Consider the following 55,802-nt stretch of genomic DNA (forward strand, 5'->3'; position numbering starts at 1 on the left):
GTCGCGCTGGAGGCGATGCTGAACTTCTCGGTGCCGCTCTACATCCAGATCGTGCAGGGCCGTTCCCCGATCGCCACTGCGATCGCGATGATGCCGTTCAACCTCACGGTGTTCTTCACCGCGATGCTGATCGTGCGGTTCTACGACCGCTTCACGCCCCGGCAGATCGGCCGCTACGGCTTCGTCCTGTGCACCGCGGCGCTGTTGTGGCTGGCCTATGTCGTGCGCAACGACTGGAGCGCGGGACCGGTGCTGATCGGTCTCGTGCTGTTCGGCATCGGCCAGGGTGCGCTGGTCACGCTGCTGTTCAACGTGCTGGTGACCGCCTCGCCGAAGGAGCTTGCGGGCGACGTCGGCTCGCTGCGCGGCACCACCAACAATCTCGCGGCGGCGGTCGGCACGGCGGTCGCCGGCGCGCTGCTGGTCGGGCTCCTGAGCGCAATCATGCTGGCGGCGATCAACGCCGCGCCCAAGCTGACGCCGGAATTGCAGGCGCAGGTCAATCTCGACAGCATCAACTTCGTCAGCAACGACCGCCTGCAGGAAACGCTGTCGAAGACGACCGCGTCACCGGCTCAGGTCGCCGAAGCGGTGCGAGTCAATACCGAATCGCGGTTGCGGGCGTTGAAGTTCGGTTTGCTGCTGATGGCGGCGCTGGCATTCCTTGCCATCATTCCGGCCGGCTCGCTGCCGAATTACCAGCCGGGCGAAATCCCCGATCCTTCGGACGAGCCGGCTGCAAAGAACACCCGTTAGCGGCCGAGGCAGTCAGAACGACAAAAAGCGGCGGTCGCGCATCACGGCGCGGCCGGACGGGTATCGCCAAGAAGCGCGTGGCGTCCAGAACGGTGTGACGTTGCTGGCCCGCGCGCGCGAGCCGGTCACTGCGACATCGATATCCGGTGCGGGATCCGCTGCAGGACCCAAGTTTCATGACCCGCAAGTGAAATCGCTGTATAGAAGCAAGCACATCAACTCGACGGATGAGGCTCCGCCATGGCGTGGAGACACGAACTCGCGGCGGCGCGCGAGCGCTGGAACCTTCTGACCTTCTACGAGAAGTTCGAACATGCGGTCATCGTCGTACTGACCGGCGTGATCGCGCTTATCATCGTCTTTGCGCTATGGAGTCTCGTGCTCAAGGTCGTGGTCAGCATCCTCGAATCAAGTTTCGATCCGACCGACTATTCCGTCTTTCAGGCCTTGTTCGGGATGATCTTCACGGTGATCATTGCACTCGAATTCAAGCGCTCGCTGCTGGTCGTTGCCGAGCGCAAGCAGAGCATCGTTCAGGTGCGCACCGTGATCCTGCTCGCGCTGCTTGCCGTGGTGCGCAAGATCATGATCGTCGACCTGGCGTCTACGGATGCACTACAACTACTCGCGCTCGCCGCCACAATCCTTGCGCTCGGTGTTGCATACTGGCTCGTCACCTACAGGGAACGCGCGCCGCGCATTCGGGAACCGTAACCGCCTGACGCGGGTTCACTTGCGTTCCTTCAACAGCGTATCGAGGTGTCGCCGCTACCGCAGGACGGCGCCGTCGGCGCTGTGCCCGGATCAATACGCCGTGCCGCGTCCCCGGGCGCGCCTAATGCGACATCAGGGTCGGCAGGGTCATGCTGGCGAGAATTTGCCGGGTGGCGCCGCCCAGCAGGAACTCGCGCCACCGCGAATGGCCGTAACCGCCCATGACGAGAAAGTCGGCGGCTCTGTCGGCCGCATAGGACAGGATCGCGTTGCCGACATCGATATCCGTGGCGGTGATCCGCTGCAAAGTGACGTTGAGCTTGTGCCGCGCAAGGTGCGTCGCCATGTCGGCACCGGGTTCCTCATCCGACTTCTCGCCGGTGGTGACGATCAGGAGTTCGACGCGCTTCGACATGGCGAGCAGGGGCGCGGCGTCGCCGATCGCGCGCGCCGCAGTCGCGCTTCCGTCCCAGCAGCAGACGACATGATCGAGCTTGACGGCGTCTCGCTGAATATAGGGTACGACGACCACCGGCCGGCCCGAGCCGAACAGGGCGGACTCCACGAAAAGGTCGTTCGGCGCGATGCTGTCGGGTTCGGGCTGCAGCACCACCGACAGGTCGAAATGGCGCGCGATCTGTCCGAACCGGTTCGCGGCATCGGCCACGAGGGCGGTGATGACCTGCTTTTCCGACAGGACGCCCTGCTTGTTTGCCGCCGCCTCGAAGCGCGTAACGGCATCCTTCGCCTGTTGCTGCGCTTCGGCGACCGCCCGGTCGATGACGTCGCCCGCGATGCCACCCATTGCGCCCGCGGGTATTGCCGGCTCGAGCGCGAACGCCAGGCCCGTCAGATGCGCACCGCATTGACCCGCAAGCGAAATCGCGAAATCCGCGGCCGGGTCTCGCGGCTGGCTCGGTGTCAGATTGACGACGATATCCTTCAGCATGACAAATTCCTCCGCGCTGCGTTCATGCGTCGAAGGGCATATTCCTGCGTTGACGCATGTCAACCGGCCGCCCGGTCGGCGGTTTCGCTGGCCCCTGGCAGGTCATCGTCATCGAGGACCCGCAAAGCGGCGCCGTCCAGATCCTCGTATTGCCCGCTGCGCAGCGACCACAGGAACGCGAACAGCCCGGCCAGGCCGAGGCCCAGCGCCATCGGGACGAGGTAGACCAGCACGTTCATGTCGGCCGCACCGCCGGGATGACCGAGACCTCTGGCAGGGCCGGCGGTGCCTGTCGTGTCCCGCGCGCACGCAAGGCATTCAGCGTCACCAGAATGGATGAACCGGACATCGCGATCGCTGCGATCAGCGGCGTGACCAGCCCGGCCATCGCGACCGGAATGGCAATCGTGTTGTAGACGATGGCGAGCACCAGGTTCTGGCGCATGATCACGCGCGCGCGTCGCGCCGCAATCACGGTGGAGAGTACCGGCGCGAGGCTCCTGCCCAGGAACACCGCATCGGCCTGCGCCTGCGACAGGTCGGTGGCGCTGATCGGCGAGATCGAGACGTTGGCCGCTGCGAGCGATGGTGCGTCGTTAAGCCCGTCGCCGATCATCAGCACCTTGCGGCCGCCGGTCTTCAGCGCCTCGATGGTGGCCACCTTCCCGGCGGGGTTGAGTCCGGCGCGCCAGTTCGAAACGCCGAGCGCCCCGGCGATCGGAGCCACGGCCTCCGCACGGTCGCCGGACAGAATATGGACGTCGATTCCGAGCTCGGCGAGTCCCCGGATGGTTTCGGCAGCATCGGGCCGCAGCGCCTGATGGATGACGAACACCGCCTCCCGATCGCCATGCCGGAACGCGATCAGGGATGCGCCGGGGTGGCGGGCGAGCAGATTGTGCGGAACCTCGACCGCGCAGAAGGCGGGACTGCCAAGCCGTGCTTCGATCCCGTCGAACATGGCTCGTACGCCGCGGCCGTGTTCTTCGGTGACGCCTTCGACCGGCGCGGATTGTGGCAGGCGCCGTGCCAAGGCCGCGGCGAGCGGATGGCGGCTCGACACCGCAAGCCGCGCCGCAAGCACGAAGGCGTCCGGGTCGATATCGTCTGCATTGAGCACGTGCGGTTCCGGCAGCGTGAGCGTGCCGGTCTTGTCGAACACCGCGACATCGGCTTCCGCCAGCCGTTCGATCCCGTCGCCTGCATTCAGGAATACGCCGGAGCGGAACAGGGCGCTCGCCGCGACCACCTGCACCGCGGGAATAGCGAGCGCCAGCGCGCAGGGGCAGGTGATGATCAGCACGGAAATTGCGGCGATCACGGCGGCATGCGCGGATTGCCCGGCCAGCATCCATCCGATGAAGGTGAATGCGGCGGTTGCATGAACCACCGGAGCATAATACGCCGCAATCCGGTCGCTGAGCTTGACGTATCGCGAGCGCGCATGCACCGCCTTGTCGAGAAGCCGATCGATATCGTCGAGGAACGTGTCGGTTCCTGCTGCCGTGACGCGCAGGGTGAGTGTGCCGTCGAGATCGATGCTTCCGGCATAGACGCGTCGTCCGGGGCGTGCCTGCGCCGGCGCGGTTTCGCCGGTGATCAGACTCTCGTCGAGACTGGCGTGACCGCCGATCACGACGCCGTCGGCTGCGATCCGCTCACCGGCGCGCACCAGAATCCGGTCGCCGGCACGCAGGGCCGCAGCGGGAACTTCCACCACTTCGCCATTATCCATCAGCCGGTGCGCGGTGTCGGACTTCAATGCCGCGAGATTTCCCGCGACGGCCCGGGTCTTGCGCCGCATCATCTGGTCGAGCACGCGCCCGCACAGCAGAAAGAAGATCAGCATGATCGCGGAATCGAAATAGGCGTGCTCGGCGGAATGTGCGGTCTCAAAGAGGGAAAGCCCGAGTGCGAGCAGGATGCCGAGAGAAATCGGCACATCCATATTGGTGTGACGGGCCTTGAGCGCATTCCAGGCGCTGCGGAAGAAAGGCTGGCCGGCATAGGCCGCGGCCGGCAGCGCGATCGCAGCCGAGATCCAGTGGAACAGGTCGCGGGTCTCGGGCGTGATGTCGGTGACGTTGCCGGACCACACCGACACCGACAGCAGCATGATATTCATGGCCGCGAAGCCCGACACCGCGAGGCAGCGCAGCAGGAATTTCGATTGCGCGCCGTCCTGCTCTTCGTCCAAACGCAGGCGGAAGGGATTGGCATGATACCCCATCCGTTCCAGGAGGCGGATGGCTTCGCCCGGGTCGAAAGCGGGGTCGTTCCAGGTCAGCGTCAGGCGACGGTTGGTGAAGTTGAGGCGCGCGTCGGCAAGGCCCTGTACCGACTTGAGAGAGCGCTCGATCCGGCCGATGCAGCCGCCGCAATGAATGCCGTCGACGACAACGTCCATGGTCTCGACGCCATCGGCCGTGCGCCGGGTGTAGTGCGAGAAATCGAGGCGCCGGCTTTCGGTCATTTCAGCACTACGCGGCTTTTGGTGCGATAGACGCGATCGCCGCCTTGCATCACTTCGAGGGTCAGAGTCCATTGCCCGGCCGCGGCCTCGGTGACGCCACGGAACTCGCCATTCGCCACGCGGGCGAGAGCGATGTCATGGTCAAGCCGCGCATTGAGCGGATGTGCGAGCCGCGCGGAGACATCGATGCCGTGGACCGGCAGCCGGTTCCTGTCCCGGATCCCGACAGAAAGCAGGGCTTCGCCTGAGGGTGTTCGGGCGATCCGGCCCTCAATCAGCCAGTTCAGCGCCGCTTGCGCCGAGGCGGCGGCCTCTTCCTGCTTGTAGGCAAGACCCGCCTTGTAGGCAGACGATGTCTCGGTGCCGGCGAAGGTCGTCACCGCAGCATGGATCATGAACGCGTTCACGGTTGCGACAATTCCGAAAAAACCGATGAAGCAGATGAGAACCGTGGTTCCTGTGATCTTGCGGGGTTGCCTGATGGCGTTCATTTCGGCCGCTCCGGTGCACGGAAATGATCTTTCGCCTGCGCCCATTCGCGCGACTCCAGATCGAGGATGTGGAACACGATCGGTGTGGAGGGCGGCGGGGCGAATTCGTAGTTGTTGACCAGGACACGGAATTCCCGAGACTGGTCCGGTCCGACCTCCACGTTGCGCGCGGCACCGAGAGGCAGCCCGACGATCTCGACCACGGCCGCCGGTACCCCCGTGACCGATACCGCGAAACGTCGCGGCTCCAGCCGCTTGTTCAGAATCCGCATGGTATAGCCGTTGCGGATCGCGCCATCGGCCATCCGCACGAAGAGCGGATTGCGGTCATGGATCACGCTCACATCGAACGCATGGCGCGTCAGCAGCGCATACAGCATGATCCCGGCGACGGCTGCGATGATCAGCGCATACATCACGGTTCGGGTACGCACGATCTTCTGGACTGGTGCCTGCCCCGCAAGGCGTCGCTGCAGGTTGACCTCGCTGTCGTAGGCAATCAGCCGCGTCGGCCGGCCGATCTTCTGCATGATGTTGTCGCAGGCGTCGATGCACAGGCCGCACTGGATGCATTCGAGCTGCGCGCCGTCACGGATGTCGATGCCGGTCGGGCAGACATTCACGCATTGGCGGCAATCGATGCAATCGCCGGCCGGGAGGCCTTCGAGGCGGAGCTGTTCGCTTTTCTTCACGGAGGCACGCGGTTCGCCACGGTCGAAGCGGTAGGCGACATTCAGCGCATATTCGTCGGTCAGCGCCGCCTGGATGCGTGGCCACGGGCACATATAGGTGCAGACCTGCTCGCGCATGTGGCCGGCGAGCGTATAGGTGGTGGCGGTCAGAAGCGCGATCCAGCCATAGGCGATCAGCGGTGCGTGCCCGGTTGCAAGGTCCCGCACCAGCGTCGGCGCATCGGCGAAATAAAGGACCCAGGCGCCGCCGGTCCACCAGGCGACCATCAGCCACAAGACATGTTTCACGCCCTTGCGCGCGATGCGCTGCGCCGTCCACGGACCCGCATCCGCCTGCATCTGCTGACGGCGGTCGCCTTCGACCAGGCGCTCGATGGTGAGGAACAGATCGGTCCAGACCGTCTGCGGGCACAGATAGCCGCACCAGACGCGACCGGCGACGGCGTTCATGAGGAACAGCGCCATCGCTGCAATGATCAGCAATCCGGTGAAGAAGTAGACTTCCTGCGGCCAGATCTCGATGAAGAAGAAATAGAAGCGGCGGCCGGGGAAATCGATCAGCACCGCCTGGTCCGGTGCGTCCGGACCGCGATTCCATCGCACGAAGGGAAGGAAGTAATAGATCGCCAGCGTGACGATCAGCACCGCCCATTTGATGCGGCGGAAGGTGCCATGAACGCTTTGTGGATAGATTTTCCGGCGCGCGGCGTAGAGCGGCTGGTCGTTGTCATGATGATCGTCGTCGGCGGGCGGTTGCGCGCCGCCCCCGGACGGACCGGGCACGGACTCGGCCCCTGCCTTCAACCGATGATCGATGACCAGCGCGACCATGGCTTTATTTCTGGCCGCCACCGAGAGTGTGGACATAGACCGCAAGCGACTTGATGGTGGTGTCGTCGAGCCGCGGTGCCCAGGCCGGCATGACGGCGCCGCGGCCATTCATCAGCCCTTCGATGATGACGTCGCGGCCGGGCCCGTAGAGCCATATCTGGTCGGTGAGATCGGGCGCACCGATCTCGCGGTTGCCCTTGCCGGCATCGCCGTGACAGGCGACGCAATTGTCGGCGAAGATTTTCTTTCCTTTGGCAAGATCGGCGCCGGACGTGACCGGAAGACCGGAAAGCGATCGTGTGAAATCGGCGACCGCTTCGATGTCGGACCGCGGCAATATCTTGTCGCGCCCAAAGGCGGGCATCGCACCCTGGCGGGTTTTGTCGTCGGTGGTCCGCACCCCATGGCGGATGGTGAAGGCAATGTCGTCGAGCTTGCCGCCCCACAGCCAGTCGTCGTCATTCAGATTGGGATAGCCCTTGGCGCCGCCGCCGCCGGCGCCGTGGCAGGGCGCGCAATTGTCGGCGAAGGCAGCGCGGCCCTGGGCGCGCGCGAAATCGAGCATCTGCTGGTCGGCGAGGACCTCGTCGAGCGAAGCCGCGGCGACCCGGTCTGCCATGGCGCCGCGCTGCGCGCGCAATGCCGCGAGGTCTTCGGCAACCGCCGCGCGCGAATTCCAGCCGAACGTGCCTTGCGCATAGGTCGTGACCAGCGGCCAGGACGGATAGACGATCCAGTAGCCGATCGACCAGATGATGGTGAGATAGAATGTCCACAGCCACCAGCGCGGCAGCGGCGTGTTCAATTCGCGGATCCCGTCCCATTCATGGCCGGTTGTTTCAGTGCCGGTGACGGCGTCGACCTCGCGCTTGGCCATCAGTCATCCTCCCGCAGCGGCATGCGCGCGGCCTTGTCGAACTTCTTCTTGTTGGCGGGCCAGAAGGCGTAGACGACGACGAGCAGGAACACCGCCACGAAATAGACGAGGCCCCAGGTTTGCGCGAACTCGGCGAGGTTTCTGTAGGTTTCGGACATGCGGCGCCTCAGCGGATATTGGCTTTGTTGTCATAGAGCTTGAAATTCACCTGCGTGCCGAGCATCTGCAGATAGGCGATCAGCGCGTCGGCCTCGGAGATCGCGCCCGGATTGCCGTCATAGTCGCGCACCTGTGCGTTCGGATAACGCTTCTGCAACGTGTCTGCATCCGGGTGATCGGTGACCGCCTGCGCGCGCAGATCGGCCGCGGCATTCGCGATCATCTCGGGCGAATAGGGGACTCCCAGTACGGCCTGCATCTTCAGGTCGTCGCCGATATGCCTGAAATCGAGTTCGGTGCGCGCAAGCCACGGATAGGCCGGCATCACGGTGCCGGGGACAACGGACTTCGGCGCGTTCAGGTGATCCCGATGCCATTCGTCGGAGTATTTGCCGCCGACGCGGGCGAGGTCGGGGCCGGTACGCTTCGATCCCCACTGGAACGGCCGGTCATACATGCTTTCGGCGGCGAGCGAATAATGCCCGTAGCGCTCGACCTCGTCGCGCAGCGGCCGGATCATCTGCGAGTGGCAATTGTAGCAGCCTTCGCGCACGTAGATGTTGCGGCCGGCGAGTTCGAGCGGCGTATAGGGACGCACGCCCGACACTTTCTCGATCGTGCTCTTGAGGTAGAACAGCGGCACGATCTCGACGAGGCCGCCAATCGAGATGACGATCAGAACGCCGATCAGAAGCACGATCGAGTTCTTTTCGAAGATGGCGTGTTTGGACCAGAGCGACATGTGAGATTACTCCGCCGGGACGAGCGCGGCCGTACCGGTCCGCCGGTGCGCTTCCTCCTGTTCGGGGGACGCGACCGTCATCCAGAGATTGAAGGCCATGATCAGCGCGCCGGCGAGGAACAGGATGCCGCCGATCGCGCGGATGACATAGAAGGGATGCATCGCCTCGACGGTCTCGATGAAGGAATATTCGAGGAAGCCGAGGCTCGTATAGGCGCGCCACATCAGGCCCTGCAGGATGCCCGACACCCACATTGCCGAGATGTAGAGCACGATGCCGATGGTCGAGATCCAGAAATGCCAGTTGACGAGCTTGAGCGAGTAGAGTTCGCGCCTGTGCCAGAGCCACGGCACCAGGCAATAGATCGCGCCGAACGAAACATATCCGACCCAGCCGAGTGCGCCGGAATGAACGTGGCCGATGGTCCAGTCCGTGTAATGCGAGAGCGAATTGACCGCCTTGATCGACATCAGCGGACCCTCGAAGGTCGACATGCCGTAAAAGGCGACCGACACGACGAGCATGCGAAGCACCGGATCGGTGCGCAGCTTGTCCCATGCACCGGACAGCGTCATCAGGCCGTTGATCATGCCGCCACATGACGGCATCCACAGCATGATCGAGAAGGTCATGCCGAGCGTCTGCGCCCAGTCGGGCAGGGCGGTGTAATGCAGGTGGTGCGGCCCGGCCCAGATATAGAGGAAGATCAGGGCCCAGAAGTGAATGATGGAGAGCCGGTAGGAATAGATCGGCCGGTCCGCGCGCTTGGGGATGAAGTAATACATGATGGCGAGGAAGCCGGCGGTCAGGAAGAAGCCGACCGCGTTGTGGCCGTACCACCATTGCACCATGGCATCCTGCACGCCGGACCAGACGATGTAGGATTTCGGCGAGAAGATCGAGACCGGGATCGCGGCATTGTTGCCCAGATGCAGAACCGCGATGGTCACGATGAAGGCGAGATAGAACCAGTTCGCGACATAGATATGCGGCTCGGAACGCCGCATCAGCGTCACCAGGAACACCATCAGGTACACGACCCATACGATCGTAAGCCACAGGTCCGCGTACCATTCCGGCTCGGCGTATTCCTTGCTCTGGGTGATGCCGAGCAGATAGCCGGTGCCGGCGATAACGATGAAGAAATTGTAGCCCAGCACGACGAACCAGGGTGCCAGTTCGCCTGCCAGCCGCGCGCGGCAGGTGCGTTGCACCACATAGAATGAGGTTGCCACCAGCACATTGCCGCCGAAGGCGAAGATCACCGCGGAGGTGTGCAGCGGCCGGATACGGCCGAAGGAGAGCCAGGGCAGGTCGAAGTTGAGAACGGGGAAGGCGAGTTCGAGCGCCGCCCAGACGCCGACGGCAAATCCGGCGATGCCCCAGAACATCGCCGCGACCGTCGCGAACTTGACCGGGCCCATATTGTAGTTGGGCTTGCCGTCGATGGTCAGCGGCGCGGGTGCGGCGGGCCGGTTGTAATAGCGCTCGACGATCGCAAAGACCGCGGCCGCACTTCCCGCCGCGAACAGCGAGGCATGGAAGGCGTATTCGGGTGTGTAGGCCATCGCCGCGATGAAGAAGGATGCGAAGGCGGTGCCGGCGAATGTGAGCGCGAGCCCGCCTTCGCTGACCGTCATCGACTTGAGAGTCGCAGGTGCCGTCGTCTGTGCCATGGAACAACCGTGCTCGATCAGTGCCGATCAATCTGCGTGCACCAATGAGCCCGGAGGCCGCGAGCCATGTTGATCGAGGTCAACGGGCAGCGGAAAAAAGCGCGCGCGCCGTTGATGCATCTCAACGCCACCGACCTGCAAGTCTGCGATACGGATTTCACCAACAGCAGGAGGCGAGCCATGGCTTCGCAGACAATCGGGAATTCGGGCTTCTTCAACGCAATCGGCACGGCCTGGAACCGCTACCGCAAGCGCCGCGCGGCCATCGCCGAGCTGCAGGCGCTCGACGGCGCCGAACTTGAGCGCATGGTCCAGGATGCGGGGCTGACGTTCGGCGATCTGGTCTCGCTTGCCAGGCAGTCCGGCGAATCGGCGGCGTTGCTGTATCGCCGCCTCGAACAGGCGGGCATCGATTTCCGCGCGATCGACCAGGCCGTGCTGCGCGACATGCAGCGCTGCTGCTCGCTTTGCGACAGCAAGGCGCAATGCGCGCATGAACTGGAGGACCAGCCGAAGGTCGCGAGCTGGCCGCAATATTGCCCGAACCGGCTCACCATCGAAGCGCTGGGCGCGGCGAAATGCCATTGATCGGCCGCACACGATTCCGCCGCACGACCGCCGCGACGATAAGCGCCGGGGCGGTCGCTGCCATGGCATGCCTTTCGCCCTCGGCGCCGGCGCTGGCGCAAGGCGCGCAGCGCGGGGTCGTGATCGCGCGCACCTATTGCATGCAGTGCCACGCCATCGACAAGGTCAGCCCGAGCCCGTTGGCGATTGCGCCGCCCTTCCGCGATCTGCACAAGAAGTATCCGGTGGAAAGTCTCGAGGAATCGCTGGCGGAAGGCATCGTGACCGGCCATCCGGCGATGCCGGAATTCCGGTTCGACACCGGACAGGTCCGCGATTTCATCGCATTCCTGAACACGCTCAAATAGCTGGCTTCACGCATCGGACGGTGGCAATTTCACTCCCGGAATGCGCGTGCAAAGAAAAAAGAGCGGCCCCGAGGGCCGCTCTTTCGCTTTTCCTTGTTCCGGCGGGGCGGAACCATCGCACCGCTCCGCATCGCTAGACCGGCTCGACCGAAATCACGCGGTAGGTATGCGTCGCATCGGCTTCGCGCACGGACACATACTCGCCGATTTCGAAGCGCTCGTCCTGGAAGTGGTAGCCGGCCTCGTCTTCTTCGTCGCCGCGAATGTCGTATCGAAATGCCCAACTCCCGCCCGGCCGGTGCACGAGATGCCCGACATCGTCTTCCTCGCCGGGACGGAAGCGCACGACACGGCACGCATCGCGATGCTCCTTCCATGCCTTGGCATCGAAGCGTCGCTCCTGATCCAGCGGAGCGACAATGATATAGCCACGGCCGGCGCTGCCGGCGGGATGGGCCTTTTCACGCGCAAGCTCCAGCCGGATCTTGCGGAAGCTGCGTGGCAGAGCACGGATCGGGGCTGTTGTTGAGGTTGCCATGGTCATTGGGCTCACGAATCGAGATTGATCAGAGCCTGCCGGTTTCGCAGGATCATGCGCCGCGAGGTTGCAAGTTCGATCGCGGATGTCTGCTGAAACTGGGTCAGCGTGCGCGATACCGTCTCGATTGTGAGGCCGAGATAGTCGGCGATGTCCTGCCGCGACATCGGCAGTTCGACGGCCTCGCCGGCGAGTCGGTTGGAAATGTCGATCAGGAACGATGCGACGCGTTCCTGAGCCGTCTTCACCAGCAGCATGGCATGGCGGCGGGCCTGCTCGAGCTCCCGCGCGGTGTGCGTCCAGAGCCGGTTCGATACGTCCGCATCCTTGCCTGCGGCGGCGAGCAGAGCCGAGCGCCGGACCACCGCGATGGTCGACGCCGAGACCGCCTCGGCCGATGAGGCGTGATGCGAGCCGATCTCCATGCCGAAGACATCGCCGGGGAAATAGAAGCCTTCGATCTGGCGGCGGCCGTCCTGAAGAATCTTGTAGACCCGGACAGAGCCGCTCAGCACCTTATAGACATAATCGGCTGGCTCGTTTTCGCCGTAGATTTCGACGTCCTTTGCGAAAGACATCCGTGCCCCGGTCAATTCGACCGATCCGAACAGGGTGTGCGCGGACGGCTCGGGAGTGTGCTGGACGAAAGGAGCGCGGGCTAGAATTTGCGATCGCGTGGCTGCTTCGATGTGCATGGCGTGCTCCTGAATGAACCCTGCAGTCCTGTTACGAGGTGCCGACGCCTGCGAAAATTCGGATATTCCACCTAAGGGCAATCCCGGAGGTGCCCGGCCCGATGGGTTGGGCTTAGGCTTCAGGCTATTGTAAAAACAAAAGAATCGGATTTCCCATGTCGGCTCTCACCGCGCGCAATTGGATCGCCCTTGGCCTGGTCGCGGCACTGATCGCGGTCACGCTGGCCGCGCGCGTGATGCTGTTTCCGCAAGTCGAGGGCGGGTCGGTCTATCTGTTCCTGGTGCCGGTGGTTCTCGTCATCAGCGCCCTCGGCGGTCCGCTGCCGGGATGCCTGGTTACCGGACTGATCGTTGGTGTCGAAGTGTGGTTTTCCGGAGCGGCGCTGTCGCGAACCGGCATCGTGGATGCGGCCGCGTTTCTTGCGATTGGATTTGGTCTCGCCTGGCTGGGCGGACGCATTCAGTCCGCCAGGCAGGCCGTGGAGGCGACCAATCTCGATCTGGTGGCGCGCGAGGCGCATCTGAAATCGATTCTGGACACGATTCCGGACGCGATGATCGTCATTGATCCGAAGGGACGCATTCAGTCCTTCAGTGCCGCGGCCGAGCGCCTGTTCGGACACAAGGCCGTCGACGTTCTCGGCAGGAATGTCAGCATGCTGATGCCGTCGCCCTATCGCGAAGGCCATGATGGATATATGGAGCGGTATCAGCGCACCGGAGAACGCAGGATCATCGGCGTGGGCCGGGTCGTGGTCGGCGAGCGCAAGGATGGATCGACGTTCCCGATGGAGCTTGCGGTCGGGGAGATGAAATCGAAAGACAAGCTGTTCTTCACCGGGTTCATTCGCGACCTTACCGAAAGGCAGCAGACGGAAGGCAGGTTGCAGGAATTGCAGGCGGAACTCATTCACATTTCGCGCCTCACCGCGATGGGGGAGATGGCGTCGACACTGGCGCACGAACTCAATCAACCGCTGTCCGCGATCTCGAACTACCTGAAGGGTGCCCGCCGCATTATCGACAGTCCGGCCGCGGATGCGCAGAAGCTTGTGGCCGAGGCACTCGACAAGGCGAGCGAGCAATCGCTGCGTGCCGGACAGATCATTTCCAGGCTGCGCAACTTCGTCGCGCGGGGGGACGCCGAGCGCAAGGCCGAGAGCCTTTCCAAATTGCTGGAAGAGGCGAGCGCGCTGGCACTGGTGGGAGCCAAGGACCAGGGGGTCAAGGTCCGCTTCGATCTTGATGCCGGCAACGACCTTGTCTTCGCCGACAAGGTTCAAGTACAGCAGGTTGTGCTCAATCTGATCCGCAACGCCATCGAGGCCATGTCCGAAATGCCGACGCGGCAACTGGTCATCTCCTCGGTTCCCGACGGTCACCGCATGGTGCGGGTCAGCGTGTCGGACACCGGCAGCGGACTGTCAGCGGACATTCTGCCCCAGTTGTTCCAGCCTTTCGTCACCACCAAGCGGCAGGGCATGGGCGTCGGACTTTCGATCTCCAAGACCATCGTCGAGGCGCATGGCGGACGGCTCTGGGCCGAACCCAATCCGAACGGCGGCACGGTTTTTCACCTCACCCTCAAGCTCGCGGGCGGCGAGGATATTCGCGATGCCTGATCAGAAACTCGTTCATGTCATCGACGACGACGACGCGGTCCGGGACTCCCTGTCGTTTCTCCTGCGCGCGGCCAATTTTGATGTCGCGACCTATCAATCGGCGGCACAGTTTCTGCAAACATTCACGCGGGACATGAATGGCTGTGTGATCACGGATGTGCGGATGCCGGATGTCAGCGGTCTCGATCTGCTCCGCCGGCTGCGAGAACTGGCCTGCACCGTTCCGGTGATCGTCATGACCGGCCATGGCGACATTCAGCTCGCGGTCGAGGCGATGAAGGCGGGGGCGCTCGACTTCCTCGAAAAGCCGTTCGATGACGAACGCGTTCTGGCTGCGGTGCGCCAGGCGCTGGAAGCGCGGCGTGCCGACAGCGAGCGCTCCGGGCGTCGCAGCGAGATCGAGGAACGGCTGGCAAGCCTGTCGCAACGCGAGCGCCAGGTGCTGGACGGGCTCGTCGCCGGCCTGCCGAACAAGACGATCGCGCATGACCTCGGCATCAGTCCGCGCACGGTCGAGGTCTATCGCGCCAATGTCATGACCAAGATGCAGGCCGGGAGCCTGTCGGAACTGGTCCGCCTGGTGCTGCTGGTTCAAGCCTCCTGACCACGGCAACGGCAACATTTGATCCTGATCAAGGCCGGACGGCGGAAACCGGTCAGTTTTGCTCGATGAATCAGGAATTGCCGCCGCTAAGGCTTTGCCCGCGCTGCAGGATTACCATGCAGGCCGAGCGCTCGACGCTCGCTCACGGCTACGACAAATTCACGTGCCTGCGTTGTGATCTGATCCTGTCCTATCGACGATCACAGGTTTCGCCGATGGAGGAAAAGTCCGGCACAACGAAGACCTGAGCGCCCGTGGTCGGCAGGTCACGGCTTGGCGCATTGCATCGCAATGATTGTTGCAAACTGGGCGGCCCAGTCTTCGTTCGCCGACAGCGACCGGAAAAACGATTCATCCACAGCTTTCGGCTGTTCTGTGTTCTTGACGGACAGCCTGCAATTGGGCGCCGCGCCTTCGAGTCCGGCAGCATCCGAGTCCGCAGGCGAAAGCGCGACGTAATAGCTTGGATCGTAGATGGAGAGCGTAACGGTTTCCGCCGGCGCCGGCTCGATGACCGGAAGCGTGAACTGCAGTTCGAGTGCCTCGTCGCGCATGTCGAGTGCGTAGCTTGACGGATCGGCGAGAGGAGTGTCCCGGCCGTCGATCGTCGCACGCGTGAAATAGCCGTATGATTTGAGAGACTCGACATAGCGCCTTGCCAGCGGTGCGAGTTGCTCGCGTGTTGGAGCGCCCTTGCCGTCGCCGAGCCCGGAGATCGAGAAGGTCGAGAACATCTCGTCGAATGTCCAGGTATGGCGGATGCCCGTGATGGCGCCGTCGGTGACGATGATGCCGACCTTGATCCTTGCAAAGACGTGGGGATGCGCATTCGCCGCCTGCACCAACGGCGGTCCGGCGAGGATTGTCCCGAGCAGCAGCCGACCAAGAGCTAGGCGCGCATTTCGACCCATGTTTCCACTGACCAATCGCGCTTCTACGAACATGAAGCGCAGCGCTTGACCCGGGCAATGCGAACCTTAATGTTTCATTTCATGACTGGCAATCCATCTCCCGCCCGAATCGGGCTGATCGGTTTCGGCGCTGTTGGCCACGAGGTGATCCTGTGTCTGGAACGACGCGGCGAGATCGCCCGGGTCGTCGGGGTTCTCGAACAGCCGGAACAGGTTGCGGCCGCCTCCGCACGAGCGGCCGGCCGCTTTCCGGTCGTCGGCTCGATCGGCGAACTGATGGCGGCTCAGCCCGATATCGTCATCGAGGCGGCCGGCCATGGTGCGGTCTTAAGCTTTGGCGCCGAAATTCTCTCGCAAGGCTGCGACCTGCTGGTCGCGTCCACCGGCGCACTCGCGGACCAGAAGTTTGGCCGCGAACTCGCCGATGCCGCGCGTGGCACGGCTGAAATCTGGATCGCCGGCGGTGCGGTTGCCGGGATCGACGGACTGCTCGCTGCCCGCACCGCGGGCATGAACAACGCGAGCTACACGTCGCTGAAGGAACGCAAGGCCTGGAACGGTACGCCGGCGGAACAGCTGCTCGACGACCGTGCCGATTCCGAGCGGGTCATCTTCTTCGAGGGCAGTGCGCGCGAGGCGGCGATTCTGTATCCGCAGAATGCCAATGTGGCGGCAACAATCGCACTTGCGGGGCTTGGACTTGATCGTACCCGGGTGAAACTCGGCGCCGATCCGCATGTCGCGGGTCCGCTCGGGATCATCGAGGCCGACGGCGATTTCGGCTCCTTCCTGTTCGAGATACTGGCGCTTGCCTCGCCCACCAATCCGAAGACGTCAGCGCTGACCGGACACAGCCTGGTGGTAGCGGCGTGCGACGGGATGCGCTTTCGCGCCCGCGATCTGTTGAAGGCGTCGTGATGGCGCCGTCCCTTGCCGAAAGGGATTCGGCGTCGGAGCCCAATCCCATTCTGGTCGAGGTATGGCGCGGCAATGTCGTGGAAAGCGTCCATCGCGGCGCGATTTCGGTGATGTCGGACCGCGGAGAAAGCATTGCGGCAATGGGCGATATTGCCCGCCCGGTATTCCCGCGCTCGGCGGTCAAGATGATCCAGGCGCTGCCGCTGATCGAAAGCGGCGCCGCGGATCGTTTCAGGCTGACCGACGTGCAGGTTGCGCTGGCCTGCGCTTCGCATAGCGGGGAGCGCGAGCATGTGCGAACGGTCGAAAGCTGGCTGAACATGATGGCGCTCACCCCCGGCGCGCTCGAATGTGGCGCACATGCGCCGTTCGATCGCGGCGCGGCCGACGAACTCGTCAGAAGCGGAGTGGCTCCCAGCGCGCTGCATAACAATTGCTCCGGCAAGCATGCGGGTTTTCTGGCGACCGCCATGCACGCTGGCGACGATCCGCATGGCTATGTCGAGGCGTCGCATCCGGTCCAGCGCCGCGTGTCGCTGGCGCTCGGCGAGATGATGGGAGCTGACGTCGCTCTTGCGCCGTGTGGTACCGACGGCTGCGGGATCCCGGCCTTCGCCGTTCCCTTGCAGGCCATTGCTCTGGGGATGGCGAAGCTTGGCAGCGGACATGGATCGGCCCCGGTTCGTGCTGCGGCGTCGCGGCGGATCGTGACCGCGATGATGGCTCTGCCCTGGCTGGTCAGCGGGACGGGTCGTTTCGATCAGCGTGCCATGATGCTGGGCGGCGGGCGCTTTGCCACCAAGATGGGGGCGGAAGGCGTCCATGCCGCGATCATTCCGGGCCGGGGACTCGGTATCGCCATCAAGATCGATGACGGAGCGCAACGCGCTGCGGAAGTGGCGATGGCGGCGGTGCTGGTGAAACTTGGTGTTCTTGATGGGGGGGAGGCCGAGGCACTCTGCCGGGTCCGACTGCGCAACAGCAAGGGTCGCGAGGTGGGACGGATCGTTGCAGCGGGCGAGGGGGACGGTTCGTCGACACCGCGCCGGAACGGATTCGTCGGAGTGAGCCGGGCATCTGCTGAGGCCGGCTAACTTTCGGCGCCCAAGTGGTGAAGCGCCTGGCACAGAGGCCGCGAAACGCCGGCTCGGCCGAAAGCGACAATTCGCGTTGTTTCGCACTGCAAAACGTGATATTAAACATGAAACGTTAGCGCCGCCGGGCCGCCTTCCCTCATCGAACAGGAGAGCATCCTCCGTGACACTGCAGACCCCAACCCCCGAACGCACCGTCGGCGGCGAAATCGTGGAGCAAATCAAGGCGGTATGCCGGATGTGCCATGGCGGCTGCGGGACCATCGTCGAGCGGGTGAACGGCACCATCCGGCGCGTTCTGGGAGATAAGGACAACCCCATCAACCGCGGCGCGCTGTGTTCCAAGGCCGGTGCTGCCTCGGTCGAGCAACTCTATCACCCGGGCCGCCTCGATTACCCACTGATCCGGGCCGGCGAGAAAGGCGAGGGCAAGTGGCGGCGCGCCAGCTGGGATGAGGCGCTCGACTTCATCGCCGAGAAGATGAAAAAGATCAAAGCCGAGCATGGTGCCGAAGCGGTGGCCTTCGGCCGCGGCACAGGCATCAACAACACCCATATCGTCAGCCGCCTCGCCAATCTGTTCGGCACGCCGAACATCACCGCGATCGCCTATTTCTGCTATGGACCCCGGGTTGCCGTTTCGAAGGTTACCGCTACGGGCACCTATTCCCAGAAAGGCTGGGACACCACGCCGATCGCCGATTTCTACGGCAAGCCTGCCTGCATCGTGCAATGGGGCTCGCAGAAGCGCACCAGCAACGATCACGGTCTGATCGGCCACACCCCGCTGACCGACGCACTGAACCGCAAGCCGGTGAATATCGTGGTCGATCCGCGCAAGCCAAAGCCTGCCGGCGCGGTTGACATGTGGCTGCCGCTCCGCCCGGCAACCGACGCTGCCATGGCGCTCGGCTGGATGAATGTCATTATCGAAGAGGAACTTTACGACAGGGAGTTCTGCGAGAATTATTGCCACGGCTTCGAGGAGCTTCGCCAGCGGGTGAAGGATTACCCGCTCTCGAAGGTTGCCGACATCACCTGGTGCGATCCCGAAATGATTGCGCACGCGGCGCGTACCTATGCCACGACCAAGCCGGGCTGCATCGTGTGGGGCAACGGCACCGATCAGCTCGGCAACAACACGTTCCAGGCGACACGCTCCCTTCTCATCCTCATGGGTCTCACCGGCAATCTCGACGCGCCGGGCGGCAATGCCTTCTATCCCGCCGGCAAGCTCAATTACTTCGAGTTGTGGGACAAGCTGCCCCCGGAACAGGCGGCGAAGCGTCTCGGCGGCGACCGCTTCAGGGCGATCAACATGACGCCTTACGCCTACGCACATCCTCCGGCGCTGTACCAGACCATCCTCACCGAGAAGCCGTATCCGGTGAAGGCCTATATCGTGGTCGGCAACAATACGGTGACCTGCTTTCCGAATACCGGGCGCATCATCGAGGCGATGAAGAAGCTCGATCTGCTGGTTGTGCAGGACATTTTCATGACGCCGACGGCGGAATATGCCGACGTGGTTCTGCCGGCGGCTGGCAACCTCGAGCGTGAGGAGCCGCGCTTCCACCTTCTCACCAAGGGGCCGCAGGCAACCTATTTTGACCTGGTGTCGCGCAAACTTGCCGAGTTGGGAGAGCGCCGCTCGGACTGGGAATTCATCATCGGACTGGGCCGCAAGCTCGGCTACGAAGACTATTTCCCGACGCTCGAGCAGTTCGCGAATGAGGGGCTCGCCCCCATGGGAATCACCTGGGACGACCTGAAGAAGAAGCCGCACGGCGTCGAGGTGCCTGTCGAATATTACAAGTACAAGAAGATGGGTTTCGGCACGCCGACCGGAAAATTCGAGATGTATTCCACCATGATGGAAGAGTGGGGTTACAATCCGCTTCCGGAGCATGTCGAGCCGCCGGAAAGCCCGGTTTCGACTCCGGATGTCTACAAGGACTTTCCGCTGATTCTGAACACCGGTGCAAAACAGCCGATGTTCTGGCACTCGCAGGGTCGTCAGCTGAAATCCCTTCGCTCACTCAACACCGAGCCGATCGCGGAGATGCACACGCAGACGGCCAAGGCGCTCGGGATCAAGAAAGATGACTACATCTGGATTGAAACCAAGCGCGGCAAGCTCCGCATGAAGGTGACGGTCAACGAGCAGACGCACGAGAAGGTCGTCACCATCCCGCATGGCTGGTGGCTGCCCGAGGAGCCGGGTCCCGATCACGGCGTGTTCGAGGTTTGCTCGAACGTCCTGGTCGATGACGAACTGGACAATTGCGACGTGGTGCTGGGTTCCAGCCCGCTGAAGGCGATGCTCTGCCGCGTGTCCAAAGCCGAAGCACCGGCGCGCACGGTCACCCAGCGCTGGAATGAGTCTCTCACACGCATGGATGCCGCCGAATAACGCGGGTTGCAGGGACGGTATTCCCGGCCTTTAATGCATCGCCGGGTTTGCTGCCGACGACGGAGACAGGCGAATGTTGCAGCAGGCTCTTCCTCGCGGGTATCAGCGTCCGACGCCGGCCAAGCCGGATTCGGCGCTGGTCAATGACTGGCATGTCGTGGCCTTCTCTAAGGATGTGAAGGACGGCGAATTGATGCCGGTGGTGTTGCTGGGCGAGGAACTCGTGCTCTGGCGGCACGAGGGAAAGGTCCATCTGTGGAAGGACTTGTGCATCCACCGTGGCGCGCAACTTTCCAAGGGTTGGGTAGTCGAAGGCAACGTGGTCTGCCCCTATCACGGCTGGCGCTATGACGGCGAGGCCAAATGCGTGCTGATCCCGGCGCATCCGGAAACGCCCCCGCCGCTGAAGGCGCGGGCATTCCCGCATCGGGTCGAAGAGCGATATGGCATGATCTGGGGATCGCTCGGCGCCCCCTCACACGATATCCCGGCCTTCCCGCAATGGGGCGATGACACGTTTCGATGCTTTCATGCAGGGCCGTATTTCTTCGGCGCCAATGCGTTCCGGTCGATCGAGAACTTCATCGATGCGACCCATTTCCCGTTCGTTCATGCCGGTCTGAATGGCGTAATGGCCGCACCCGACAGGCTGCGTGACTACAAGGTGACGAAGAGCGAGGACGGTCTCGCGACCACCGGTATCAGCGTCTACCAGCCCTATGGCGATCACCGGCAGGTTCCTGTGAATGCCACCTACCATTACAAGGCGCTGCGGCCGACCACGGCGTATTTCAACAAGCATGTGAAGATCGCCGATGCGGTACAGGCTCATCGCGGAACCGACAATGATCAGTTCTGTACCTTCCTTACCGCGCAGCCGGTCGACGAGGTGAACTGCATCATCCGGCTGGGCGTCGCGATCAATTTCGGGGCCGAATTGACGGAAGCGGACATCCTGCGCCGGCAGGATCAGGTCTTCGAGCAGGACAAGCATATCGTCGAGACGCAGCATCCGGAGCGTATCCCGCTCGATCTCAAGGAGGAGCTGCATGTGCGTTCGGATCGGCTCGCGGTAGAATATCGCCGCTGGCTCAAGGAGCTCGGTATCACCTACGGCACGTATGGGGATTAGCCGGACGCTGCGATATGAGTCGGCAGCTATTGATTATGCGCGAAATATTCGGCCGGCTTCGTCACCCGCCAAGATAGGCTTCCTTGACGCGCGGATCGGCGGCGATGCTTGACGCGCCGCCCTCGAAGGCAATCCGGCCGAGTTCGAGCACAGCTGCGCGATCGGCAACGGCGAGCGCCTTTTTGGTATTCTGCTCAACAAGCAATACGGTGATACCCTTGTTGCGCGCGACCGATGCGATCATCTTGAAAATCTCCGAGACGAAGATGGGCATCAGCCCGACCGAAGGCTCGTCGAGCAAGAGCAGTTTGGGACGCGACAGCAGGGCGCGTCCGATCGCCAGCATTTGTCCCTCGCCACCGGAGAGCGTGCGCGCCTCCTGCTGATAGCGCTCTTTCAGGACGGGAAAGGCTTCGCACACTTCGTCGATATCGCGACGTACCCCATCCGGATCCTTGCGGTTGAAGGCGCCGATGCGGAGATTTTCTGCGACGGTGAAGTCGGGGAAGAGCTTGCGTCCCTCCGGCACAAGCGCAATTCCCCGCCTTACCCGTTCGGCGACGGGACGCGACGTGATATCCGATCCCTCGAACCGAATTGCACCTTTGGCCGATGTCAGCCCGAGGATGCTGCGCAGCAATGTGGTCTTGCCCGCACCGTTGGCGCCAAGAACAGCGAAGATTTTGCCTTCGTCGACGGACAGCGAGACCGAGGTCAGCGCCCGCACGCGCCCGTAATGAACGTTCAGATCGCTGATTTCGATCATGCGTCGGTTCCGAGATAGGCGGCGATGACGCCTGGGTCGTTGCGGACTTCATCCGGCGAGCCTTCAGCGATTTTCTGCCCACCATCGAGAACGGCGATCCGGTCGCACAAATTCATGGTGATGTGCATGTTGTGCTCGATCAGCAGAATGGTCATTCCGCCTTCGCGCAATTCGCGCACGAGATCGGCAAGCGCATTTGCTTCGAGGTGACTCAACCCGGAGAAGGATTCATCCAGCAGGATCAGGTCGGGATGCAGGCCGAGAGCCCGCGCGATTTCCAGCCGACGGAGAAGGCCAAGCGGCAAATTGGCTGCGACATCGTCCTCGAAGCGTTCGAGCTGTGTTCGCCGCAGGAGCGCACGCGCTTCATCGCGGAATCGCTTTCGTCCGCTCTGTCCGAGCGCCGAGATGAAGTTGCCGCTGTGCTTGACGCCGATCGCAGCGAGCACATTTTCGATGACACTCAGCTCGAGAAACGGACGCACGATCTGGAACGTCCGTCCGATTCCGCGGCGCGCGACCTGGTGCGGTGGCAGCGACTGAATCTCCTCGCCCTTGAACAAGATCTTGCCGCTGCTGCAGGGGAAAGCGCCGCTCAGAAGGTTGAAGAACGTTGTCTTGCCGGCACCGTTTGGCCCGATGACTCCGAAAATGTCGCCCTTGTTCACGGCGAGCGATACGTCGTTGACCGCAGTCAGCCCGCCGAAGCGGCGCGTCAGCCCCTCAGTTTGCAGCATGGGTTCGTCCGTTGCTGAAGATGGCAGCGCAACGCAGGTAGAGCGAACGCAGATTGCGCCAGACGAAACTGCCGTCGCCGAGCAGTCCACGCGGCTCGTACAGCATGAGGATGACCAGGGTCATGCCGAAAATCAGATTGCGGTAGTCCTGCACGAAGCGAAACAGCTCGGGCAGCAGCGTGAGGAAGCAGGCTCCGAAAACTGCGCCGCGCACCGTGCCAAGCCCACCGAAGACGACCATCACGAGGACGTAGACTGACGGAAGAAAGCCGAAATCGTAGGGCGTCACGTAGCGTATGAAATGCGCGTAGAAGACGCCGCCGAATCCGGCAATCGCGCCGCCGATCATGAAGGCGTATAGCTTGAACCGCGCCGGATAGATGCCGATGACGTTGGCGGCAAGCTCGTTCTCGCGCACGCTTTCCCATGCCAGCCCCATCCATGACCGGCGCAGGTAGAGCGTCACGCCGATGGTGAGCAGCAGCGCTGCGAACGTAATCAGCATGTAGGTCTGGTTGCTGACAGGCTCTCCGCCGATGGACACGCGCGGCACCCGACTGATTCCGAGGGGGCCGCCGAAATAGGGGAGGTAAATCAGAAGCGACTCGAACACGAAGACGAATCCGATCGACAGCACGGCAAGCGAGTCCTCGCGCACGCGCAACGCCGGCAGGCCGGTGACCAGACCCATAAGGGCCGACATTGCAACCGCGCAGGGCACCGCCTGCCAGAAACTGAAACCTGCCGCGGTTGTGAGCATCGCGGTGGTATAGGCGCCGGTACCCATATAGATGCCGATACCGAGGTTGAACTGGCCCGCAAATCCCGAGATCACATTCAGTCCGAGCGCGACGATGCTCCAGATCGCCATCAGCGTCAGGATGGTGATGACATAGGCGTCGAGCACCCGGATTATTCCTTTCCAAGCAGGCCTTGCGGCCGGAACAGGATCAGGATCACGAGCATGAGCATCGCGATGCCGTCGCGCGACAGCGGCACGTCCGAATAGGTGGTGAGTGCGGTCTCCGCAAATCCGAGGATGAAGGCCGCCGCCACCGCGCCGGTCATGCTGCCGAACCCGCCGATCACGATGAGCGCGAGCCCCTTGTAACCGACGATGTCGCCCATGCTGGTATAGACGGCGTTGTAGAGAACACCGACCATGATGCCGCCGAATGCCGCGATCGCCGAGCCGATGAAGAAGACGCTGGCGACGCTCCAGTTCACGTCGATGCCCATGACCTTCGCAGTCTCGATATCCTGCGCCGCCGCACGGATCGCAAAGCCGAGCTGGGTGTGCTGCATGAGGAACCAGAGGGAGCCGAAAATAACGATCGTGCCGCCCAGGATCAGGAAGTCGGCGCCCGACACCGTGATGCCGGCAATCGTTATGCGTCCGGCGATCGAGGGTACATCGAAGGCAAGCTGATGCGGACCCGCGATAATGCGGAACAGATCCGACATGCAGATGAACAGACCGATGCTTGCGATCAGCGCGACGATCCGCGGTTTCGGCAGCATCGGCCGATAGATGAAGCGCTCGATCAGGACGCCGATGAACCCGGCGCAAACCATCGCCGCCAGTACCGCAAAGGGGAAACTGCCGGTCAGGTTGAAGAAATACAGCCCGAGATAGGCGCCCGCGGTATAGACGCCCGCGTGCGCGATATGCAGGACCCGCAGCACGCCGTAGATCATGGCGAGCCCGACCGCGATCATCGCATAGATCGAGCCGAGCGCGAGACCGTTGACGAATTGCTGACTGAAGACTGCCGCGTTCAAGAGAAAGCTCGCGCTGCCGGTGCCGACGAGGAAGAAGCGCCGATGCGCGACAGGCGCATCGGCGATGCGAGGCTTACTTGTAGTATTGGTACCAGGGCCGCGGATCGATCATCGCGGGGTCCTCGATGAACTTCAGAAGCTTGATGTCCTTGAGATTCTTGTCCCACTGACCGAGCGCGATCGGCAGCATTGGCTCTCGAATCTCGGTATAGGCGACATTGACCCCGGACAGATTCATGAAGGACTTGGTTTCCGCCAGCGCCTTGCGGATTCCTTCGCGCGTCGGGCCGCCCCGCTTGGCCGCGTCGATCAGGAGGCGGACCGCATCGTAGGTCAGACCGGCCTCGTGGGTGATGATGGTCTCGTTGAATTCGGCCTTGAACGCGGCCATGAACGCCTTGGTGAACGGATGATCGGTCGGGGTGATGAATTCAAGTGCCCCGATGGTGCCGTCACCATACTCGCCGATCCCCTTGTACCAGTCGATCTCGTTCAGATCGCAGCCGACATAGAATTGCGCCTTGGGAAACACGCCAAGTTCGTAGCCCTGACGGCCGGCTGCGGTGAGGGGCGGTCCAAGACCGCTCATGATCACGGCGTCGACGTCGAGATTCTTGATCTCCGTCATCATCGCGCGGAATTCGCGTTCGCTGGGCGGGAATGCCTTCTTGTAAACCACATTGCCGCCGAGCTTTTGGAGCGCCTTTTCGGCGCCATTGATGATGCCGCGGCCATATTCCTCGTCCTGCATCAGGAGAGCGAACTTCTTGTACTTGCGCTCCTGGACGGCATGATGCGCGAGAATCCAGCCCTGCACGTCGGCGACGCTCGCCCAGCGGAAGACATAGTCGTTGCCTTTGACGACCCCGACGGCGTTCGAATAGGCCGCCACCATCGGCACCTTGGATTCGCTTATGATCGGCGCGGCAGCGATGCTGGTCAGGCTGAGCGATCCGGATACGATCGCGACGACGTTGTCCTGCTCAATCATCTTGCGGGCGACCGCGACCGCCTCGCTGCGATTGCCACGGTCGTCGTAAACCACAAGCTCGATCTTCCGGCCGTTGATGCCGCCCGCGGCGTTGGCCTGTTTCACGGCGAGTTCGGCGCCCTTCTTGGCGTCGAGTCCCAGGCCGGCAAAGCGCTCGGTGATCGGTCCGAAAAAGCCGATCTTCACCGGCTCCTGCGCAGTGGCCGCACCCGCGCCAAGAAACATGGCACAGACGAGTGCGGCGGCCTGCAATGCTGGATTGTATTTTTGCAACATGAACCCCTCCTGGTTGGCCGCTCGGAGTAGAGTGCGACGCCTTCCGGCGGCCGCCGTCTCCGCTATTCATGTTTTATGCCACGATCATTCGCGGAAATGTTTTCGCTGTCAATGGGTCCATAGTCTTCGACTATCCGCGTCGGTTCGACGCAGAAATCGTTGATAAGATGATTGGTTTTGATGTCCCTTTCGGCAACAGCCGCTGTAGAAATGAGCAAAGCGGCTTTTGGAATTCAAAGATGTTTCATGTTTTATTTCTGACGTGGGATGGTATCTTCGGCATTCCTCTTGCTTGTTTCTCACCCCAACCCGCGGGCAGCAGTGAGCTTGGATATCGATGACGATCGTTGTGACCGACAATTGCCGGCTCTGCCGGTTTACCGAGTGCGTTACCGTGTGTCCGGTGGCGTGTTTCCACGCCGACGACGACATGGTCTATATCGACAACAATGTCTGCATTGATTGCAGGGCCTGCATACCGGTCTGTCCGGTCAAGGCGATCCTCTCGGAGGACGACCTCGCGGACGACCAGAAGCACTGGATCGAGGTCAACGCGGAACGATCCAGTGCGCTTCCGGTGCTGGAGGACAAGCAGCCTCCGCTCCCGACCGCGGAAAGCCGCCGCGCCGAGCTTGGATACTGAGCCGGCCGGCTGACGCACAAATCCGGAAATGAACGCGGCATCCGAAATGCATCCTCTGCAGGTCGCCATCGTCGGGAGCGGCCCGAGCGGCTTCTATGCGGCAGAAGCGCTGCTGAAAGCGCGCCCGGATGTAAAGATCGACATGCTGGACCGGCTTCCGACGCCGTTCGGGCTGGTGCGCGGCGGCGTCGCGCCCGACCATCCGAAGATCAAGCAGGTGATCCTCGTCTATGAGCGGATCGCTCGCAACGAGCGCTTTTCCTACCTCGGCAATATCGAAGTGGGCATGCATGTGAGCGTGGCGCAATTGCAGGCAGCCTATCATGCCGTGATCCTGGCCTTCGGGGCGAGCGCCGACCGAAGGCTCGACATTCCCGGCGAAGACCTGCCGGGCAGCCACACGGCGACGGAGTTCGTTGGCTGGTACAACGGCCACCCTGATTTCCGGGATCGCAGATTCGACTTCGATTGCGAGCGTGCGGTGGTGATAGGACAGGGCAATGTCGCAGCCGACGTGGCGCGGATTCTGGCTACGCCGGTCGATGCGCTGGCCGGCACGGATATCGCCGGTCACGCGCTCGACGCGCTGTCACGCAGCCGTATCCGGGATATCTTCGTCATCGGCCGTCGCGGTCCGGCGCAGGCCAAATTCACTGCGGTCGAGCTGAAGGAGTTCGCAACGATCAGGGACTGCGCGGCGGTCGCTGATCCCGACGACCTCGTTCTGAACCCGCAAAGCGAGGAGGAACTCGCCGCGGTCGGTGGCGACGAATGCCGCAAGAATATCGCACTGTTCCGCTCCTTTTCCCAGGGCGATCCGGTTGCTTCGTCGCGCCGCGTGCATTTTCGCTTTCTGGAAAGTCCACTGCGCCTGTGCGGGGAGCGCGCGGTGGAGGCCATCGAGCTGACCCGCAACCGCCTCGAGGGAGATGCTTTCCAGCAGATTGCCGTTGCCGATGGCAGCACCCGGCGGCTCGATTGTGGACTTGTTTTCCGCAGCGTTGGATATCGCGGAGAACCGATGCCTGGCGCACCATTCGACATGCGTTCGCGAACCATCCCGAATGTCAGGGGACGCTGTGTCGAAGGCGGCGGGACGATCCCGGGCCTCTATGTCACGGGGTGGATCAAGCGTGGCCCCACGGGCATTATCGGAACCAACCGCGCCGACAGCGTGGAGACGGTCGCAGCCGTTCTGGAGGACTTTCAGGGTACGCCGCCCCACCCGAAGCCGGGCTCGCGGCTGCTTGTTGAAGCTCTGGGAACCCGCGGCCAGCGAATCACCAGCTACGCCGAGTGGCAGCGGATCGATTCCGCCGAACAGGGACGGGGTCGCCCGAAGGGCAAACCCCGCGAAAAATTCACGAAAATCGTAGAAATGCTAGAATGTCTCGATCATTGATGTCTGCTATCGGCCGATACATCCGCTCCCCTTGAGCCGACCCGCCGACCCCGGTATGAGCGTGGTTGTGGCATGAAACATAATGCGCTCCATCCGGGAGAGACCCTTTGAAGAAGCTGCGTCGCACCAGCCTGAGCGGGGACGCCTATTCCTTCGTCCGCGAGCTGTTTGTGAATGGCAATCGCTACAATCCCGGCGACAAGATCAGCGTTGAGGAACTGAGCCGCGAACTCGGCGTCAGCCGGACGCCGCTTTGGGGCGCGATCAACCGGCTTGAGGCGGAGGGCATCGTCGAGATCGTGCCCCGCCAGGGTGTGTATCTGATCAATTACGACCCCCAGCGCGTGATCGAAATCTATCTCGCGCGCGAGGCGATCGAGGGAATGGCGGCACGGCTCGCCGCGGAACGCATTACCGATCGTCAGATTGCCGGCCTGCGGTCGAATATCGACGATCAAATGGATTATCTGCGCAAGGGCGACGTCGATCGCTATTATGCTTCCGCCCTCGAGTTTCACGAGCAGGTGGTACGCATTTCCGGAAACCAGACGCTCGAACGGCTCCTGATGTCCGTTCTCGCGCAGATCCGGGCGATGCGCGTGCAACGCAAATATACGCCGACGCATCTTCCGCACTCCTGCGACGATCATGAGCGATTGCTGCAGGCGTTGCGACTGCGAGATCCCGATCGCGCCGAGCGCGAAGCGCGGTCGCATATTCGCGACCTGACTGAAGAGATCCGCCGCTCGCTCGCACCGAGTACGGCACCGATCGGAGCCGGGCGGAATGCGGCCGTGGCAGTGCCTCAGGGCTGAGCGCGCAGGGCATCAGGAGGTTTTTTGGCTGCGAAGCGATTGTTGGTCGGGATCAGCGGAGCGTCCGGCGCGATCTACGGCATTCGGCTGCTTGAACTGCTGAAGGACTCCGGCATCGAGACCCATCTCGTCGTCTCGCGTGCGGCGCGCATGACGCTGTCATACGAGACCGACATGTCGGTTGCCGATTTGGAGGCGCTCGCGACCGTCACCTATCCGGAGCAGGATATCGGAGCCGCCTGTTCGAGCGGCTCGTTCAAGACCCTTGGGATGATCATCGCGCCGTGTTCGATCAAGACCATGTCGGAAATCGCTAGCGGAGTGACGAGCAATCTCGTGTCGCGGGCCGCCGATGTGTGTCTCAAGGAACGCCGGCGTCTGGTGCTGATGCTGCGCGAGACACCGCTGCATCTCGGCCATATCCGCAGCATGGCTGCGGTGACCGAGGCCGGCGCCATAGTCTATCCGCCGGTGCCTGCCTTTTACGCGCGCCCCGGATCGCTGGAAGAGATGATCGATCACACGCTCGGACGAGTGCTTGATCTGTTCGATGTTGACCTCGGCACCGTGCGCCGCTGGAGCGGCAAGTCGCGCAAACCGGCCGAAGTCTGAACGATGGCGCCGCTCGCAATCGACAATCCGTTCTGGCAATTTTCGTTACGCGTCTATGCGGCGCCCGGTGTCGCTGCGGAATGCCTCGAATTGCAGGACAAGCTCGGCATCGACGTCAACGTGGTGCTGTTCGCGGTGTGGCTCGGTGCCGTGCGGGGAGTTGTGCTCGAACGGGCAGATCTCGACCGGATTGATCGCGCCGTTGTCCCGTGGGCGGCGGAGGTGGTCCGTCCGCTGCGCACGGTCAGGCAACGGCTGAAGCAGATGCCCGAAATCGACGAACCCGAAGTTCAGGCACTTCGCAAGCGCGTCGCCGACGTGGAATTGTTTTCCGAACAACTCGAACAGGCTCGTCTGTTCCGTCTGGCTGACGACCTTGGTCAGTCGCAGGCCATGACGAAGGACGGCACTGCGCGCGCCAATGCAATGGCCATACTCGCGGCGCATGGGGCAGAGGTGGATGCGTTCCCGCTGGCCAGGCTTCTTGCTGCATCCGGTGCGGTTCGCGATTGATTGCCGGATGCCATGCGACGACCGGTCAGAACCAGCCGAATATTCCACGCGGCAGCGGTACACCGAGCTCGCTGAAACCGATATATGCCGCAAGGACCGCGGGCACGCAAAGCAGCAGGCTCGTGCGCCAGGTGAGGCCGTTTGCCTTTGTCAGCGTCAGCAGGACCGCTGTCGTACAGATGATGAAGCCGATGCGGTTGACCAGGAGTGCGTAGGCCACCAGCAGCGCGGCGGAAAGCGGAACAAGCCAGCTCCGCGGGGTCAGTTCGAGCGAAAAGCTCTCGGTCCGGAACGAACTGACGAACAACACCGCACCAAGGGCCGTCAGCATCGTCGCAAGCACGATCGGAAAGAAGCCTGCCTCCGGCGAATTCAGGCGGCCGAATGGAAGTGGCGATGCCGTGTACAACAGAAACGCCCCGACCGCGGTGATCACGGCGCCGGCGATGCGATCGGGATGCAAGCCATGCGGCTTCATTCGGACTTCCCTTGTGGCAAGGTCATTGCTGCCGAGGTCATTGCGGCGAAGTCATTGCGGCCGAAGTCATTGCACAATCGCCTTTTCCGCGGGGTCTGACGGAGCTGCCCGGACTTTCCGGTTGCGCCACGACAATGCGCGGCCGACGAGCGGGGAGAGCGCGACCAGAACGGCGACGCCGATCAGTACGCCGGAAATCTTGCGCTCGAAGAAGGTCATGAAATCTCCGCTCGACATGATCAGGGATTGCCGCAATGCGGTTTCCATGATCGGGCCGATCACGAAAGCAAGCACCATCGGCGCCGGCGGAAAGTCGTACTTGCGCATCAGATAGCCGATGACGCCAAATGCCGTCATCGTCACGATATCAACCGGATTGTTGTTGACGGCATACGCGCCTGCGAGACAGGCGAGCACGATGATCGGAATCACGATGGAGTTCGGGACGGTCGTGATCCTCGAGATCGGTCCGATCAGCGGCAGAATCGTTACCAGCAGGATCAGATTGCCGACGAACATCGAGGTGATGATGCCCCAGAACATTTCCGGGTGCTGAAGCATCAAGGTCGGGCCCGGAGTGATGCCGTGGATCATGAAGGCGCCCAGCATCAATGCCATCACCGCATTTTCGGGCAGCCCCAGCGTCAGAAGCGGCACGAAGCCCGCCGCCGTCGCGGCATTGGCCGCGGATTCGGGTGCGGCAACGCCGGCGACCGCGCCCTGTCCGAATTTCTGCGAGGGATGCGACCATCGCTTTGCGACTGCATAGGCCACATAGGACGATACCGTAGCGCCGCCTCCGGGCAGGAGCCCTACGGTAAAGCCGGTGAGGGTGCCCTGTCCGATCGGACGCGCGGCGTCTTTCCAGTCCTGCCGGCCAGGCAAGACCGCGCGAATGCCGGACGGTACACGGGCCTTCACCGCTGCCACCGCCTTCTGCTCGAGCAGCAGAAAAACCTCTGCGATTCCGAACAGACCCATGACCATGGGCACGAGTTCGATCCCCGATTGCAGGGTGAGCGTACCGAAGGTGAACCGGGCTGCGCTTTGCACCGGATCGAGGCCGGCCGTTCCGATGAGGAGTCCGAACACGGTCACGATGACTGCCTTCAGCACCGAAGACGTCGCCAGATAGCTGACCAGTGTCAAGCCGAGCAGGGTGAGGGCGAAGAATTCGGGCGGTCCGAAGCTCAGCGCGAAGTTGGCGAGCGTGGGGGCCAGCAGGCTCAGCCCCACCAGGCCGAACATGCCCGCGATGAAGGTCGAGAACATCGATATGCCGAGCGCGATGCCGCCGCGGCCCTGCTTGGTCATCTCGTAGCCGTCGATCGCCACCATCACCGAGGCGGCTTCGCCCGGAACGCGCAGAAGGATCGAGGTGATCGACCCTCCATACATCGAGCCGTACCAGATGCCGGCCAGCATGATGATGGCCGCGGTCGGGGTCAGGAAAAAGGTGATGGGTAGCAACAGCGCGATGGTCGCGGCCGATCCAAGGCCTGGCAGGATTCCGACCACCACCCCAAGCGAGACGCCGATGAAGCAGAACAGCAGGTTGCCCGGCTGCAGGGCCACCGAGAAGCCGAGAACCAGATTTGACAACACCTCCATCGGCGAAATCCCGGTCAAGTCGCGCCGCTAACGCATCCGAAAATCAGGTTCGCAGCTTCTGAAATCATGTTCGCAAAAGCCGTGCCACCGCTCCTGAAATGAAGAATGTTTGTCTCGCAGGGCTTTTCGGCCGTTTCCTTGAGGGGGGAATTTCTTGCAGTTTTGCGCGGTTTTTCGTCAGGGTGCCGCACAAATAGTCATCGTGGCAGCAGGATATAGGTTTGGACTATGAAATGAAACATTTTTGTGGTGGCATGTGGCTTGCAATCCATTAGCTGCACCAAAAGGAGCGTCCGAATGTTGCAAACGTCCCATCCCGTCGCGTTTCAGTCGCTCCGCGATCTGCTCGACCGCCTTGAGGCGATCGGCGGTCTTCAACGCGTGAAGAAAAAGGTCGACAAGGATTGGGAAATTGCATGCGTCACCCGGCAGGTGATGTCGCTGCCGCCGGAAAAGCGTTACGCGCTGCTGTTCGAGAATGTCGACGGATTTGCAACGCCGGTCGCGACCAACACGTTAGGCGCGTCGCGTTCGCTTTATGCCGTGGCGCTTGGGGTTGCCTCGCGCAACGGCCAGATCGACAAGGAAGCGATCCACAGCAAATGGGTGAAGGCGCTCGCAAATCCGATCGCACCGGTCGTCGTGAAAGGCGGGCCCTGCAAGCAGAGCATCATGCGCGGCGCGGATATCGACCTGCTGAAATTCCCGGTTCCGACCTGGACGCCGGGCCAGGATGCAGGCGCCTATCTGTCCGCCGGATCCGTGATCCAGGTCGATCCGGAGACCGGCGTGCAGAATTCCGGGGTGTATCGCGGCATGATCAAGGGCAGGAACCGGATCGGCGTGCTGGTGCAGCCGGCCAAGCATTCCGGCGTGATCATGCAGAAATACGAGGCGGCGAACAAGCCGATGCCGGTCGCGATCGTCATCGGTCCACCGCCCTATCTCGGCATGACCTCGGTCGGACGTGTCCCCTACGGGATCGACGAGATCAACGTGGCGGGGGCGCTTGCAGGGCAGCCGATCGAAGTTACCAAATGCGAGACCCTCGACCTGATGGTGCCCGCGCATTCCGAGATGGTCATCGAGGGAATCGTGCAGCCTGGCTTTCGCGAGACCGAAGGTCCATTCGGCGAGTTCTATGGTCACATGGGACCTGCCGCGCAGTCACCGATCATCGACGTGACCGCCATCACCTATCGCGACGGGACCATCCATCAGGGATTCCAGGAGCAGATGCCGCCGAGCGAGGGCAGTTGCATCAAGGATATCGCGATGGAGTCGATCCTGCTCGCGGGGCTGCGCGGATGCGGCATTCCCGGCGTGCTCGATGTCTATGTACATCCGATGTCATGCCAGTCGCATGTCGTTGTGCGGATCAAGCCGCAATTTCCCTCGCATGCGAAGGCGGTGTTCAGCGGTTGCTGGGCGGTCTATCCGAACCGGGCGAAACAGGTGATCGTGGTCGAGGACGATTGCGACATCTACGACGACAATGACGTGCAGTGGCATGTCGCGACGCGCGTGCAGCCGGATCGCGATTACACTATCTGGGAGAAGGGTACCGGCCTGCCGCTTGACCCCTCGATGCCCAAGGAGCAGGCGGTCTATAGCGGCAAGGTCGGCATCGATGCGACCCGCAAGCACCATTATCCGGCGCGTTCGCTGCCGCCCTTGCAGATGCTGCAGGACGTCAAGGCGATGTGGTCGCAATACGGTCTGCCGCCGCTTCTGAACTGACTGCAACAGGCGGAAAGCCGGCCGCAGCATTGCGGCCGGGGAGGTGCAATCATGCCGGCGACGTCGGCGAACAGGGTGATCATCGTCGGCGCCGGCCCGGTTGGGCTTGTCTGCGCGCTGAGTCTCGCCAGCCGGGATATCCCGGTTCTGGTGCTCGAAGCCAATGATGACCTGTTCATGGATCTGCGGGCCGGCTCGTTCCATCCGCCCTCGCTCGAAGTGCTGGAACCAATCGGGGTGACCGCCAGGCTTCTGGAACTGGGCATTGCGGTGCATCGCTGGCAGTGGCGTGACCGCAGCGAGGGCGTCATCGGCACGTTCGAACTGGGCCTGCTGAGCGACGAGACCGCCTATCCGTATCGGCTCCATCTCGAACAGCACAAGCTGACGCCGCTTCTCATGGACATGCTGCGCCCGATCCCGCACGCCACGGTGATGTTTTCGCGTCGTGTGACCGGGGTCACGCAGGACGGGGAGCGCATCCGCGTGCGCGCCGACGGACCCGATGGCCCCGAGACGCATGACGGCGGCTGGGTCATCGGCTGCGATGGAGGTGGAAGCATTGTGCGCAAAGCGGCCGGCATCGAATTTACGGGTTTCACCTACCCCGAGCGCTTCGCCCTGATCAGTACGCCTTACGATCTCGGGCAGCACGGATTTTCCGACACCGCCTATATCTCGCATCCGGTGGAATGGTGCGCGGTCTTCCGCCTGCCTCACGAAGGGCCTCCCGGCATGTGGCGGTTTCTGTACGGCTGCCGGCCGGATCAGAGCGAGGAAATCGAACTGTCGGAGGAGGTGGTAGAGGAACGGCTGCAGTCGGTTTTGCCCAGACCTCAGCGTTACGAGACAATCCACAAGACCATCTATCGCGTGCATCAGCGGGTAGCGGAGACATTTCGCAATGGCCGCATGCTGCTTGCCGGCGACGCCGCCCATCTGAACAACCCGATCGGCGGCTTCGGACTCAACAGCGGCGTCCAGGATGCCATGAACCTCACCGACAAGCTCGTGTCGGTCATCCGCGGTGATGCGGACGAAAGCGTCCTCGACCGCTATGTGCGCCAGCGCCGTACCGTGACGATCGAAAACATCCAGGAACAGTCGATCCGGAACAAGCGTCTGCTGGAAGAGACCGACCCGGTGGTGCGCCGCGAGCGGCTCGAGGACATGCGCTCGGCATCTGCCGATCCGAAGCGCGCCAAGGACATCGTGATGCGCTCATCGATGATCGCCAGCATGCGCCGCGCCGATGCCATTGCGTAAGCGGAGACCAGCGAAACGAAAGTGCCGGGAAACCTCGTCTGCAACGGAGACACACATGATCAGAACATTTGTCCTTGTCGTCACGGCGGCGATGATCACCACGTCGCTCGCGGTTCCCCCGGCGGTTGCGGCGGACGACTATCCGACGAAAGCGGTTACCATGATCGTTCCGTTCCCGGCGGGGGGGCGCACCGACCTGATCGGGCGCATCATCGCACAATACATGCAGACGCCGATGGGGAAGCCGGTCTCGATCGTCAACAAGCCCGGCGCATCCAGCGTTCTCGGGTCGAACGAGGTCGCCGAATCCAAACCCGACGGCTACATGCTCGGCTTCTTCTCGACTGCGGCCGTGACCGCTCAATACACCGTTCCGACACCGCTCGATCTGTCTCGCTTTGAACTCGTGGCGATCGTGAACGCCGATCCTGCGGCGCTTGCGGTCAACGACGCGGCCAAGTGGCAAACGCTCAAGGAACTGATCGCGGACGCAAAGAAAACGCCGGGCTCGCTCAAGATCGGGATGATACCGGGAGCCTCGGCACAGATTTTCGCGGCCGGCTTCGCACGCGCGGCGGGTGTCGATCTCATCAGCGTGCCGTTCAAGGGAGATTCCGACGGAGCCATCGCTCTCGCCGGAGGCCATATCGATATCCATGTCGCGGTGCCGGTGTCATACAAGAGTCTGGTGGCGAGCAAGAAGGTCCGCGTTCTTGCGGTCGCTTCCGACGCGCGATCCGATCTCTACGGCAATCTGCCGACCTATCGCGAAAACGGCGTGCCGCTCTCGATCAATGCCTTCCATGGCGTCTATGTGCCGAAAGGGACGCCGGAGCCCGTGAAGGCCAAGATCGCGGCGGCACTCAAGACCACCATGGCGAATCCGGAACTGCAGAAACGGATGAATGACGCCGGCGCTGCCGGAGTCTTTCTGGTCGGCGACGAGGCGAAGGCTTATCTGAAGGCCCAGGACGAAACCTACCGCGACATCATCGATGCGCTGGGCCTGCGGGCAAAGCCCTCAAAATGATGCATCCGCGGCGCGCCGACGAGCGGCGGCGCGCCGCGTGGGCGTATGATTGAACGTCCGGTTCACTGGGATCTTCGGGGAAAAGCAGGCCGCTTCCGCCCGGCACGAACATCGTGCTTCAGATTTCAGGTCCGGGTCGAACGGATGTCTGGTATAGCTCGATCGCTTTGCGGGGATCGAGCTTGCCATGATTGCGTGTCATCGAGTCGCGCTGTCCGCGGTGATTGCCGTCGCGCTGATCACGGGCACGCTTGTTCGGTCAGAGGCTGCTCCGCCGCCCAAACCGAAAGCCCCCGCCGCCAAGTCGGTCAAAGTCAAGACTGATACGCGCGTCTATCTCTTGCGCGGGCTTCTCAATGTCTTCTCGCTCGGAATGGACACGCTGCAAGAGCGGCTGACAGCGATGGGAATCGAGGCGGAGGTCTTCAATCACAATGGCTGGATATCGATTGCGAACAAGATCGAGGAAGACCGTGCGCGGGGTCACCAGGGCGCCGTTGTGCTGATCGGCCATTCGCTCGGCGCGGACGTGCTGTTCCAGCTTGCCGAGCGTCTCGACAAGGAACGCATCCCCGTCAGGCTTGCGGTGTTCTTCGATCCGACCATCTCCCACAATATTTCCGCGAATGTGGAGCACGTGCTGAACCTGTACCAGCTCAATGGTTTCGGCCGAAAGGTAACGGCGCCCAAAGGCTACAAGGGCGAACTCGTCAACATGGATTTGAGCGACGATGCGAGCATCGGCCATGGCAGCATCGACAAGTCGCCAAAGCTGCATGATCTCGTGGTTGCCAAGATCATGAAAGTTGCGGTCGGTCCGGTTCAGCGCAAGCCACCGCTCCCAACCAGGCCGAAACCGGTCGCGGTCGCGCCACGGCCGGCGCCGGGCGCGGAAAACTCGGCAAAACCCGTGGCTGTCGAGCCGAGTGCGAGATCGGCGCCGCAAGCGCCGACCGTAGCCAGACGCGATGCCGCCACCGAGATTTCCGGAGTGGCATCGGCGGGCGCATCCGTGCAAAATGTAACCGCAAAAGGTGAGACCGCTTCGAACCCTCTCGATCCCGTCCCCGGCAAGGCCGCAACACCGCCAGCCGTGGTCCTGCCCGAGGTCCCGCGCATCTAGTGGAGCGGATTTGGCATTCGCCATCCCCCAAACCGCGAGTTCGCAAAGCGAATGTCAAATGCAAAGCTCCACCGGAATCCAATAGTTGCAAGTGGTCCCGGATTCAAACATTCGCAAAAGAGGCAGCCGAAAAGGGATTCGAATGTTCGGATTCGACCCCTAGCAGGCGAAGCGGGTCAGGAAAGCGGCCTGGGTGCGTCGCCCGCCCAGGCGGCTGCGATCAAGGTGCGAACCGCGTCCCGTTCGATCGGCCGCGGATTCCAGTATGGATTTTGCACGGCAAGATCGGCGGCGCGATCGATGCCCGCTTCCGGCATCCCGAGCGACTTCAGACTGCGTGGACTGCCGAGCCGAGCGGCGAGTTCGACAAGCGCGGCCGTGCCGTCCTGACCGCCAAGCGCGCGCGCGACGGCGGCGTCGGCATCGGGCGCGGCCTTCGCATTGTAGGCCATTGCATAGGGTAGAATGACCGTATGCGTGTCGGCATGCGGCAGGTCGAATGCTCCGCCGATGACGTGGCACAGCTTGTGATGCAGTGCCATGCCGACTGATCCGAGACACACCCCGCACAGCCAGGCGCCGTAGAACGCCTCGGACCGCGCCTCGCGGTCGAGTGGATCTGACACGATCGCAGGCAGCGCGCGTCCCATTGCCCCGATAGCCTGCTCCGCCATCATCGAGATGACCGGGTTGCGGTCCTCCGCATAGAGCGCCTCGACCGCATGCGCGATCGCATTGGTGCCGGAGGTAATCGTCAGGCGCTGAGGCAGCGTCAGCGTGAAGTCCACGTCGTAGATCACGATCTCGGGCAACACCTTGAGCGTGCGTTGCGTGACCTTCACCCCATTCTTGGTCTCGCCGATGATCGGTGTCACTTCCGATCCCGCATAGGTCGTCGGTACCGCGATCTGGGTCAGATCGGTACGCAGCGCGATGGCTTTGCCGAGACCGGTCGACGACCCGCCTCCAAATGAGATCGTGCAGTCCGCACCGCATTCCTGGGCTTGCCGCAGGGCGCGGTCGGTGACGTCGGCCGGCGTGTGCATGGTGGCGTGCGTGAATGTGCCGGCTGCGAGCGCGCCGATCGACGTGGCAATCCGCGTGAGATCATCGGCCTGCTCCGGCGTTGAGAGCAGAAGGGCGCGTCGGCAGCCGGCCCGCTCTATCTCGGATTTCAATCGCGAGATGGTGCCACTGCCAAAAATCACCCTGGCGGGGAGGGCATTGTAGACAAAAGAATGCATGGCGATCCGCTCCAGGCTACCGGATGTCATTTTCAATGTACCAGCATAGTAAAAATCTGCGGCGTGTGCCTGACGAAGACAAATTTCGTGGTCGGAAGTGATGGATGCGTCCCAATTTGCTTGCGCGTATCGGCGCAATATTGCGGCGCTAAATGAACGACTCACCTATGAATAAAGCGCAACGCCTTTTCCGAAGGGGCACACGGAGAAGTTGCGCATGACGGCAACGACAATGAGCAAGTCTTCCGGCGATGAGCGCCGCTGGCGCGCGGTTGCTGCGGCCTCGATCGGCAACGCCCTCGAGTGGTTTGATTTCATCATCTACGGTTTCTTTGCCGTAACGATGGCGAAGCTGTTCTTTCCGACTGGGAACGATACCGTCTCTCTGATGGTGGCGCTGGCTGCGTTCGGCGTGCCATTCTTCATGCGGCCGCTCGGCGCGATCGTGATCGGCAATTACGCTGATCGCCACGGACGCAAGGCCGCCTTCACGCTGACCATCCTGATGATGATGGTTGGTACCGCAATCATCGCAGCAGCGCCGACCTATGCCACGGCCGGATTGCTGGCTCCCGTCCTCATTGTGCTCGCGCGCCTGATCCAGGGTTTCTCCGCGGGCGGTGAATTCGGCAGCGCGACCGCCTTTCTGGCCGAACAGGATCCGGAAAGGCGCGGCTTTTTCGCGAGTTGGCAATTTGCCAGTCAAGGGCTCACCACCGTTCTTGCTACTGTTATCGGTGTGACTCTGACCTCGAGCCTGACCACGGCCCAGATCGAAGGCTGGGGCTGGCGAATTCCCTTCATCATAGGTCTGTTGATCGGACCGGTCGCCTGGTACATCCGGCGCCATGTCGACGAGACCATGGAGTTCAAGTCGTTGCAGGTCAGCCGGTTTCCGGTGAAGGAGGCCTTCTCCGACAGCAAGAAGAGATTACTGGTCTGCCTTGGTGTCGTCGCGCTCTGCACGGTGTCGATGTACACGGTGGTGCTGTTCATGCCGACCTACGCGACCCGGCAATTCGGCCTGACAACGTCAGTCGGCTTTCTCGGCGGATTGCTTGTAGGCGTGATCCAGCTCGTGCTGATCCCGGTTTTCGGAGCGCTGTCGGACCGCTATGGACGGCTGCCGATCGCCTTTCCGTCCGCGGTCGCGATGCTTGTGGTTTTCTATCCGTTGTTCTCGTGGCTGGCCGCTGCTCCGACGCTGCAAACATTGTTGATCGTTCAGGGGATCATTGGCGTCCTGATAGCCGCTTATATGGGTCCTCTTGGTGCCCTGATGGCGGAACTGTTTCCGGCACGGATGCGCACCACCGGCCTGGCGATCAGCTATGCGTTTGCAGTGGCAATATTCGGGGGCCTGGCGCCCTTGTTCAACACCTGGATCATTGCGGTTACCGGGAACATTCTGGCGCCTGCGTTTTACCTGATCCTGGCGGCGGCGATCAGTCTGATCGCCCTGATATTTGCTCGCCAGCTGGGCGCCAGATAGCCGATCTCGGGCCATCGCGGCTCGTCCGCGTTGCCCGGGAAGCGATCATCATGGTTAATCGATTCTGATATCGGGCATCTGGCTCCGCCTGCAGCGGTGCGTGCGAGCGGAACAGGCCTTTGTCGCTCGTAAGGTGCTGTTCCTTAACAACTTCATTGAATAATGCGGCTGAATTCAAGCTGGGCTGACTGCCCAACGGACTTTATTCATGAGGCTCGCGGCTGCCATATCCCGGTTCTTCGACCGCCTGAACGGATCGGTCCCTGATCCGGTTCTGCATTTCGAACTCGTCCGCGCGCTCTATGGCGCGACGAGTACCGCGAAGCCGTTATTCATTGCGACTGCCGCCGCCTCCGCAGTGACCTCGGTCGCTTATGGCCTGAGCGGCGATCTCGTCTTCGCGTTCATCGCCGCAGGTTTCCTTCTGATCGGCGTCGCGCGCAGCATGGCGGCGAGCCACTACCACCGCGTCAGGCATGATCCGGGCGACATCGCGGCTCTGAAGCGGTGGGAACTGATCGCGCTTCTCGGCGCCTGGGCGTTCTCCGGCCTGGTCGGGGTGGCCGGCGCCTATGCGATTACATTCCACCCCGGCACCGATGTCGAGATTCTCGTTGGCTGCTGCGTGATCGGCTATATCGCCGGCGTGTCATCCCGCAACGCAAGCCGGCCGCTCATTACCATCGGGCAGGTCAGCTTCACCTGCGTACCGTTCACGCTCGCGCTGATCCTGCGGGGCGATATCGCCCACTTCGTGCTCGCAATATTCATCGGCGCACTTTACGTCGGCACCATCGTCATCTGCCGCAGCGTCTACGACAATCTGGTTTCGCGGCATCATGCGTTTCGGCGGATCGAAACCCTTGCACAGCGGGATGCGCTTACCGGACTTTGGAACCGCGCGGCTTTTCTCAGCCTGCTCGAAAATTGTTTTACTGCGCCCGTCAGAAGCGACCTTGCGTTGATTGCCATCGATCTCGACCGCTTCAAGGACATCAACGACACGCTCGGCCATCCGGTCGGCGATGCAGTCCTGAAGGAAGCGGCCGAGCGAATTCGTTCGGCACTGCGTCCTGGCGATGAAGTCTCTCGCATTGGCGGTGACGAATTCCTCGTCATGCTGGTCGGTGCGCGTGCCATCGAAATGGCCGCGGTGGCGCGACGAATTCTGGCGAAATTCTCCGATCCATTCGCCTTCGAGATGACCCGCAGCATCTGTGGGGCCAGTATTGGCTGCGCCCTGGCACAGCATGATTCCACGATGGATGCGCTCCTGCGCGACGCCGACCTCGCACTTTACGAAGCAAAAAAGCGCGGGCGGGCCCAGATTGTCGAATACACAGCCGAACTCTCCCGCGAGTACGAAAATCGTGTTGCGCTGGAGCACGACCTGCAACGTGCTCTCGGCAGGGGCGAACTCGATATTGCGTATCAGCCGATCATCGACCCGAGATCCGGTCGTGCGATTTGTTGCGAGGCCCTGCTGCGCTGGAACCACCCCGAACTCGGCCCGGTCGCTCCCGACGTCTTCATCCCCATTGCGGAAGCGACGGGCCTGATCATGTCAATCGGATCGTGGGTCCTGACCAAGGCCTGCCAGGAGGCGACCCACTGGAGCACGGATATCAAGGTATCGGTGAACCTGTCACCGGTGCAGTTCAGACACGGCCGCGAAATTGTCGATCGCGTGCGCGCCGCGCTCCTGGAAAGCGGGCTCTCGCCAAGTCGCCTCGATCTGGAGATTACAGAATCGGTGCTGATCGATGACAACGCGTCAACGCTGGGCATTCTGGAGGAGTTGCGCGCCATGAAGATCGGCATTTCGCTCGACGATTTCGGAACCGGATTTGCGTCGCTGTCCTATCTGAACGATTTCCCGTTCTCCAAGATCAAGATCGATCGCAAATTCTCGCAGAAAGTCGATGAATCGCCGCGGACCTCGGCAATCGTTGCGGGTACGGCCCAGATCGCCCGCGACCTTCGCATGGAATGTGTCGCTGAAGGCGTCGAGACCGAGGTTCAGCTCGAACGACTGCGCAGCTTCGGAATCAATGCAATTCAGGGGTTCCTGTTCAGCAGGCCCCTTCCGGCGCGAAAACTTCGCCGTTTGATTCGGGAGCCGATCTTCCCCGCAATGACTGCAAAGCCGAAGCTGGACCCGCTTGGTCAGGCGCGCCGGAAGGTGGCGTCCTGACCGGAACGCCACCTTCGCCGCGTGTCAGTTCGCGTTCAATAACCGCTGCAATACCGCCATGCGCATGAATTTCGAGAGGCGGACCTGTTCGAAATACATGGCGTTCGGCAGGGAATCGCACGACGGGTCGATCTCGTCGAAACGCGGCAGCGGATGGTAGAGAAGGGCCGTCGACCGCAACCGCTCGATCTTCTCGGCGGTAATGGCGAAATGCTTCGGCGTGAAATGTGGTGAGACATAGTCCGACGCCGGCGGTTCGCCGATCGCCGACATATCGTAGGGCGCCATCATGATCGCGTCGCATTCAACCAGCGCCGTATCAATGTCGGCGATGACCCGGAGACGGACTTGATGCTCCGCGAGGGCCGAAGCGAGATCGCCCGGGATTTCGTAGTGTGGCGGCGGACAGAAAACGACCTCGCGCGGTCCTTCGAAGCGAAGCAACTGGATGAATGAGCGTACCACGCGGCCGCGCGGGTCGCCGCCGAATGCGATGCTCTTGCCGCGCAGCGTTCCGAGACCGCGCCGCATCGCATGGATGTCGATCAGGGCCTGGGAGGGGTGCTCGTTCCAGCCGTCACCCGCGTTGATCACGGGGACGACCGAGGTTGCGGCCATGCGCGCGGCGGCGGAGCATTCGTGATGCCGCACCACGATCGCATCGGCCAGCCGGGACACCACGGCCGCACAGTCTTCGACGGACTCGCCGATGCTGGCATTGGTGCGCGATGCCGACATGTCTTCCATGCCGATGCAGTGCGCGCCAAGCGCCACCGCAGCGGACTCAAAGCCCAGTCGCGTGCGTGTACTCGACTGGAAGAACAGCAGCGCAATCGTGCGACCAAACAATTGCTGTCGTGGCGCAAGACCGGACTCGAACTCGTCCGCCGCCAGACAGAAATCGTCGACATCGTCGATTGAGAGGTCTCGTGCGCTCAACAAGTGCCGGAGCCGGCCGGAGCGAGATCGTTCACGCGAACTCTGCACGAGTCCGGGCGACGCAACAGACAGGTACGCCATTTGCCTAAAGCCTCACCGCATTTGAGGTAAGGAATTGTTAACTCATCTTGTTCGCCAAGTAAATTTTCCATCCCGACAAGTGCAGCGCGCTTTCGTGAATTGGAACTCATCGGCTTCGCAAGTGAGGCGAAAGGTTTTTGCTGACAGTGCAAACAGTTAGGCGTTTGCTGTTGCTCGCAGCACATTCGACATGGGAGCCGCGCGGTTAACCAACGCAGCAAAGTAATCACGCCGCGGCCATATTGCGATGTGCGCGGTACGACCGCGATGCTGACATCGCGGCGGAATTGCGATGCGGGAATCCTGATGTTAACCACGTCCGCTTTCGCTGACGCCAGGCGCGCCGCTATCGGTGCAATACCGCGATACCGGAGCGCGCCGGTCTCTTCGGGTCCGAACGCTGCAGTTCAGGCCGCCCGCTGCGGCTTTACCGTCTGCCGCACCTCGAAGCCCTCGAACTTCGGATGCGCCAGATAGAGCGATCCGGTGCTCTCGCTGCCGGCGCGCGCATGCGCCTTGCGGAACGCTTCCGACTTCGTCCATGCCTCGAAGGCGTCGCGGTCGCGCCAGACCGTGTGCGAGGCATAGAGCGTGTGATCCTCGGCCTCGGGTCCCTTGACCAGATGAAACTCGACGAAGCCCGGAACCTGGTCGAGATGGGTGTCACGGGTGAGCCAGACTTGCTCGAAATCGTGCTCCGAGCCCTTCTTCACCTGAAAGCGATTCATCGCAATGAACATTGCTGTCTTCCTTACGCGGCGAATTCTATGTGTTGCCGAACGTCACATTCGCCGTTTTGACATACCAGTCGAGCATCTGTTCGCCGTTCCAGTGCAGGACACCGTCGAACCTGCCGATATGCTCGTAGATACGCTCCAGTGGCCCGATGCGGAAGGGCTGACCGCTGATATAGGGATGGATCGCAATCGCCATGAACTTGGCGCGGTGCTCGCTCTCCGCATAGAGCCGTTCGAAACTTTCCAGCGCGCGCCTGTGCAGATGGTCGCTCTCATGGTGCTGAACGAGCATCATCGGGATATCGTTCAGTTCCATCGTATAGGGGAGGGTGACGAGCGGGCCCTTGCCGGTGCGGATCACGGTCGGCTCGTCGTCATAGACCCAGTCGCCGATATACCGGATGCCGGCCTCGGCCAGATATTCCGGCGTATCCAGCGTCTGGGTCAGGCCGGGACCGAGCCAGCCGACCGGACGCTTGCCGGTAAATCGCTCGATGATGTCGCAGGAGCGGAAAATCATGCCGCGCTGATCCTCGACCTTGTGGATCGGCCCCTGGTCGTAGGCGTGGCCCATGAATTCCCAGCCCGCATCTTTCGCTTCCTGCGCGACGCGGGGATAGTCCTCGCAGACCCGCGCATTGATCGAGACGGTCGGCCGGATGCCGAGCCGGCGATACAGATCGAAGAAGCGCCAGACGCCGACCCGCATGCCGTATTCGTGCCAGCTCCAGTTCGGCACATCGGGCAGCATCGGCTGGCCGGTCGGGGCGGGCAGCACCTGGCGTGCCATCGGGCGGCCGATGTCCCAGACTTCGAGATTGACGATGGTCCAGACCACCATGCGTGCGCCGCCGGGCAGCTTCAGCGGCGGGCGGTCCACAATCGCGGAATATTCGGTGCGTTGACTTGGTATCATGCTTTCAGTCATGGGCTTTCCCTGGTGCCGCCGATTTGAAGTTCCTGCACCGCCTGCCGCAAGCTTCCGTCGGGAACGTCAAATCGAAAGCGACACTGGAATCATAGACTTGCTAGTGCCCCCTTGGTTTCCGAAGTTCGTGTATGAGATTGCTGAGACGGATCACGAACTTCGGAAACCGGGCACTAGGCCGCGCATAGTAGCGGCCCGTCCGCGAGCGACAAGGTGCGACACATGAAACTGCCGCTGAGCGGAGGTTGCCAGTGCGGCGCATTGCGATATGAAATTCGCGCCGAGCCGCTGACGGTCTATGTCTGCCATTGTGGCGAATGCCAGCGGCAATCGGGTTCGGCGTTCGGGATGTCGGTGATGGTGCCGCGTCCGGCGCTGGTCTACACGCGGGGAACGCCGCGGCGCTGGACGCGGAGTGCGGACTCGGGCCGCACCATCGCCAGCGACATGTGCGAAGCCTGCGGTGTAAGGCCGGTCAATCATCCGACTGCGAACGACACGGTCTCGATCGTCAAACCGGGTACCCTTGACGATACCCGCTGGCTGCGTCCGGTCGGGCATATCTGGACGAAGAGCGCGCAGCCCTGGGTGACGATTCCCGGCGATTGTGTGATCCATGAGGGACATCCGGCGGACGTGAGCGGACTGATCGCAGCGTGGAAGAAATATCGGGAAGGGATAGGAGAGTGATCTTGCATGGCGTTGCCACTTGATGATCCTTCCCCCGCGAAGCGGTGGCGAGGTCAGTCGCCTGGGCGACAACCGAAGGCAAGGACCTTCTGATCGTTGCGAATTCCGGTAGTCTCCAACTGCCGTGCGGCTTTTTCTCAACGGATCGAGGGGTTCATTTTCCCTTCCGTCCCGCGATATGCGCGAGATAGGAGATCACCGCATCGATATCGCGGTCGCTCATCTGATCCTCGGCAAAGCCCGGCATGATCTGCGTCGGCCAGCTGCGTACCGATTTCGGGTCGCGGATCAGCGCGTGCAGTCCGGCGCGCGTCATGTATGCCGTCGGGTTCATCGGCGCGTTCAGATCGGGACCGACATCGCTCGCACCGGCGCCGTCCACCATGTGACAGGGCAGGCATTGCGTGATGAACAGAGTCGCTCCGGCGCGTGCCTCGTGCGTCGCCGGTAAGGCGGGATCGACGCCTAGCTGCGGCCAGCGCGCGAGGGGCGAGAGCTGGCTTTCGAGCTTCGCGAGCTGATACGGCCATTGCTCGCTGCGGACCGACCGTGCCTGTGCACCTGTCCACACGATGTAGAACGGACCGGCGCTGCTCTGCTTGCCGGGAACCGCCGGCCATGGCGCATCGGCGGGTTCAATGGCGAGCCAGCCGATCGCCTTGTTCGGATCGGTATTGCTGACGAGATCGACCGGCAGATGTGCCGCGAAGCCGTCGAGCGCCACGGTCTCGATCACGCTGTCGGCCGGCGCGCGAAACGGCGCGAGCAGGGTGGCCAGCGGGACGGCGCGAAACCGCATCGGGCGGCCATAGGCAATATCGGCGGGGATATCGACGTCGCTCACGTCGGGCCGCGCCAGCAGCGCGTCGCGGGAGAAGGTCCGAGTCTCGCCGCCGATGGCGACGGTCAGCACCGGGTCGGCGGCCGCGCCGGGCGATGCCAGACAGGCAAGCGACAGCGCGATGACGGATAGCCACCCGGTCCGTCTGTCCGATCGCAGGATTCTCATGGGCAATTGCTCACGTGGCATTTTCGCAGTGTATGCTCGAAATCCGGCCTCGTTGGCCCAAACGCGACGAAGACTGGCATGACATTCCATTAGGGCCAGTCTAAATGTGGGCCTCAACCCGCCGGGGCCACCATGAATCGGGACAGCCGTCACTTTCTCTTCCTGAATGTCGGTCACTTCCTCGACCACATGTTCACGTTGATCTTTGCGACCGTGGCGGCGCTGGCGCTGACCCGCGAATGGGGCGTCAGCTATTCGGATCTGCTCAAATACGCCACACCGGGCTTCCTTGCGTTCGGGCTGTTCGCGCTGCCGGCGGGATGGATCGCGGACAAGTGGAGTCGCGAAGGCATGGTGGCGATGTTCTTTGTCGGCATCGGCCTGTCTTCGGTCGCCACCGCGCTTGCGCAGTCGCCGCTGCAGGTCGGCATCGGGCTGTTCTTCATTGGCGTTTTCGCCGCGATCTATCATCCGGTTGGCCTCGCGATCGTCACGCAGCGCTGGAAGAATACCGGCATGCGGCTGGCCGTAAACGGCGTCTGGGGCAATCTCGGCGTCGCCAGCGCGGCCCTGGTCACCGGCTATTTCATCGATCACGGCGGCTGGCGCTCGGCTTTCGCGGTGCCCGGCGTCGTGTCGATCGTGATCGGTATCCTTTATGCCGCGCATGAATGGTCCGCGATCACGTACCGCGCCCCGCATGCTTCGGGCGCGGCCGTGGCCGCGCCGCCGATGTCGGTCGATTACAAGGCGCTGCTGTGGCGAATCTCGATCATCGTGTTCGCGACCACCGCGATTTCGAGCCTGATCTTCCAGGCCACGACATTCGCATTGCCGAAGATTTTCGACGAGCGCATCCAGGGCATGGCGAAGAACGTGACAGCCTGGCTGTCGTCCGGTGCGCCGGCCGGTGGCCTCGACATCGCCACGACGCTGGGCGCGCTGACCTTCCTGGTGTTCGCAGTCGCCTCGATGGCTCAGCTTGTGGTCGGCTCGATGCTGGACAAATACGGGCCGCGCATCGTGTTCCTGTGCGCGGCGGCGATCCAGATCGTGTTCTTCACGATCATGCCGGGCCTGACGGATATCTGGGCGTTTGCGGCGGCGCTCGGTTTCATGTTCGGCGCATTCGGGCAGATCCCGATCAACGATTTCATGATCGGCAAGATGGCCAGCGGACCTGCGCGTGCGCGCATTTACGGCGTCCGCTATGTGCTGGCCTTCAGCGTGCTCGCGCTGTCCTTGCCGCTGATCGCCTATGTGTACGAGAATCACGGCTTCGATGCGCTGTTCCGCCTGATGGCCGGAGCGGCGGCCGCGATCTTCCTGGTGACGGCCTGTCTGCCGTCGCGGCTGCCGACACCCGAAACCGCAACGGCGGCGGCGTAACAAGTAAACTCAGGCGGCCTTGGCCCGGCGCGGCTGGACCGGTGCATTCCGCCTGAGGGGCGGCCCATCGGCGAAATGCGCGTCGAGGTCGGCGTCGGCGCAACCGAAGCGCCAGGCGCGCACCCGCTCGTCCCAGTCGAGCGCGCAATGCTCGCAGCGGCCGTCATGGAGCCTGAGCTCGACCATCGTGAGTTCAACGCCGCAGCCATCCCCGGCTGTGACACCGCTGCAGACGAACAGACCTGCATTCTTCATAGCGGAACCGGCTCCCAGGTGCGTCGAGCGAATCACTTGGGCAAGTCTACCGGAAAATGTGAACAAAAGGGGCACGGCGACGGCCCGAGGGTGGCACGAGGCGCTGACCTCAGATGCGGCGGTCCTTCTTCATCCGGTCGATCCGGGCGATGACATCGGGCGGCAACGTGCGCATGCCGGTTTCGCCAGCGGCGGCGAGGATCGGGCGCAGTTGCGACTGGGCGAGCCAGCGCGGCTCCTGCTTGGGCGGGATGATGCGATCGAAGATCAGCACCATCAGCACCGCGAGGAGCAGGAGGCGCATGGCGCCCAGCGCGGCTCCCGCGGCGCGATCCGGCATGCTGATGTCATCGCCGACAACGAGGCTGACGGCGTTCCGCATCAGCGCGGCGGTCAATAGACCCGCGACCAGAAACACCGCGGCGAACACCATCAGATTCGGTGAGCCTGTGGTGGACGACGATTGCGCCGCGACGAGCGGCGCGAGTTTCGGCGCGGCGATGATGGCGAGGGGTGCCGCCAGCAGATAGCCGAAGATGGTCGCAAGACTGCGCAGCAATCCCGACCGGTAACCCATCATGACGGCAAGCAGTGTCGCCCCGATCACGGCGGCGTCGAACAGGTTCATGGCCGGAACGGTAGCGTGGCGGCGTAAACATTCCGCTGCCCCGATCGATCGGTTTGCAGATTTCGGTGCGAAGCCAGTCCGGCTTTTGGACGGAATCCGATCCGTCACGGCGCAGTCATCGCTCTGTCACCGCGCGCTCCTCATATCCGCGCCGCTGGCGGGCAGGGGGCCCGTCCGGCCCCCGCCTTTCGCCAAATCCCATGAGGAGCGCGCATGCCCATCCAGATCGACGGCATCACGATTCAGGACAATGCCGATTCCACGCTCGCGGGGTCGCTCGTAACGCCGGCCGGAACCGGCGCGCTCGATGTCACCTCGATCGGTTCGTATTTTTCTGGGCTTGGCGAGGCAACCGCCGAAGTCGTGGTCCATGACAAGACCACCCAGCAGCTCTTCGTGATGGTCAATACCGAAATCGCCGGCAATCCGGCGGGCCTGGTTCAGATCGTCGATTTCTCCAATCCGGCCGCGCCGGTCATGACGGGATCGATCGACGTGACCTCCCTGGTGCCATCGTTCGGCGGAGTGAATTCGCTCGCCGTCCATAACGGCGTTCTCGCGGTCGCGGTCGAGAGCGACCCCAAGAGCGACAACGGCAATGTCGTGTTCGTCGACACTGCCGACGGCGCACTTCTGAAGGTGGTCGAAGTCGGCGCGCTGCCGGACATGGTGGTCTTCACAGCCGACGGGCAGAAGCTCCTTGTCGCCAACGAGGGCGAGCGCGACGGCGCGATCGACGCGGCGGGCTCGGTCTCGCTGATCGATCTGTCGAACGGCGTCGCCAATGCGACCGTCCAGACCACGGGCTTCGGCGTGCTCGACGGGCAGGAACAGGCCCTGCGGGACCAGGGGGTCCGCATCACCCCCGGCAAGGACGCTTCGGTCGATCTGGAGCCGGAATACATCACGATCTCGAAGGACGGAACCAAGGCCTTCGTGTCGCTGCAGGAGGCGAACACCGTCGCGCAATTCGACATCACCGGCACCACGCCGGTGCTGGAGCGCTTCGTGCCGCTCGGCACCGTCGATCATAGCCTGGCCGGCAACGAGGGCGATTATTCCGATCGCGACGGGGACGGCAACGACGGCGCCATCTTCCTGCACACCGCGCCGATCAAGGGCCTCTTGATGCCCGACGCGATCGCAACCTGGACCGCGGGCGGCACCACCTATTTTGCTACCGCCAACGAGGGCGACGCGCGCAGCGACGACAGCGACGTGCAGCGGCTCAAGGACTTCGACGGCCTCGATCCGTCGATCGTGACGCCGGAGGGACAGCCCGCGCTCGATAACGACAACAATGCCGGCCGTCTCAACGTGTCGACCTATGACAGCGATCCGGACAATGACGGTATCGTCGAAGAGATCGTGACCTTCGGCGGTCGTGGTTTCACCATCTTCAGGCAGGAGGCCGACGGCGACGTCGTCAAGGTTTTCGAAAGCGGCGGCGAGTTCGAGAAGATCATCGCCGACCGGTTTCCGGAACTGTTCAACAACAACCAGACCGGCGACGACGAAACCTTCGATGCCCGGTCCGACGACAAGGCCGGCGAGCCGGAAGGCATCACGATCGGCAATCTCGGCGGGCGATTCTATGCCTTCGTCGCGCTGGAGCGGCAGGGCGGGGTGATGGTCTATGACGTGACCGATCCCGACAGTGCCGAATTCACCACCTATCTGCCGTCGTCCACCATTCACCTCGGGCCGGAGACGGTGCAGTTCATCGAAGCGGCCGACAGGCCGAACGGCAAGAATCTGCTGCTGACCACGAACGAAATCTCGGGTTCGGTCGAGGTGTTCGAGATCGAGCCGCAGCGTTATACGCTGCAATTGCTCCACCTCGCCGACGGCGAAGCGGGCCTGCTGGCCTCCACCACCGCGCCCAATCTCGCGGCGCTGGTCGATGCCTTCGACGACGACTTCTCGAACACGCTCATTCTGGCCGGCGGCGACAATTTCCTGCCGGGTCCGTTCCTTGCGGGCGGTACCGATCCGAGTGTGGCGGCCGCGATCAACGCCACCACCGGCTCGAACATCGGCAGCACGGTGCCGATCGGCGCCGTTGACATCGCGATCCACAACATCATCGGCGTCGAGGCGTCGACCATCGGCAATCACGAATTCGATCTGGGTTCGAACACCTTTGCGTCGACCTTCACGCCCGGCGGCGGCTGGGTGGGCGCGGCCTTCCCCTATATGTCCGCCAATCTCGACTTCTCAGGCGACAGCGCGCTCAACCCGCGCTTCACCGACACGCTCGATGGGCCCGGCGACCCGACCGCGACGTTGCTGCCGGAGGCCGACACCATGGCGGGCCGGATCGTTCCGGCAACCGTCATCGAGAAGGGCGGCGAGAAGATCGGTCTGCTTGCCGCGACCACGCAGATCCTCGAAGCGATCTCCTCGCCGAGCGGCACCGAAGTGGACGGCTTCCCGACCGGACCCGGCGCCAACGGCGAAGTCGACGACATGGACCTGCTGGCGGCACAACTCCAGCCGATCATTGACGAGATGATCGCGGAGGGCGTCAACAAGATCATCCTGATGGCGCATCTGCAGCAGATCGCAAACGAGGAGTTGCTGGCGTCCAAGCTGCGCGGCGTCGACATCATTCTGGCGGCCGGCTCGAATACCCGCCTCGGCGACGATGACGACGTCGCCGTCGACTTCCCCGGGCATGAAGACGTGTTCCAGGGCGATTATCCATTGCGGGTCACCGACCTCGACGGCAAGACCACGCTGATCGTCAATACCGACAACGAATACACCTATCTGGGCCGTCTGGTTGTCGACTTCGACGCCAATGGCGATCTCATCCTGGACAGTGTCACGGACAATGAGCCGATCAACGGCGCCTATGCTTCCACCGAAGAGAATGTTGCCGAGGCCTGGGGCGTCGATGTTGCCGATCTCGACACCACGGCTTTTGCGGATGGGACCAAGGGCGGCGACGTCAGGCTGCTGACCGATGCCGTGCAGTCCGTGATCAACATCAAGGACGGCAATGTGTCCGGCTTCACCGACGTGTATCTGGAGGGCGAACGCGCGTTCGTGCGCAACGAGGAAACCAACCTTGGCAATCTGAGCGCGGACGCCAATGCGTTCGCCTTCAAGCAGGCGAGTGGCTCGGACGACGCGTTCGTCGTCTCGCTGAAGAATGGCGGCGGCATCCGTGCGCAGATCGGCTCGCTTTCGCTGCCCGATCCGGTGACCGGCGAAATCGACAAGCTGCCCCCCGGCGAAAATCCGGGCATCAAGCCGGAAGGCGGAGTGTCGCAGCTCGATATCGAGAATTCGCTGCGCTTCGACAACAAGCTGATGGCCTTCGACACCACGGCCGAGGGCCTGAAAGCGCTGCTCGAACATGGCGTCGCGAGCTACGGCAATCAGGGCCGCTTTCCGCAGATTGGTGGCGTGAAGTTCTCGTTCGATCCGACCGGGGCCCCGGGGAGCCGGGTGTCCGACATCGCTCTGGTCGACGAAAACGGCCAGATCGTCGCCAAGCTCTTTGACGACGGTGTATTGCTGGCCGGTGTGCCAGCAGTCATCACGGTGGTGACGTTGAGCTTCACCGCCAATGGCGGCGACGGCTACCCCGCCAAGGCCAACGGATCGAACTTCCGCTTCATTCTCGAAGACGGAACGCTGTCCGCGCCGGTGGATGAGTCGCTCGACTTCACGGCGGTTCAGCCCGGCAACGCGCTTGGCGAGCAGGACGCGCTGGCGCAATTCATGCAGGCGTTCCACGGGACGCCGGAGGACGCCTTCGACGAGGCCGATACGCCGATCAGCGAGGATACCCGCATCCAGAACCTTATGCAGCGCGAGGAGGACGTGTTTGCCTCGGCTCCGATCGTGGGTACCGACGAGAAGGAAGCCCTCAACGGTGGCATCGGCGACGATACGCTCGACGGCAGCCTCGGCAAGCACAAGATGACGGGAGGCGAGGGCGACGACACCTACATCGTCGGAAACAAGGGAAGCAAGGTGATCGAAGCCGAAGGCGAAGGGACCGACACCGTCGAGACATCCATCAGCTTCAAGCTGCCGAAGTTCGTTGAAAACCTGATCCTCACCGGCGACGCCGACCTCAAAGGCACCGGCAACAATGAAGACAACGTCATCACCGGCAACGACGGCGACAACAAGCTGGCCGGCAGCGGCGGGGACGATACGCTCGACGGAAGCGGCGGTGACGATACCCTCGATGGCGGCAAGGACAACGACACGCTGCTTGGCGGCGACGGCAACGATCGGCTGAAAGGCGGCGACGGCGACGACATTCTGGAAGGCGGAGCCGGTGACGATTTTCTGGAAGGCGGCAAGGACAACGATACCTTCGTGTTCCGTCCGGGCTTTGGCGACGACGAGATCAAGGATTTCCGGGGCCTGAATCTGGGCGGCGGGGATATCATTGAATTCGATGCCTCGATCTTTGCCGATGCCGATGCGGTACGCGCCGCGACCATTGATAACGGCAATACGCTGACCATCGTCGCGGGTGCGGACTCGATCTTGCTGAAGGTCAAGGATATCGGGCTCCTGCACGACAACGACTTCACGTTCGTTTAGGGAGGCGGATCGGGCGCTTCCTGGTACGGGCCGGCATTGCGCCGGCCCGTTTCCTTTTGAGGAGGCGTAGCGGACCGCGATTTTTGACTGACGCGCGGGGCGAGCGGCTTGAAACTTGGCGCCGCGTACTAAATGTTAGTGTCGGGAGCGGCATTCGCGCGCGCTTCGGAGACCGCAAATGCCGCTGCTATCCGTACTGCTCAATGTCCTGTGGATCGTGTTCGGCGGCCTGTGGATGGCCATCGGCTGGTGGATCGCCGCCATCATCATGGCGATTACCATCATCGGCCTCCCCTGGGCGCGGGCAGCCTTCAATATCGGCTTCTATACCCTCCTGCCGTTCGGCCAGAAGGCGGTGTCGCGTGATGACTATCTGGGCCGCGAGGATGTCGGTACCAGCGGGTTCGGGACGATCGGCAACATCATCTGGCTGGTGCTGGCGGGATGGTGGCTGGCACTGGCGCATCTGATCACGGCGGTGGGACTCGCCATCACCATCATCGGAATCCCGTTCGCATGGGCGCATCTGAAACTTGCCGGTATCGCGCTGTGGCCGATCGGCAAGATGATCGTGCCGGCGGACTGACCGCCGTACAGGTCAAAACGCCGCCGGATAGACGCCGCCGTCGATCAGGATATTCTGCCCGGTGATATAGCCCGCCTGCTGCGAACACAGGAACGCGCAGGTCGCGCCGAATTCCTCCTTGGTGCCGAAGCGCTTGGCCGGAACGCCGTTTATTCGGTTGGTACGGGCCTGCTCGAAGGACACGTTCTGACGTTTGGCATTGCCTTCGATGTTGGACACCAGCCGGTCGGTGTCGAAGGAGCCGGGCAGAATGAAGTTGATCGTCACGTTCGAAGCCGCGACCGAGCGCGCCACGCCGGCGAGAAATGCGGTCAACCCCGCGCGCGCCCCCGATGACAGGTCGAGGCCGGCCAGCGGCGCTTTCACGGTCGCCGAGGTGATGTTGACGATGCGGCCGAACTTCTTCGCCATCATCGGGTCGATCGCTTTCTGGATCAGCTCGATTGCGACCACCATGTTGGCGACCACGCCGTCGATGATCTGCTCGCGCGACAATTCGCGGAAGTCGCGCATCGGCGGGCCGGCATTGTTGTTGACCAGGATGTCGGGCTCCGGGCAGGCCGCGAACAGCGCCTTCTGACCGTCCGGCGTCGCGACATCGGCGGCCACGGGGATGATGATTGCTCCGCTCGCCTTGGCGATCTCGTCCGCCGCCGCCGCGAGCCGCGTCTCGTCTCGGCCGTTGATCACGACCTCGCAGCCTTCCTGGGCAAGCGCCAGCGCGCAGCCATAGCCCAGCCCCCGGCTCGACGCGCAGACGATCGCCTTGCGGCCGGCAATTCCGAAATTCATCCCGCTTCTCCGTGTCATCGCCCGCGAAAGCGGGCAACCCATTGGTCAAGGCCGTACCCACTGGATGCCCCGCCTGCGCGGGACATGACAAGTCGAAAGATGAAAGCGTGCCGGAAGTTGCTACGACAGCCTGGCGCCCTCGGCCGCGCGCATGTCATGACCGCGCCATTCGAAGCCGCGGCCGAGCCAGGCATTGACGTAGAGCACCGGGAGCATCGCGTCGCGCAGCAGGAATGTCGCGAGCGACCGGCGGGAATGGTGCCAGCCTGCCTTCACCGACAGCAGCCATTCGGCGCTATACCAGACCGCGAGGAGGCCGAGCGCCAGCGGCAGGGCCGGCAGTCCCGCGAGTGATGCGGCCGCGATCAGCGCCGCGAGCGGTGCAAGGGAACCGGACAGGATCTCGAGGGAAAAGTAGAATGGAAAGCTCGCCCGCCGCAGCCGTGCCCAGCGCCGCTGGCGATTCCACACATCGATGGCGCGCCGCATCCCGAGCGGCTGGCGCACCGGGGGCTCCATCAGCCGCACCCGCCGGCCGAGGCTGCGGACGATCTTGGTGCAGGCGGCGTCCTCCGCCGATTCGGCGCCCAATGCGCGGATGCCGCCGGCGCTTTCGAGGTCGTTCTTGCGCCAGAACAGGGTCTTGCCCTGCGCAAAGCCGAGGCCGAGAAAATCGGCGAAACATTGCCATCGCGCCTGGTAATTGTTGAGCATGGCGCATTCGACTTCGGCAAAAAATCCGTCCGGCCGGCAGCCGACCGGCGGCGAGCAAACCAGGCCGGTATCCGCATCGAATTTCGCGAGAAGACGCTGGATATAGTCGCGCGGCAGCAGCACGTTGCTGTCGCAGATCGACACGAAGGGATAAACCGCCTCGCGCCAGCCCTTGAACACGTTGTTGAGCTTGGGATTGTCGCTGATGCGTTCGTCGCCGACCAGCAGCCGCGCATCGATCCAGGGATGGTCGGCCATCAGCCTGCGCACCAGCGGTGCTGCGGGGTCATCCGGCCGCGCCAGACAGAAAATCAGCTCATAGCGCGGATAGTCGAGCCGGAACGCCGAGCGCAACGTGTCCTCGAGGTAATTGTCGAGGCCGCAGACCGGAAGCACGATACTGACGGACGGCGAGTCCGGGGAAGCATCAAGACACGGTCCCCCCGGCCGGCATTTGCGAATGGCAACGGCAACGCTGACCAGATGGAGCGCGAGGCTGATCGCCACAAACAGCGTCAAGGCAAGGATCGCGAAGCTCATTTGA

Annotated in this window: 53 protein-coding genes (1 of these 53 running past the window's edge); 25 read left to right on the forward strand and 28 right to left on the reverse strand. The window is 62.7% G+C overall.

Annotation, left to right across the window (positions count from 1 at the left end; all coding sequences use genetic code 11):
• Both AB7F49_RS17200 and AB7F49_RS17205 read left to right on the forward strand, forming a co-directional pair.
• Positions 1-756, forward strand: a 756-nt coding sequence (locus tag AB7F49_RS17200; protein ID WP_428524471.1) for an MFS transporter, incomplete at its 5' end; no start/stop codon positions are given.
• 240 nt (positions 757-996) lie between these two features.
• Positions 997-1,470: a phosphate-starvation-inducible PsiE family protein gene (locus tag AB7F49_RS17205; protein WP_428524473.1), complete on the forward strand. Its 474-nt coding sequence runs from the start codon at positions 997-999 to the stop codon at positions 1,468-1,470.
• Positions 1,471-1,591: 121 nt separating this feature from the next.
• On the opposite strand, the gene AB7F49_RS17210 is transcribed toward AB7F49_RS17205, so the two are convergent.
• Genes AB7F49_RS17210 through ccoN form a run of 9 tightly spaced genes read right to left on the reverse strand, consistent with a single transcriptional unit; the run spans position 1,592 to position 10,325 of the window.
• Positions 1,592-2,419, reverse strand: a complete 828-nt coding sequence (locus AB7F49_RS17210; RefSeq protein WP_428524474.1) for a universal stress protein — start codon at positions 2,417-2,419, stop codon at positions 1,592-1,594.
• A 59-nt stretch (positions 2,420-2,478) separates the two neighbouring features.
• Positions 2,479-2,658, reverse strand: a complete 180-nt coding sequence (gene ccoS / locus AB7F49_RS17215; protein WP_428524476.1) for a cbb3-type cytochrome oxidase assembly protein CcoS — start codon at positions 2,656-2,658, stop codon at positions 2,479-2,481.
• Complete coding sequence (locus AB7F49_RS17220; protein WP_428524478.1) at positions 2,655-4,892, reverse strand: heavy metal translocating P-type ATPase; 2,238 nt, start codon at positions 4,890-4,892, stop codon at positions 2,655-2,657. Before AB7F49_RS17220 ends, ccoS begins: the two co-directional genes overlap by 4 nt.
• Complete coding sequence (locus AB7F49_RS17225; RefSeq protein ID WP_428524480.1) at positions 4,889-5,383, reverse strand: FixH family protein; 495 nt, start codon at positions 5,381-5,383, stop codon at positions 4,889-4,891. Before AB7F49_RS17225 ends, AB7F49_RS17220 begins: the two co-directional genes overlap by 4 nt.
• Positions 5,380-6,906, reverse strand: coding sequence for a cytochrome c oxidase accessory protein CcoG (gene ccoG, locus AB7F49_RS17230; RefSeq protein ID WP_428524482.1), 1,527 nt, complete (start codon positions 6,904-6,906; stop codon positions 5,380-5,382). Before ccoG ends, AB7F49_RS17225 begins: the two co-directional genes overlap by 4 nt.
• Positions 6,907-6,910: 4 nt before the next feature.
• Positions 6,911-7,783: a cytochrome-c oxidase, cbb3-type subunit III gene (ccoP, locus tag AB7F49_RS17235; RefSeq protein WP_428524484.1), complete on the reverse strand. Its 873-nt coding sequence runs from the start codon at positions 7,781-7,783 to the stop codon at positions 6,911-6,913.
• A complete protein-coding gene (locus tag AB7F49_RS17240) occupies positions 7,783-7,941 on the reverse strand; it encodes a cbb3-type cytochrome c oxidase subunit 3 (RefSeq protein ID WP_428524486.1) in 159 nt (52 codons plus the stop codon). The genes ccoP and AB7F49_RS17240 overlap by 1 nt, the downstream gene beginning before the upstream one ends.
• A gap of 8 nt (positions 7,942-7,949) precedes the next feature.
• Positions 7,950-8,684 carry a cytochrome-c oxidase, cbb3-type subunit II gene (gene ccoO, locus AB7F49_RS17245; RefSeq protein WP_428524488.1) on the reverse strand — a complete coding sequence of 245 codons (735 nt, stop codon included), beginning with the start codon at positions 8,682-8,684 and terminating at the stop codon, positions 7,950-7,952.
• A 6-nt stretch (positions 8,685-8,690) separates the two neighbouring features.
• Positions 8,691-10,325 carry a cytochrome-c oxidase, cbb3-type subunit I gene (gene ccoN, locus AB7F49_RS17250; RefSeq protein WP_428524576.1) on the reverse strand — a complete coding sequence of 545 codons (1,635 nt, stop codon included), beginning with the start codon at positions 10,323-10,325 and terminating at the stop codon, positions 8,691-8,693.
• A 102-nt stretch (positions 10,326-10,427) separates the two neighbouring features.
• Here ccoN and AB7F49_RS17255 point away from each other — a divergent pair, with 102 nt between their 5' ends.
• Complete coding sequence (locus tag AB7F49_RS17255) at positions 10,428-10,949, forward strand: DUF6455 family protein (protein ID WP_428524490.1); 522 nt, start codon at positions 10,428-10,430, stop codon at positions 10,947-10,949.
• Between the two features lie 62 nt (positions 10,950-11,011).
• The gene (locus AB7F49_RS17260; protein ID WP_428524492.1) at positions 11,012-11,296 is read left to right on the forward strand and encodes a c-type cytochrome; all 285 of its coding nucleotides are present in this window, start codon (positions 11,012-11,014) and stop codon (positions 11,294-11,296) included.
• Between the two features lie 133 nt (positions 11,297-11,429).
• Here AB7F49_RS17260 and AB7F49_RS17265 read toward each other — a convergent pair whose 3' ends face one another.
• Together AB7F49_RS17265 and AB7F49_RS17270 are read right to left on the reverse strand one after the other, a co-directional pair.
• Complete coding sequence (locus AB7F49_RS17265) at positions 11,430-11,840, reverse strand: hypothetical protein (RefSeq protein WP_428524494.1); 411 nt, start codon at positions 11,838-11,840, stop codon at positions 11,430-11,432.
• Between the two features lie 5 nt (positions 11,841-11,845).
• Complete coding sequence (locus AB7F49_RS17270; protein WP_428524496.1) at positions 11,846-12,529, reverse strand: helix-turn-helix domain-containing protein; 684 nt, start codon at positions 12,527-12,529, stop codon at positions 11,846-11,848.
• A gap of 155 nt (positions 12,530-12,684) precedes the next feature.
• Here AB7F49_RS17270 and AB7F49_RS17275 point away from each other — a divergent pair, with 155 nt between their 5' ends.
• A complete protein-coding gene (locus AB7F49_RS17275) occupies positions 12,685-14,151 on the forward strand; it encodes a PAS domain S-box protein (protein WP_428524498.1) in 1,467 nt (488 codons plus the stop codon).
• Complete coding sequence (gene fixJ, locus AB7F49_RS17280) at positions 14,144-14,755, forward strand: response regulator FixJ (protein ID WP_428524500.1); 612 nt, start codon at positions 14,144-14,146, stop codon at positions 14,753-14,755. Before AB7F49_RS17275 ends, fixJ begins: the two co-directional genes overlap by 8 nt.
• Before the next feature lie 266 nt (positions 14,756-15,021).
• Here the strand turns inward: fixJ and AB7F49_RS17285 are convergent, their stop codons facing one another.
• Positions 15,022-15,666 (reverse strand): DUF1007 family protein, encoded by a 645-nt coding sequence (locus AB7F49_RS17285; protein ID WP_428524502.1) that lies wholly within the window; start codon positions 15,664-15,666, stop codon positions 15,022-15,024.
• Positions 15,667-15,747: 81 nt separating this feature from the next.
• Between AB7F49_RS17285 and AB7F49_RS17290 the strand changes: the two genes are divergently transcribed.
• The 4 genes from AB7F49_RS17290 (at position 15,748) to AB7F49_RS17305 (ending at position 21,223) form a co-directional block, all read left to right on the forward strand.
• The gene (locus AB7F49_RS17290; protein ID WP_428524504.1) at positions 15,748-16,584 is read left to right on the forward strand and encodes an aspartate dehydrogenase; all 837 of its coding nucleotides are present in this window, start codon (positions 15,748-15,750) and stop codon (positions 16,582-16,584) included.
• The gene (locus AB7F49_RS17295; RefSeq protein WP_428524578.1) at positions 16,584-17,678 is read left to right on the forward strand and encodes an asparaginase; all 1,095 of its coding nucleotides are present in this window, start codon (positions 16,584-16,586) and stop codon (positions 17,676-17,678) included. The genes AB7F49_RS17290 and AB7F49_RS17295 overlap by 1 nt, the downstream gene beginning before the upstream one ends.
• A 163-nt stretch (positions 17,679-17,841) precedes the next feature.
• A complete protein-coding gene (locus AB7F49_RS17300) occupies positions 17,842-20,091 on the forward strand; it encodes a molybdopterin-containing oxidoreductase family protein (RefSeq protein ID WP_428524506.1) in 2,250 nt (749 codons plus the stop codon).
• A 73-nt stretch (positions 20,092-20,164) separates the two neighbouring features.
• Entirely contained in the window at positions 20,165-21,223 is a 1,059-nt protein-coding gene (locus tag AB7F49_RS17305) for a Rieske 2Fe-2S domain-containing protein (RefSeq protein ID WP_428524508.1), read from the forward strand.
• A gap of 61 nt (positions 21,224-21,284) precedes the next feature.
• Here the strand turns inward: AB7F49_RS17305 and AB7F49_RS17310 are convergent, their stop codons facing one another.
• The 5 genes from AB7F49_RS17310 to AB7F49_RS17330 all read right to left on the reverse strand — a co-directional run bounded on the left by AB7F49_RS17310 (position 21,285) and on the right by AB7F49_RS17330 (position 25,775).
• Entirely contained in the window at positions 21,285-21,989 is a 705-nt protein-coding gene (locus tag AB7F49_RS17310; protein WP_428524510.1) for an ABC transporter ATP-binding protein, read from the reverse strand.
• Positions 21,986-22,726, reverse strand: coding sequence for an ABC transporter ATP-binding protein (locus tag AB7F49_RS17315; protein WP_428524512.1), 741 nt, complete (start codon positions 22,724-22,726; stop codon positions 21,986-21,988). The genes AB7F49_RS17310 and AB7F49_RS17315 overlap by 4 nt, the downstream gene beginning before the upstream one ends.
• Complete coding sequence (locus AB7F49_RS17320) at positions 22,713-23,633, reverse strand: branched-chain amino acid ABC transporter permease (protein WP_428524514.1); 921 nt, start codon at positions 23,631-23,633, stop codon at positions 22,713-22,715. Before AB7F49_RS17320 ends, AB7F49_RS17315 begins: the two co-directional genes overlap by 14 nt.
• 5 nt (positions 23,634-23,638) lie before the next feature.
• Complete coding sequence (locus tag AB7F49_RS17325) at positions 23,639-24,508, reverse strand: branched-chain amino acid ABC transporter permease (RefSeq protein WP_428524516.1); 870 nt, start codon at positions 24,506-24,508, stop codon at positions 23,639-23,641.
• 73 nt (positions 24,509-24,581) lie between these two features.
• A complete protein-coding gene (locus AB7F49_RS17330) occupies positions 24,582-25,775 on the reverse strand; it encodes an ABC transporter substrate-binding protein (RefSeq protein WP_428524518.1) in 1,194 nt (397 codons plus the stop codon).
• Between the two features lie 337 nt (positions 25,776-26,112).
• Between AB7F49_RS17330 and AB7F49_RS17335 the strand changes: the two genes are divergently transcribed.
• The 5 genes from AB7F49_RS17335 (at position 26,113) to AB7F49_RS17355 (ending at position 29,760) form a co-directional block, all read left to right on the forward strand.
• Positions 26,113-26,418 (forward strand): 4Fe-4S binding protein, encoded by a 306-nt coding sequence (locus AB7F49_RS17335; RefSeq protein WP_428524520.1) that lies wholly within the window; start codon positions 26,113-26,115, stop codon positions 26,416-26,418.
• A gap of 28 nt (positions 26,419-26,446) precedes the next feature.
• A complete protein-coding gene (locus AB7F49_RS17340; protein ID WP_428524522.1) occupies positions 26,447-27,820 on the forward strand; it encodes an FAD-dependent oxidoreductase in 1,374 nt (457 codons plus the stop codon).
• 107 nt (positions 27,821-27,927) lie between these two features.
• On the forward strand, positions 27,928-28,635 hold the full coding sequence (locus AB7F49_RS17345) for a GntR family transcriptional regulator (protein ID WP_428524524.1): 708 nt from the start codon (positions 27,928-27,930) through the stop codon (positions 28,633-28,635).
• Positions 28,636-28,659: 24 nt separating this feature from the next.
• Positions 28,660-29,247, forward strand: coding sequence for a UbiX family flavin prenyltransferase (locus tag AB7F49_RS17350; protein ID WP_428524526.1), 588 nt, complete (start codon positions 28,660-28,662; stop codon positions 29,245-29,247).
• A gap of 3 nt (positions 29,248-29,250) precedes the next feature.
• Positions 29,251-29,760 carry a TIGR02444 family protein gene (locus tag AB7F49_RS17355; protein WP_428524528.1) on the forward strand — a complete coding sequence of 170 codons (510 nt, stop codon included), beginning with the start codon at positions 29,251-29,253 and terminating at the stop codon, positions 29,758-29,760.
• A 25-nt stretch (positions 29,761-29,785) separates the two neighbouring features.
• Here AB7F49_RS17355 and AB7F49_RS17360 read toward each other — a convergent pair whose 3' ends face one another.
• Both AB7F49_RS17360 and AB7F49_RS17365 read right to left on the reverse strand, forming a co-directional pair.
• Positions 29,786-30,238 (reverse strand): tripartite tricarboxylate transporter TctB family protein, encoded by a 453-nt coding sequence (locus AB7F49_RS17360; protein WP_428524529.1) that lies wholly within the window; start codon positions 30,236-30,238, stop codon positions 29,786-29,788.
• A gap of 66 nt (positions 30,239-30,304) precedes the next feature.
• Positions 30,305-31,849 (reverse strand): tripartite tricarboxylate transporter permease, encoded by a 1,545-nt coding sequence (locus AB7F49_RS17365; RefSeq protein WP_428524531.1) that lies wholly within the window; start codon positions 31,847-31,849, stop codon positions 30,305-30,307.
• A gap of 297 nt (positions 31,850-32,146) precedes the next feature.
• Here AB7F49_RS17365 and AB7F49_RS17370 point away from each other — a divergent pair, with 297 nt between their 5' ends.
• The 4 genes from AB7F49_RS17370 (at position 32,147) to AB7F49_RS17385 (ending at position 37,008) form a co-directional block, all read left to right on the forward strand.
• The gene (locus AB7F49_RS17370; RefSeq protein ID WP_428524533.1) at positions 32,147-33,589 is read left to right on the forward strand and encodes a UbiD family decarboxylase; all 1,443 of its coding nucleotides are present in this window, start codon (positions 32,147-32,149) and stop codon (positions 33,587-33,589) included.
• 51 nt (positions 33,590-33,640) lie between these two features.
• On the forward strand, positions 33,641-34,855 hold the full coding sequence (locus tag AB7F49_RS17375) for an FAD-dependent oxidoreductase (RefSeq protein ID WP_428524535.1): 1,215 nt from the start codon (positions 33,641-33,643) through the stop codon (positions 34,853-34,855).
• Positions 34,856-34,910: 55 nt separating this feature from the next.
• Complete coding sequence (locus tag AB7F49_RS17380) at positions 34,911-35,885, forward strand: Bug family tripartite tricarboxylate transporter substrate binding protein (protein ID WP_428524537.1); 975 nt, start codon at positions 34,911-34,913, stop codon at positions 35,883-35,885.
• Between the two features lie 187 nt (positions 35,886-36,072).
• Positions 36,073-37,008, forward strand: a complete 936-nt coding sequence (locus AB7F49_RS17385) for a hypothetical protein (protein WP_428524539.1) — start codon at positions 36,073-36,075, stop codon at positions 37,006-37,008.
• A gap of 176 nt (positions 37,009-37,184) precedes the next feature.
• Here the strand turns inward: AB7F49_RS17385 and AB7F49_RS17390 are convergent, their stop codons facing one another.
• Positions 37,185-38,252: a maleylacetate reductase gene (locus AB7F49_RS17390; RefSeq protein WP_428524541.1), complete on the reverse strand. Its 1,068-nt coding sequence runs from the start codon at positions 38,250-38,252 to the stop codon at positions 37,185-37,187.
• A gap of 217 nt (positions 38,253-38,469) precedes the next feature.
• Between AB7F49_RS17390 and AB7F49_RS17395 the strand changes: the two genes are divergently transcribed.
• The gene (locus AB7F49_RS17395; RefSeq protein WP_428524543.1) at positions 38,470-39,744 is read left to right on the forward strand and encodes an MFS transporter; all 1,275 of its coding nucleotides are present in this window, start codon (positions 38,470-38,472) and stop codon (positions 39,742-39,744) included.
• Between the two features lie 208 nt (positions 39,745-39,952).
• Positions 39,953-41,938 (forward strand): putative bifunctional diguanylate cyclase/phosphodiesterase, encoded by a 1,986-nt coding sequence (locus tag AB7F49_RS17400; protein ID WP_428524545.1) that lies wholly within the window; start codon positions 39,953-39,955, stop codon positions 41,936-41,938.
• 24 nt (positions 41,939-41,962) lie between these two features.
• Here AB7F49_RS17400 and AB7F49_RS17405 read toward each other — a convergent pair whose 3' ends face one another.
• The 3 genes from AB7F49_RS17405 to AB7F49_RS17415 form a co-directional block, all read right to left on the reverse strand.
• Positions 41,963-42,877, reverse strand: coding sequence for an aspartate/ornithine carbamoyltransferase family protein (locus tag AB7F49_RS17405; RefSeq protein WP_428524547.1), 915 nt, complete (start codon positions 42,875-42,877; stop codon positions 41,963-41,965).
• A gap of 488 nt (positions 42,878-43,365) precedes the next feature.
• Positions 43,366-43,698 carry an antibiotic biosynthesis monooxygenase family protein gene (locus tag AB7F49_RS17410; RefSeq protein WP_428524549.1) on the reverse strand — a complete coding sequence of 111 codons (333 nt, stop codon included), beginning with the start codon at positions 43,696-43,698 and terminating at the stop codon, positions 43,366-43,368.
• Positions 43,699-43,723: 25 nt separating this feature from the next.
• Positions 43,724-44,623 (reverse strand): polysaccharide deacetylase family protein, encoded by a 900-nt coding sequence (locus AB7F49_RS17415; protein WP_428524551.1) that lies wholly within the window; start codon positions 44,621-44,623, stop codon positions 43,724-43,726.
• 222 nt (positions 44,624-44,845) lie between these two features.
• Here AB7F49_RS17415 and AB7F49_RS17420 point away from each other — a divergent pair, with 222 nt between their 5' ends.
• Positions 44,846-45,313 carry a GFA family protein gene (locus AB7F49_RS17420; protein WP_428524553.1) on the forward strand — a complete coding sequence of 156 codons (468 nt, stop codon included), beginning with the start codon at positions 44,846-44,848 and terminating at the stop codon, positions 45,311-45,313.
• 154 nt (positions 45,314-45,467) lie between these two features.
• Here the strand turns inward: AB7F49_RS17420 and AB7F49_RS17425 are convergent, their stop codons facing one another.
• Complete coding sequence (locus AB7F49_RS17425) at positions 45,468-46,322, reverse strand: c-type cytochrome (protein ID WP_428524555.1); 855 nt, start codon at positions 46,320-46,322, stop codon at positions 45,468-45,470.
• Between the two features lie 132 nt (positions 46,323-46,454).
• Here AB7F49_RS17425 and AB7F49_RS17430 point away from each other — a divergent pair, with 132 nt between their 5' ends.
• Positions 46,455-47,711, forward strand: a complete 1,257-nt coding sequence (locus tag AB7F49_RS17430) for an MFS transporter (protein ID WP_428524557.1) — start codon at positions 46,455-46,457, stop codon at positions 47,709-47,711.
• Positions 47,712-47,720: 9 nt separating this feature from the next.
• Here AB7F49_RS17430 and AB7F49_RS17435 read toward each other — a convergent pair whose 3' ends face one another.
• Together AB7F49_RS17435 and AB7F49_RS17440 are read right to left on the reverse strand one after the other, a co-directional pair.
• Entirely contained in the window at positions 47,721-47,966 is a 246-nt protein-coding gene (locus tag AB7F49_RS17435; RefSeq protein WP_428524559.1) for a hypothetical protein, read from the reverse strand.
• A gap of 109 nt (positions 47,967-48,075) precedes the next feature.
• A complete protein-coding gene (locus tag AB7F49_RS17440) occupies positions 48,076-48,594 on the reverse strand; it encodes a CvpA family protein (protein WP_428524561.1) in 519 nt (172 codons plus the stop codon).
• 213 nt (positions 48,595-48,807) lie between these two features.
• On the opposite strand from AB7F49_RS17440, the gene AB7F49_RS17445 reads away from it, so the two are divergent.
• Both AB7F49_RS17445 and AB7F49_RS17450 read left to right on the forward strand, forming a co-directional pair.
• Positions 48,808-53,166, forward strand: a complete 4,359-nt coding sequence (locus tag AB7F49_RS17445; protein ID WP_428524563.1) for a choice-of-anchor I family protein — start codon at positions 48,808-48,810, stop codon at positions 53,164-53,166.
• A 178-nt stretch (positions 53,167-53,344) separates the two neighbouring features.
• Positions 53,345-53,752, forward strand: coding sequence for a YccF domain-containing protein (locus AB7F49_RS17450; RefSeq protein ID WP_428524565.1), 408 nt, complete (start codon positions 53,345-53,347; stop codon positions 53,750-53,752).
• A 12-nt stretch (positions 53,753-53,764) separates the two neighbouring features.
• On the opposite strand, the gene AB7F49_RS17455 is transcribed toward AB7F49_RS17450, so the two are convergent.
• Together AB7F49_RS17455 and AB7F49_RS17460 are read right to left on the reverse strand one after the other, a co-directional pair.
• On the reverse strand, positions 53,765-54,544 hold the full coding sequence (locus AB7F49_RS17455) for an SDR family oxidoreductase (protein ID WP_428524567.1): 780 nt from the start codon (positions 54,542-54,544) through the stop codon (positions 53,765-53,767).
• Positions 54,545-54,664: 120 nt separating this feature from the next.
• Positions 54,665-55,802 carry the 3' portion of a glycosyltransferase gene (locus tag AB7F49_RS17460; RefSeq protein ID WP_428524568.1) on the reverse strand. The gene runs 26 nt beyond the window's last position, so the window shows 1,138 of its 1,164 coding nt (coding positions 27-1,164); its start codon lies beyond the right edge, outside the window; it ends in the stop codon at positions 54,665-54,667.

The organism is Pseudorhodoplanes sp. (assembly GCF_050250235.1).
Lineage (GTDB): Bacteria > Pseudomonadota > Alphaproteobacteria > Rhizobiales > Xanthobacteraceae > Pseudorhodoplanes.

What these genes read in the sequence shown, in the direction of transcription:
- AB7F49_RS17205 (WP_428524473.1), top strand. Translation starts at nt 997, where the DNA reads ATGGCGTGGAGACACGAACTCGCGGCGGCGCGCGAGCGCTGGAACCTT.
- AB7F49_RS17415 (WP_428524551.1), bottom strand. Translation starts at nt 44,623, where the DNA reads ATGACTGAAAGCATGATACCAAGTCAACGCACCGAATATTCCGCGATT.
- AB7F49_RS17285 (WP_428524502.1), bottom strand. Translation starts at nt 15,666, where the DNA reads ATGGGTCGAAATGCGCGCCTAGCTCTTGGTCGGCTGCTGCTCGGGACA.
- AB7F49_RS17315 (WP_428524512.1), bottom strand. Translation starts at nt 22,726, where the DNA reads ATGCTGCAAACTGAGGGGCTGACGCGCCGCTTCGGCGGGCTGACTGCG.
- AB7F49_RS17455 (WP_428524567.1), bottom strand. Translation starts at nt 54,544, where the DNA reads ATGAATTTCGGAATTGCCGGCCGCAAGGCGATCGTCTGCGCGTCGAGC.
- fixJ (WP_428524500.1), top strand. Translation starts at nt 14,144, where the DNA reads ATGCCTGATCAGAAACTCGTTCATGTCATCGACGACGACGACGCGGTC.
- AB7F49_RS17255 (WP_428524490.1), top strand. Translation starts at nt 10,428, where the DNA reads ATGTTGATCGAGGTCAACGGGCAGCGGAAAAAAGCGCGCGCGCCGTTG.
- AB7F49_RS17390 (WP_428524541.1), bottom strand. Translation starts at nt 38,252, where the DNA reads ATGCATTCTTTTGTCTACAATGCCCTCCCCGCCAGGGTGATTTTTGGC.
- AB7F49_RS17355 (WP_428524528.1), top strand. Translation starts at nt 29,251, where the DNA reads ATGGCGCCGCTCGCAATCGACAATCCGTTCTGGCAATTTTCGTTACGC.
- ccoN (WP_428524576.1), bottom strand. Translation starts at nt 10,325, where the DNA reads ATGACGGTCAGCGAAGGCGGGCTCGCGCTCACATTCGCCGGCACCGCC.
- AB7F49_RS17370 (WP_428524533.1), top strand. Translation starts at nt 32,147, where the DNA reads ATGTTGCAAACGTCCCATCCCGTCGCGTTTCAGTCGCTCCGCGATCTG.
- ccoO (WP_428524488.1), bottom strand. Translation starts at nt 8,684, where the DNA reads ATGTCGCTCTGGTCCAAACACGCCATCTTCGAAAAGAACTCGATCGTG.
- AB7F49_RS17340 (WP_428524522.1), top strand. Translation starts at nt 26,447, where the DNA reads ATGAACGCGGCATCCGAAATGCATCCTCTGCAGGTCGCCATCGTCGGG.
- AB7F49_RS17335 (WP_428524520.1), top strand. Translation starts at nt 26,113, where the DNA reads ATGACGATCGTTGTGACCGACAATTGCCGGCTCTGCCGGTTTACCGAG.
- ccoS (WP_428524476.1), bottom strand. Translation starts at nt 2,658, where the DNA reads ATGAACGTGCTGGTCTACCTCGTCCCGATGGCGCTGGGCCTCGGCCTG.
- AB7F49_RS17305 (WP_428524508.1), top strand. Translation starts at nt 20,165, where the DNA reads ATGTTGCAGCAGGCTCTTCCTCGCGGGTATCAGCGTCCGACGCCGGCC.
- ccoP (WP_428524484.1), bottom strand. Translation starts at nt 7,783, where the DNA reads ATGGCCAAGCGCGAGGTCGACGCCGTCACCGGCACTGAAACAACCGGC.
- AB7F49_RS17310 (WP_428524510.1), bottom strand. Translation starts at nt 21,989, where the DNA reads ATGATCGAAATCAGCGATCTGAACGTTCATTACGGGCGCGTGCGGGCG.
- ccoG (WP_428524482.1), bottom strand. Translation starts at nt 6,906, where the DNA reads ATGGTCGCGCTGGTCATCGATCATCGGTTGAAGGCAGGGGCCGAGTCC.
- AB7F49_RS17225 (WP_428524480.1), bottom strand. Translation starts at nt 5,383, where the DNA reads ATGAACGCCATCAGGCAACCCCGCAAGATCACAGGAACCACGGTTCTC.
- AB7F49_RS17220 (WP_428524478.1), bottom strand. Translation starts at nt 4,892, where the DNA reads ATGACCGAAAGCCGGCGCCTCGATTTCTCGCACTACACCCGGCGCACG.
- AB7F49_RS17395 (WP_428524543.1), top strand. Translation starts at nt 38,470, where the DNA reads ATGACGGCAACGACAATGAGCAAGTCTTCCGGCGATGAGCGCCGCTGG.
- AB7F49_RS17385 (WP_428524539.1), top strand. Translation starts at nt 36,073, where the DNA reads ATGATTGCGTGTCATCGAGTCGCGCTGTCCGCGGTGATTGCCGTCGCG.
- AB7F49_RS17435 (WP_428524559.1), bottom strand. Translation starts at nt 47,966, where the DNA reads ATGAAGAATGCAGGTCTGTTCGTCTGCAGCGGTGTCACAGCCGGGGAT.
- AB7F49_RS17260 (WP_428524492.1), top strand. Translation starts at nt 11,012, where the DNA reads ATGGCATGCCTTTCGCCCTCGGCGCCGGCGCTGGCGCAAGGCGCGCAG.
- AB7F49_RS17365 (WP_428524531.1), bottom strand. Translation starts at nt 31,849, where the DNA reads ATGGAGGTGTTGTCAAATCTGGTTCTCGGCTTCTCGGTGGCCCTGCAG.
- AB7F49_RS17295 (WP_428524578.1), top strand. Translation starts at nt 16,584, where the DNA reads ATGGCGCCGTCCCTTGCCGAAAGGGATTCGGCGTCGGAGCCCAATCCC.
- AB7F49_RS17440 (WP_428524561.1), bottom strand. Translation starts at nt 48,594, where the DNA reads ATGAACCTGTTCGACGCCGCCGTGATCGGGGCGACACTGCTTGCCGTC.
- AB7F49_RS17210 (WP_428524474.1), bottom strand. Translation starts at nt 2,419, where the DNA reads ATGCTGAAGGATATCGTCGTCAATCTGACACCGAGCCAGCCGCGAGAC.
- AB7F49_RS17270 (WP_428524496.1), bottom strand. Translation starts at nt 12,529, where the DNA reads ATGCACATCGAAGCAGCCACGCGATCGCAAATTCTAGCCCGCGCTCCT.
- AB7F49_RS17275 (WP_428524498.1), top strand. Translation starts at nt 12,685, where the DNA reads ATGTCGGCTCTCACCGCGCGCAATTGGATCGCCCTTGGCCTGGTCGCG.
- AB7F49_RS17265 (WP_428524494.1), bottom strand. Translation starts at nt 11,840, where the DNA reads ATGACCATGGCAACCTCAACAACAGCCCCGATCCGTGCTCTGCCACGC.
- AB7F49_RS17240 (WP_428524486.1), bottom strand. Translation starts at nt 7,941, where the DNA reads ATGTCCGAAACCTACAGAAACCTCGCCGAGTTCGCGCAAACCTGGGGC.
- AB7F49_RS17420 (WP_428524553.1), top strand. Translation starts at nt 44,846, where the DNA reads ATGAAACTGCCGCTGAGCGGAGGTTGCCAGTGCGGCGCATTGCGATAT.
- AB7F49_RS17380 (WP_428524537.1), top strand. Translation starts at nt 34,911, where the DNA reads ATGATCAGAACATTTGTCCTTGTCGTCACGGCGGCGATGATCACCACG.
- AB7F49_RS17330 (WP_428524518.1), bottom strand. Translation starts at nt 25,775, where the DNA reads ATGTTGCAAAAATACAATCCAGCATTGCAGGCCGCCGCACTCGTCTGT.
- AB7F49_RS17430 (WP_428524557.1), top strand. Translation starts at nt 46,455, where the DNA reads ATGAATCGGGACAGCCGTCACTTTCTCTTCCTGAATGTCGGTCACTTC.
- AB7F49_RS17425 (WP_428524555.1), bottom strand. Translation starts at nt 46,322, where the DNA reads ATGAGAATCCTGCGATCGGACAGACGGACCGGGTGGCTATCCGTCATC.
- AB7F49_RS17375 (WP_428524535.1), top strand. Translation starts at nt 33,641, where the DNA reads ATGCCGGCGACGTCGGCGAACAGGGTGATCATCGTCGGCGCCGGCCCG.
- AB7F49_RS17290 (WP_428524504.1), top strand. Translation starts at nt 15,748, where the DNA reads ATGACTGGCAATCCATCTCCCGCCCGAATCGGGCTGATCGGTTTCGGC.
- AB7F49_RS17360 (WP_428524529.1), bottom strand. Translation starts at nt 30,238, where the DNA reads ATGAAGCCGCATGGCTTGCATCCCGATCGCATCGCCGGCGCCGTGATC.
- AB7F49_RS17450 (WP_428524565.1), top strand. Translation starts at nt 53,345, where the DNA reads ATGCCGCTGCTATCCGTACTGCTCAATGTCCTGTGGATCGTGTTCGGC.
- AB7F49_RS17410 (WP_428524549.1), bottom strand. Translation starts at nt 43,698, where the DNA reads ATGTTCATTGCGATGAATCGCTTTCAGGTGAAGAAGGGCTCGGAGCAC.
- AB7F49_RS17445 (WP_428524563.1), top strand. Translation starts at nt 48,808, where the DNA reads ATGCCCATCCAGATCGACGGCATCACGATTCAGGACAATGCCGATTCC.
- AB7F49_RS17400 (WP_428524545.1), top strand. Translation starts at nt 39,953, where the DNA reads ATGAGGCTCGCGGCTGCCATATCCCGGTTCTTCGACCGCCTGAACGGA.